The 55,630-nt window shown below is 69.4% G+C and carries 58 protein-coding genes, 2 tRNA genes, 1 other RNA gene and 1 pseudogene (2 of these 62 running past the window's edge); 30 read left to right on the top strand and 32 right to left on the bottom strand.

Features of this window, described 5'->3' with window-relative positions; genetic code table 11:
- From OCU_RS26950 to OCU_RS26935, 4 genes are all read left to right on the top strand, one after another.
- A protein-coding gene (locus OCU_RS26950) for a metallophosphoesterase (RefSeq protein ID WP_009954789.1) crosses the window boundary here: on the top strand, nucleotides 1-531 show its 3' portion. It extends 429 nt beyond the left edge of the window; only the last 531 of its 960 coding nucleotides appear in the window; the start codon falls outside the window, past its left edge; it ends in the stop codon at nucleotides 529-531.
- Nucleotides 528-1,634: an L-cysteine desulfhydrase Cds1 gene (cds1, locus tag OCU_RS26945; protein ID WP_009954788.1), complete on the top strand. Its 1,107-nt coding sequence runs from the start codon at nucleotides 528-530 to the stop codon at nucleotides 1,632-1,634. The genes OCU_RS26950 and cds1 overlap by 4 nt, the downstream gene beginning before the upstream one ends.
- Before the next feature lie 61 nt (nucleotides 1,635-1,695).
- Nucleotides 1,696-1,772 (top strand) — tRNA-Pro (locus OCU_RS26940).
- 202 nt (nucleotides 1,773-1,974) lie between these two features.
- Nucleotides 1,975-2,664 (top strand): GAF and ANTAR domain-containing protein, encoded by a 690-nt coding sequence (locus tag OCU_RS26935; protein WP_009954787.1) that lies wholly within the window; start codon nucleotides 1,975-1,977, stop codon nucleotides 2,662-2,664.
- A gap of 45 nt (nucleotides 2,665-2,709) precedes the next feature.
- On the opposite strand, the gene OCU_RS26930 is transcribed toward OCU_RS26935, so the two are convergent.
- On the bottom strand, nucleotides 2,710-3,294 hold the full coding sequence (locus tag OCU_RS26930) for a restriction endonuclease (protein WP_009954786.1): 585 nt from the start codon (nucleotides 3,292-3,294) through the stop codon (nucleotides 2,710-2,712).
- A gap of 120 nt (nucleotides 3,295-3,414) precedes the next feature.
- A complete protein-coding gene (locus tag OCU_RS26925; RefSeq protein WP_014378938.1) occupies nucleotides 3,415-3,717 on the bottom strand; it encodes a DUF4193 domain-containing protein in 303 nt (100 codons plus the stop codon).
- 323 nt (nucleotides 3,718-4,040) lie between these two features.
- Between OCU_RS26925 and OCU_RS26920 the strand changes: the two genes are divergently transcribed.
- Entirely contained in the window at nucleotides 4,041-4,733 is a 693-nt protein-coding gene (locus OCU_RS26920; protein WP_014378937.1) for an HAD family hydrolase, read from the top strand.
- Here the strand turns inward: OCU_RS26920 and OCU_RS26915 are convergent, their stop codons facing one another.
- Entirely contained in the window at nucleotides 4,734-5,234 is a 501-nt protein-coding gene (locus tag OCU_RS26915) for a DUF6328 family protein (RefSeq protein ID WP_009954783.1), read from the bottom strand.
- Between the two features lie 20 nt (nucleotides 5,235-5,254).
- Nucleotides 5,255-5,623 carry an STAS domain-containing protein gene (locus tag OCU_RS26910; RefSeq protein WP_008263316.1) on the bottom strand — a complete coding sequence of 123 codons (369 nt, stop codon included), beginning with the start codon at nucleotides 5,621-5,623 and terminating at the stop codon, nucleotides 5,255-5,257.
- 179 nt (nucleotides 5,624-5,802) lie between these two features.
- On the opposite strand from OCU_RS26910, the gene OCU_RS26905 reads away from it, so the two are divergent.
- The 6 genes and pseudogenes from OCU_RS26905 to OCU_RS26880 all read left to right on the top strand — a co-directional run bounded on the left by OCU_RS26905 (nucleotide 5,803) and on the right by OCU_RS26880 (nucleotide 11,427).
- Nucleotides 5,803-6,705, top strand: coding sequence for an STAS domain-containing protein (locus OCU_RS26905; protein ID WP_009954780.1), 903 nt, complete (start codon nucleotides 5,803-5,805; stop codon nucleotides 6,703-6,705).
- Nucleotides 6,706-6,727: 22 nt separating this feature from the next.
- A complete protein-coding gene (locus OCU_RS26900; protein WP_008263312.1) occupies nucleotides 6,728-7,117 on the top strand; it encodes an STAS domain-containing protein in 390 nt (129 codons plus the stop codon).
- Nucleotides 7,107-7,517 carry an anti-sigma regulatory factor gene (locus tag OCU_RS26895; RefSeq protein ID WP_014378935.1) on the top strand — a complete coding sequence of 137 codons (411 nt, stop codon included), beginning with the start codon at nucleotides 7,107-7,109 and terminating at the stop codon, nucleotides 7,515-7,517. Before OCU_RS26900 ends, OCU_RS26895 begins: the two co-directional genes overlap by 11 nt.
- A gap of 46 nt (nucleotides 7,518-7,563) precedes the next feature.
- Nucleotides 7,564-8,134, top strand: a pseudogene (locus OCU_RS26890) (SpoIIE family protein phosphatase).
- Complete coding sequence (locus tag OCU_RS26885) at nucleotides 8,131-10,347, top strand: SpoIIE family protein phosphatase (protein WP_014378933.1); 2,217 nt, start codon at nucleotides 8,131-8,133, stop codon at nucleotides 10,345-10,347. The pseudogene OCU_RS26890 and the gene OCU_RS26885 overlap by 4 nt, the downstream one beginning before the upstream one ends.
- Before the next feature lie 78 nt (nucleotides 10,348-10,425).
- On the top strand, nucleotides 10,426-11,427 hold the full coding sequence (locus tag OCU_RS26880) for an iron-containing redox enzyme family protein (protein WP_009954776.1): 1,002 nt from the start codon (nucleotides 10,426-10,428) through the stop codon (nucleotides 11,425-11,427).
- Here the strand turns inward: OCU_RS26880 and OCU_RS50075 are convergent.
- From OCU_RS50075 to OCU_RS26855, 6 genes are all read right to left on the bottom strand, one after another.
- Complete coding sequence (locus OCU_RS50075; protein ID WP_080552528.1) at nucleotides 11,375-11,623, bottom strand: CDGSH iron-sulfur domain-containing protein; 249 nt, start codon at nucleotides 11,621-11,623, stop codon at nucleotides 11,375-11,377. The two genes, OCU_RS26880 and OCU_RS50075, sit on opposite strands and share 53 nt — an antisense overlap.
- Nucleotides 11,620-12,309 carry a HemK2/MTQ2 family protein methyltransferase gene (locus OCU_RS26875; RefSeq protein WP_008263297.1) on the bottom strand — a complete coding sequence of 230 codons (690 nt, stop codon included), beginning with the start codon at nucleotides 12,307-12,309 and terminating at the stop codon, nucleotides 11,620-11,622. The genes OCU_RS50075 and OCU_RS26875 overlap by 4 nt, the downstream gene beginning before the upstream one ends.
- A 105-nt stretch (nucleotides 12,310-12,414) precedes the next feature.
- Nucleotides 12,415-12,969: a type 1 glutamine amidotransferase domain-containing protein gene (locus OCU_RS26870; protein ID WP_008263296.1), complete on the bottom strand. Its 555-nt coding sequence runs from the start codon at nucleotides 12,967-12,969 to the stop codon at nucleotides 12,415-12,417.
- A gap of 38 nt (nucleotides 12,970-13,007) precedes the next feature.
- Nucleotides 13,008-13,382 (bottom strand): hypothetical protein, encoded by a 375-nt coding sequence (locus tag OCU_RS26865; protein WP_009954773.1) that lies wholly within the window; start codon nucleotides 13,380-13,382, stop codon nucleotides 13,008-13,010.
- 14 nt (nucleotides 13,383-13,396) lie between these two features.
- Nucleotides 13,397-14,383: an LLM class F420-dependent oxidoreductase gene (locus OCU_RS26860; protein WP_008263293.1), complete on the bottom strand. Its 987-nt coding sequence runs from the start codon at nucleotides 14,381-14,383 to the stop codon at nucleotides 13,397-13,399.
- Nucleotides 14,384-14,439: 56 nt separating this feature from the next.
- Nucleotides 14,440-14,904 carry a GatB/YqeY domain-containing protein gene (locus OCU_RS26855; protein WP_008263292.1) on the bottom strand — a complete coding sequence of 155 codons (465 nt, stop codon included), beginning with the start codon at nucleotides 14,902-14,904 and terminating at the stop codon, nucleotides 14,440-14,442.
- A gap of 153 nt (nucleotides 14,905-15,057) precedes the next feature.
- Here OCU_RS26855 and OCU_RS26850 point away from each other — a divergent pair, with 153 nt between their 5' ends.
- The 5 genes from OCU_RS26850 to OCU_RS26830 are packed head-to-tail and all read left to right on the top strand — an operon-like array spanning nucleotide 15,058 to nucleotide 20,379.
- A complete protein-coding gene (locus OCU_RS26850; protein ID WP_014378928.1) occupies nucleotides 15,058-16,248 on the top strand; it encodes a hypothetical protein in 1,191 nt (396 codons plus the stop codon).
- Nucleotides 16,249-16,272: 24 nt separating this feature from the next.
- Nucleotides 16,273-16,926, top strand: a complete 654-nt coding sequence (locus tag OCU_RS26845; protein ID WP_009954769.1) for a DUF4129 domain-containing protein — start codon at nucleotides 16,273-16,275, stop codon at nucleotides 16,924-16,926.
- A complete protein-coding gene (locus OCU_RS26840; protein WP_014378927.1) occupies nucleotides 16,926-18,065 on the top strand; it encodes a DUF4350 domain-containing protein in 1,140 nt (379 codons plus the stop codon). Before OCU_RS26845 ends, OCU_RS26840 begins: the two co-directional genes overlap by 1 nt.
- A complete protein-coding gene (locus OCU_RS26835) occupies nucleotides 18,062-19,057 on the top strand; it encodes an AAA family ATPase (RefSeq protein WP_008263288.1) in 996 nt (331 codons plus the stop codon). Before OCU_RS26840 ends, OCU_RS26835 begins: the two co-directional genes overlap by 4 nt.
- Entirely contained in the window at nucleotides 19,057-20,379 is a 1,323-nt protein-coding gene (locus OCU_RS26830) for a DUF58 domain-containing protein (RefSeq protein ID WP_014378926.1), read from the top strand. Before OCU_RS26835 ends, OCU_RS26830 begins: the two co-directional genes overlap by 1 nt.
- Before the next feature lie 72 nt (nucleotides 20,380-20,451).
- Here OCU_RS26830 and OCU_RS26825 read toward each other — a convergent pair whose 3' ends face one another.
- The gene (locus tag OCU_RS26825) at nucleotides 20,452-21,444 is read right to left on the bottom strand and encodes a stage II sporulation protein M (RefSeq protein ID WP_014378925.1); all 993 of its coding nucleotides are present in this window, start codon (nucleotides 21,442-21,444) and stop codon (nucleotides 20,452-20,454) included.
- Nucleotides 21,445-21,535: 91 nt separating this feature from the next.
- On the opposite strand from OCU_RS26825, the gene OCU_RS26820 reads away from it, so the two are divergent.
- Complete coding sequence (locus tag OCU_RS26820; protein WP_014378924.1) at nucleotides 21,536-22,405, top strand: RDD family protein; 870 nt, start codon at nucleotides 21,536-21,538, stop codon at nucleotides 22,403-22,405.
- A gap of 10 nt (nucleotides 22,406-22,415) precedes the next feature.
- On the opposite strand, the gene OCU_RS26815 is transcribed toward OCU_RS26820, so the two are convergent.
- Nucleotides 22,416-22,805, bottom strand: coding sequence for a hypothetical protein (locus tag OCU_RS26815; protein WP_008263284.1), 390 nt, complete (start codon nucleotides 22,803-22,805; stop codon nucleotides 22,416-22,418).
- Between the two features lie 198 nt (nucleotides 22,806-23,003).
- On the opposite strand from OCU_RS26815, the gene OCU_RS26810 reads away from it, so the two are divergent.
- Nucleotides 23,004-23,723: a PadR family transcriptional regulator gene (locus OCU_RS26810; RefSeq protein WP_008263283.1), complete on the top strand. Its 720-nt coding sequence runs from the start codon at nucleotides 23,004-23,006 to the stop codon at nucleotides 23,721-23,723.
- A gap of 32 nt (nucleotides 23,724-23,755) precedes the next feature.
- Here the strand turns inward: OCU_RS26810 and glpK are convergent, their stop codons facing one another.
- A complete protein-coding gene (gene glpK / locus OCU_RS26805) occupies nucleotides 23,756-25,282 on the bottom strand; it encodes a glycerol kinase GlpK (RefSeq protein WP_014378923.1) in 1,527 nt (508 codons plus the stop codon).
- Nucleotides 25,283-25,417: 135 nt separating this feature from the next.
- On the opposite strand from glpK, the gene OCU_RS26800 reads away from it, so the two are divergent.
- Complete coding sequence (locus OCU_RS26800) at nucleotides 25,418-26,890, top strand: glutamate--cysteine ligase family protein (protein WP_009955092.1); 1,473 nt, start codon at nucleotides 25,418-25,420, stop codon at nucleotides 26,888-26,890.
- 10 nt (nucleotides 26,891-26,900) lie between these two features.
- Entirely contained in the window at nucleotides 26,901-27,581 is a 681-nt protein-coding gene (locus OCU_RS26795; protein WP_014378922.1) for a class I SAM-dependent methyltransferase, read from the top strand.
- On the opposite strand, the gene egtE is transcribed toward OCU_RS26795, so the two are convergent.
- The 11 genes from egtE to OCU_RS26740 form a co-directional block, all read right to left on the bottom strand.
- Entirely contained in the window at nucleotides 27,578-28,684 is a 1,107-nt protein-coding gene (gene egtE / locus OCU_RS26790) for an ergothioneine biosynthesis PLP-dependent enzyme EgtE (protein ID WP_232525340.1), read from the bottom strand. The two genes, OCU_RS26795 and egtE, sit on opposite strands and share 4 nt — an antisense overlap.
- A gap of 47 nt (nucleotides 28,685-28,731) precedes the next feature.
- Nucleotides 28,732-29,697, bottom strand: a complete 966-nt coding sequence (egtD, locus tag OCU_RS26785; protein WP_009955087.1) for an L-histidine N(alpha)-methyltransferase — start codon at nucleotides 29,695-29,697, stop codon at nucleotides 28,732-28,734.
- A complete protein-coding gene (gene egtC / locus OCU_RS26780) occupies nucleotides 29,697-30,407 on the bottom strand; it encodes an ergothioneine biosynthesis protein EgtC (protein WP_014378920.1) in 711 nt (236 codons plus the stop codon). Before egtC ends, egtD begins: the two co-directional genes overlap by 1 nt.
- A complete protein-coding gene (gene egtB / locus OCU_RS26775) occupies nucleotides 30,407-31,711 on the bottom strand; it encodes an ergothioneine biosynthesis protein EgtB (RefSeq protein ID WP_026071055.1) in 1,305 nt (434 codons plus the stop codon). The genes egtC and egtB overlap by 1 nt, the downstream gene beginning before the upstream one ends.
- 2 nt (nucleotides 31,712-31,713) lie before the next feature.
- Nucleotides 31,714-33,015 (bottom strand): ergothioneine biosynthesis glutamate--cysteine ligase EgtA, encoded by a 1,302-nt coding sequence (egtA, locus tag OCU_RS26770; RefSeq protein WP_009955084.1) that lies wholly within the window; start codon nucleotides 33,013-33,015, stop codon nucleotides 31,714-31,716.
- A 179-nt stretch (nucleotides 33,016-33,194) separates the two neighbouring features.
- Nucleotides 33,195-33,857: a sensor domain-containing protein gene (locus tag OCU_RS26765; RefSeq protein WP_009955083.1), complete on the bottom strand. Its 663-nt coding sequence runs from the start codon at nucleotides 33,855-33,857 to the stop codon at nucleotides 33,195-33,197.
- A gap of 82 nt (nucleotides 33,858-33,939) precedes the next feature.
- Nucleotides 33,940-34,455, bottom strand: coding sequence for a hypothetical protein (locus tag OCU_RS26760; RefSeq protein ID WP_008263266.1), 516 nt, complete (start codon nucleotides 34,453-34,455; stop codon nucleotides 33,940-33,942).
- A 118-nt stretch (nucleotides 34,456-34,573) separates the two neighbouring features.
- Entirely contained in the window at nucleotides 34,574-34,999 is a 426-nt protein-coding gene (locus OCU_RS26755; RefSeq protein WP_008263265.1) for a hypothetical protein, read from the bottom strand.
- 120 nt (nucleotides 35,000-35,119) lie between these two features.
- On the bottom strand, nucleotides 35,120-36,250 hold the full coding sequence (locus tag OCU_RS26750) for a DUF4185 domain-containing protein (RefSeq protein ID WP_029383897.1): 1,131 nt from the start codon (nucleotides 36,248-36,250) through the stop codon (nucleotides 35,120-35,122).
- 8 nt (nucleotides 36,251-36,258) lie between these two features.
- Nucleotides 36,259-37,293: an aspartate-semialdehyde dehydrogenase gene (locus tag OCU_RS26745; RefSeq protein WP_009952034.1), complete on the bottom strand. Its 1,035-nt coding sequence runs from the start codon at nucleotides 37,291-37,293 to the stop codon at nucleotides 36,259-36,261.
- A complete protein-coding gene (locus OCU_RS26740) occupies nucleotides 37,294-38,559 on the bottom strand; it encodes an aspartate kinase (RefSeq protein ID WP_008263260.1) in 1,266 nt (421 codons plus the stop codon).
- 247 nt (nucleotides 38,560-38,806) lie between these two features.
- On the opposite strand from OCU_RS26740, the gene leuA reads away from it, so the two are divergent.
- Nucleotides 38,807-40,879, top strand: coding sequence for a 2-isopropylmalate synthase (gene leuA, locus OCU_RS26735; protein ID WP_080587955.1), 2,073 nt, complete (start codon nucleotides 38,807-38,809; stop codon nucleotides 40,877-40,879).
- Between the two features lie 16 nt (nucleotides 40,880-40,895).
- Here leuA and OCU_RS26730 read toward each other — a convergent pair whose 3' ends face one another.
- The gene (locus OCU_RS26730; protein WP_008263256.1) at nucleotides 40,896-41,888 is read right to left on the bottom strand and encodes a DEDDh family exonuclease; all 993 of its coding nucleotides are present in this window, start codon (nucleotides 41,886-41,888) and stop codon (nucleotides 40,896-40,898) included.
- A gap of 110 nt (nucleotides 41,889-41,998) precedes the next feature.
- Between OCU_RS26730 and OCU_RS26725 the strand changes: the two genes are divergently transcribed.
- Genes OCU_RS26725 through OCU_RS26715 form a run of 3 tightly spaced genes read left to right on the top strand, consistent with a single transcriptional unit; the run spans nucleotide 41,999 to nucleotide 44,363 of the window.
- Entirely contained in the window at nucleotides 41,999-43,228 is a 1,230-nt protein-coding gene (locus OCU_RS26725; protein ID WP_009952031.1) for a Mur ligase family protein, read from the top strand.
- A gap of 37 nt (nucleotides 43,229-43,265) precedes the next feature.
- Nucleotides 43,266-43,928, top strand: coding sequence for a type 1 glutamine amidotransferase (locus OCU_RS26720; protein ID WP_231119542.1), 663 nt, complete (start codon nucleotides 43,266-43,268; stop codon nucleotides 43,926-43,928).
- A gap of 12 nt (nucleotides 43,929-43,940) precedes the next feature.
- A complete protein-coding gene (locus OCU_RS26715) occupies nucleotides 43,941-44,363 on the top strand; it encodes a hypothetical protein (protein ID WP_009952028.1) in 423 nt (140 codons plus the stop codon).
- 6 nt (nucleotides 44,364-44,369) lie between these two features.
- On the opposite strand, the gene recR is transcribed toward OCU_RS26715, so the two are convergent.
- Together recR and OCU_RS26705 are read right to left on the bottom strand one after the other, a co-directional pair.
- Nucleotides 44,370-44,981 (bottom strand): recombination mediator RecR, encoded by a 612-nt coding sequence (gene recR, locus OCU_RS26710; RefSeq protein ID WP_008263246.1) that lies wholly within the window; start codon nucleotides 44,979-44,981, stop codon nucleotides 44,370-44,372.
- Nucleotides 44,982-44,994: 13 nt separating this feature from the next.
- The gene (locus OCU_RS26705) at nucleotides 44,995-45,339 is read right to left on the bottom strand and encodes a YbaB/EbfC family nucleoid-associated protein (RefSeq protein WP_026071056.1); all 345 of its coding nucleotides are present in this window, start codon (nucleotides 45,337-45,339) and stop codon (nucleotides 44,995-44,997) included.
- Between the two features lie 98 nt (nucleotides 45,340-45,437).
- Here OCU_RS26705 and OCU_RS26700 point away from each other — a divergent pair, with 98 nt between their 5' ends.
- A complete protein-coding gene (locus OCU_RS26700; RefSeq protein WP_009952026.1) occupies nucleotides 45,438-46,199 on the top strand; it encodes an Rv3717 family N-acetylmuramoyl-L-alanine amidase in 762 nt (253 codons plus the stop codon).
- A gap of 14 nt (nucleotides 46,200-46,213) precedes the next feature.
- Here the strand turns inward: OCU_RS26700 and OCU_RS26695 are convergent, their stop codons facing one another.
- Complete coding sequence (locus tag OCU_RS26695; protein ID WP_008263240.1) at nucleotides 46,214-46,651, bottom strand: SRPBCC family protein; 438 nt, start codon at nucleotides 46,649-46,651, stop codon at nucleotides 46,214-46,216.
- An 81-nt stretch (nucleotides 46,652-46,732) separates the two neighbouring features.
- Between OCU_RS26695 and OCU_RS26690 the strand changes: the two genes are divergently transcribed.
- A complete protein-coding gene (locus tag OCU_RS26690) occupies nucleotides 46,733-48,124 on the top strand; it encodes an FAD-binding oxidoreductase (RefSeq protein ID WP_179960098.1) in 1,392 nt (463 codons plus the stop codon).
- Nucleotides 48,121-49,431 carry a class I SAM-dependent methyltransferase gene (locus OCU_RS26685; RefSeq protein ID WP_009952023.1) on the top strand — a complete coding sequence of 437 codons (1,311 nt, stop codon included), beginning with the start codon at nucleotides 48,121-48,123 and terminating at the stop codon, nucleotides 49,429-49,431. Before OCU_RS26690 ends, OCU_RS26685 begins: the two co-directional genes overlap by 4 nt.
- A gap of 11 nt (nucleotides 49,432-49,442) precedes the next feature.
- On the opposite strand, the gene OCU_RS26680 is transcribed toward OCU_RS26685, so the two are convergent.
- From OCU_RS26680 to ffs, 3 genes are all read right to left on the bottom strand, one after another.
- Nucleotides 49,443-51,290, bottom strand: coding sequence for a DNA polymerase III subunits gamma/tau (locus OCU_RS26680; RefSeq protein WP_014378911.1), 1,848 nt, complete (start codon nucleotides 51,288-51,290; stop codon nucleotides 49,443-49,445).
- A 57-nt stretch (nucleotides 51,291-51,347) separates the two neighbouring features.
- The gene (locus OCU_RS26675) at nucleotides 51,348-52,631 is read right to left on the bottom strand and encodes an aminotransferase class I/II-fold pyridoxal phosphate-dependent enzyme (RefSeq protein ID WP_085981095.1); all 1,284 of its coding nucleotides are present in this window, start codon (nucleotides 52,629-52,631) and stop codon (nucleotides 51,348-51,350) included.
- A gap of 139 nt (nucleotides 52,632-52,770) precedes the next feature.
- An RNA gene (gene ffs, locus OCU_RS50070) (signal recognition particle sRNA small type) lies at nucleotides 52,771-52,867 on the bottom strand.
- 64 nt (nucleotides 52,868-52,931) lie between these two features.
- On the opposite strand from ffs, the gene OCU_RS26670 reads away from it, so the two are divergent.
- The 3 genes from OCU_RS26670 (at nucleotide 52,932) to OCU_RS26660 (ending at nucleotide 55,070) form a co-directional block, all read left to right on the top strand.
- Nucleotides 52,932-53,020 (top strand) — tRNA-Ser (locus tag OCU_RS26670).
- A gap of 89 nt (nucleotides 53,021-53,109) precedes the next feature.
- Entirely contained in the window at nucleotides 53,110-53,913 is an 804-nt protein-coding gene (locus OCU_RS26665) for a hypothetical protein (protein ID WP_014378909.1), read from the top strand.
- A 95-nt stretch (nucleotides 53,914-54,008) separates the two neighbouring features.
- A complete protein-coding gene (locus OCU_RS26660; RefSeq protein WP_038534831.1) occupies nucleotides 54,009-55,070 on the top strand; it encodes an NAD(P)H-dependent amine dehydrogenase family protein in 1,062 nt (353 codons plus the stop codon).
- Here the strand turns inward: OCU_RS26660 and lipL are convergent.
- Nucleotides 55,065-55,630: the 3' portion of an esterase/beta-lactamase LipL gene (gene lipL / locus OCU_RS26655; protein WP_014378907.1), read on the bottom strand. 712 nt of this gene lie beyond the right edge of the window; 566 of the gene's 1,278 nt are visible here — the last part of the coding sequence; the start codon falls outside the window, past its right edge — the gene reads right to left on this strand; it ends in the stop codon at nucleotides 55,065-55,067. The two genes, OCU_RS26660 and lipL, sit on opposite strands and share 6 nt — an antisense overlap.

Here is a 55,630-nt window from a genome sequence, read left to right as displayed (position 1 = left end):
CTGCCCTGGCAGGACCTGCGGGCGGCGTTCACCGAGCGCGGCTGGCTCGACCTCACCCACACCCGGCGCGAGTTCGAGGTGGCGGGCCTGCACGTCGCCGCCGCGGGCGTGGACGACCCGCACCTCGACCGGGACCGCTACGACACCATCGCGGGCCCGGCCAGCCCCGCGGCGAACCTGCGGCTGGGGCTGACCCACTCCCCGGAGCCCAGGGTGCTGGACCGCTTCGCCTCCGACGGCTATCAACTGGTGATGGCCGGGCACACCCACGGCGGACAGGTCTGCCTGCCGTTCTACGGCGCCCTGGTGACCAACTGCGGCCTGGACCGCTCGCGCGCGAAGGGGCCGTCGCGGTGGGGCGCGCACATGCAGTTGCACGTCTCCGCGGGGATGGGCACCTCGCCGTTCGCGCCGGTGCGGTTCTGCTGCCGGCCCGAGGCGACCATGCTGACGCTGATCTCCACCCCGATGGGCGACCGCGACGCGGCCAGCGACCTGAGCCGTTCGCAGCCAACAGCTTCGGTGCGTTGACTGACCGGACCCGGATCGCGGTCCGCAGCCGCTCACGGTGCTGGACCGACAATGCGATCCGGCTGATCCACGCCGACGCCCGCCGCAGCGCCGACACCCACCTGCTGCGCTATCCGCTGCCGTCGGCGTGGAGCACCGACGTCGACGTCGCGCTGTACCTCAAGGACGAGACCACCCACATCACCGGCAGCCTCAAGCACCGGCTGGCCCGCTCGTTGTTCCTCTACGCCCTGTGCAACGGCTGGATCGACGAGGGCACCACGGTGGTCGAGGCGTCGTCGGGTTCGACGGCGGTGTCGGAGGCCTATTTCGCGGCCCTGCTGGGGCTACCGTTCGTCGCGGTGATGCCGGCGGCGACGAGCGCATCGAAGGTCGCGCTGATCGAAGCCCACGGCGGCCGTTGCCATTTCGTGCAGAGTTCCAGCGAGGTGTATGCCGAAGCCGAGCGCGTCGCCCGCGAAACCGGCGGGCACTACCTGGACCAGTTCACCAACGCCGAACGCGCCACCGACTGGCGGGGCAACAACAACATCGCCGAGTCGATCTTCGAGCAGATGCGCGAGGAGCGCTTCCCCGTCCCGGAATGGATCGTGGTCGGCGCCGGCACCGGCGGGACCAGCGCCACGATCGGGCGCTACATCCGCTATCGCCGCCACACCACCCGGTTGTGCGTCGTCGACCCGGAGAACTCCGCCTTCTTTCCCGCCTACGCCGAGGACCGCGACGACGTTCTGATGCCCACCTCGTCGCGCATCGAGGGCATCGGCCGGCCGCGGGTGGAACCGTCGTTTCTCCCCGGCGTGGTCGACCGCATGGTGGCCGTCCCGGACGCGGCGTCGATCGCCGCCGCGCGCCACGTCAGCGCCGTGTTGGGGCGCCGGGTGGGGCCGTCCACCGGCACCAACGTGTGGGGCGCGTTCGGCCTACTGGCCGAGATGGTCGCCGAAGGCCGCAGCGGTTCGGTGGTGACGCTGCTCGCCGACAGTGGCGACCGCTACCGCGACACCTACTTCAGCGACGAGTGGGTCGCGGCGCAGGGACTGGACCCGACGGGCCCGGCCCGGGCGCTGGTCGAGTTCGAGCGTTCTTGCTCGTGGGAGTGACGTGGCGCACCGCGGTTTGGCGAGCCGCTAGCCCGGTGCGATAGGCTGTCGGAGCTTCAGGCGGGGTGTGGCGCAGCTTGGTAGCGCGCTTCGTTCGGGACGAAGAGGCCGTGGGTTCGAATCCCGCCACCCCGACCACTTAGGTTTTGCTCGTCCGGTGTCGGTCGCAATCACCCAAAACCCGGCCGATATAGTGGATCTCACCGTAATGCTGAGCAGACAGCATTGACATTCGTCGCCGTCATAACTGACAAATGATCGCCTCGCGAGACCGCAGGCTGGGAGAAAACGGCGCGGGTTTTTGCCTGGAACCGGTCTCGACGCACGAAGGCGACATTCAGTGACCAATTTCGACGATCTCACCCTGCTCACCGACGTTCTGCGGGCCATCTATTCGGCGGACGCGGCCGACTTCCCTCGGGTGCTGGACGAGCTGACCAGGGCGGCGGCGCGCTGGGTGCCCGGGGCGCAGGAGGCGGGGATCACGGTCACCAGCCGGCAGAACGAGGTCAGCACCCCCTCGGTCACCGACGACTGCGCCAGGTTGCTCGACGAGTTCCAGCAACGCCACCTCGAGGGGCCGTGCGTGCACGCCGCGTGGACCCGGAAAGTCGTCGTCATCGACGACCTCGGGAGCGACTCGCGCTGGCCGAAGTATCAGGCGGACGCCCTCGCGTACACGCCGGTGCGCAGCGTCCTGTCACTGCCGATGTACGCCGACGAGCTCAGCATGGGGGCGCTGAACTTCTATGCCGAACGCCCGCACGCCTTTTCCGACGATTCCCGCCGGGTGGCCGCCGTCTTCGCCGCGCTGGGCGCCCTGGCGTGGAGCAACGTCGTCCGCACCCAACAGTTCAGGGAGGCCCTGAGCACCCGCGACACCATCGGGCAGGCCAAAGGCATTCTGATGGAGCGCTACGACCTCGATGACCACACGGCGTTCAACACGCTGATCAAACTGTCGCAGAGCACGAACACCCCGCTGCGCGAGATCGCGCGCCGGGTCATCGAGGACACCACCCGGCGCTGAGGCGCACCGTCCGAACGCGCTGCGGCCCAGGGCATCTCGCGGCCGTTAGTTCCCCCGCACGGGAATGGGCGCCACCCGCGTCCAGTTCTGCAGCTGGGTGCGCCCGACCAGCCGGCATTGATGGGTGCCGGCCAATTGGCGGGCCGCCTTCGTGAACGTCTGGTTGGTCACCACGACCGCCCGATTGCAGCCGTGGTGGCGCGACCCGGAAACGACCTGTTGCACCGCGGCGACGCCGACGGCCTTGGCCAGCCTTTTGCACTGCACCGCCATGCGGACGCCGCCCCTTTTGGCGATGAGGTCCACCCCGTAGTCGCCGGTGCTCGCGGTCGGCGTGACGGTGTAACCCGCGACGCGCAGCTGGGCGGCGACGAATTCCTCGAATTCGGTACCGGACATGCGGTCGATGGCCCGCAGCCGGGATTTCGCGTGTTTGAGGTCGCGGCGGCGGTGGGCGTCGGCCTGACGGCGGTCCCGCTGCACCGAAAGCCACCACAGCACGGCGACCGCGAGCGCGAGCCCGCCGAGGCCGGCCAAAAACCCCGCCGGCGGGCTGCCGGTGGCCTGCTGCGTGAAATACCAAGGGAGAGCTAACCCCAGCAGGAGGAGCGACCCGAGAACCTTCTCCATGACTCCTCAACGTGCCGTTCGCGCCGACGCAGACTTGTCCGATGAACCTAGTTCAAGCCTGTGACATTTCGGCGCAGGCGCGAGACGGCGCCACGCCGCGGCCGGGGCGCTATCGGCGCGTTACGCGCAGTCGGCGCAGACCGGCAGGCCGGAGCTGGAGCGACGCAACCGGCTGCGGTGCTGCACCAAAAAGCAACTCGAGCAGGTGAACTCGTCGGCCCGCTGGGGAATCACGGTCACCGTCAGCTCCTCCCCGGACAGGTCGGCGCCGGGCAGCTCGAAGAAGTGGACATCGTTGGGGTCCTCGTCGACCACGGTGGTGCCGGCCCCGTGCAGGGTCGGTGCCAGCTCGCGCAGCGAGGACTTGTCCTGGGTGTCGTTGTCGGATACACGGCGTGCGTCGTAGTCAGTGGTGGTCGCCATCGGAGTTCCTCCCTGCTCTCAGACGGGCTGACGCACTTTGCTGTACTCACCCGTGGCGCAGGCAGTACCCCGTTCACGCGCGCCCTACACCGATCTGGGGCAAGAAATTTCGGCCGCCGCACGCATCCGCTTACGCGCCAGCGGGTCCCCCCGGCGTCCCGGCGTCGCCGACCGGACGCCGCCGGGGCAACCTAACGCGGTCGCTCGCGAGATCCGTTGAATGCCAGCGTTATTCGCAACGGAGCGGCGACGAGGGCCGCCGCCGCCACGCCGCTCAGCCGCCGGCCGGTGTCAGCCCGGCCCGGCGTGGGTATGCCCACCACATGACGTTGCGACCCGATGCGGGCGCCCCCGCCGTCCTGTTCGACGTCGACGGCACCCTGGTGGATTCCAACTACCTGCACGTCCACGCGTGGCGGCGCGCGTTCGACGCCGAAGGCATCGTGGTGGCGTCGTGGCAGATCCACCGCCGCATCGGCATGGACGGCTCAACGCTGGTGCGGACGCTGTCCGACGACGCGCCCGACGACGTGCAGGAGCGGCTCAGCGACAAGCACAGCCACTACTACCGCGAGATCACCGCGTTGTCAGAACCGCTGCCCGGGGCCCGCGCCCTGCTGCGCCGCGTCGCGGACCTGGGACTGCAGGTCGTGCTCGCCAGCTCGGCGCCCGAGGACGAATTGGCGATCTTGCGCAAGGTGCTCGATTGCGATGACGTCATCTCCGAGACGACCTCGTCCCGTGACGTCGACACCGCCAAACCCGAACCGGGCATCGTGCACGTGGCGCTGGACCGGGCCCGGGTGGATGCCCGGCACGCCGTCTTCGTCGGGGACGCCGTCTGGGACGCGCACGCCGCGGCGGCCGCGGGAGTGCCCTGCATCGGGCTGCTCAGCGGCGGCATCTCCCGCGCGGAGTTGCAGGAGGCCGGGGCCGCCCCGATCTTCGCCGATCCGCAGGACCTGCTCGACCATCTGGAAACCACCCGGATCGCGGAGTTGTCGCCCGGCCGCTGACTACATTCCGTGCGTGCGCAGCGTCAGGGGTAACGCCCACCAGAAGATGGCAAACAGCGCCAGGGCGCAGGCTCCGGCGATGAACCCCACCGTCGCCCCGGCCACCGCGACAAAGACGATTGCCGTGACCCCGGTCAGCGCCGTGCCCAGCAACGCCAGCCCGGCGTAGGCACACCGGTGCGCGGCCGACACCAGCGCCTGGAGGCGGTGCCGCCGGAACAGCAGCCGGTGAATGGCGACCGGGGCGATCAGCAGCACGGTTGCGCCCACCGAACACCCCACCGTCACCAGGTACACGATCCGCATCGGTCCGCTGAGCACGTCGAAGCGCTGCTGGAACGGCAGCGTCAACAAGAACCCGGTGAGCAGCTGCACGCCGGTCTGCACCACGCGCAACTCCTGCAGCAGGCTGTTCCAATTGCGGTCCAGCCGTTCGATTTCGGTTTCACCGCGCTGGCTGCGGTCCCATTGTTGGTCGTCTTCCGGATGATCGACACCCATGGCTGCCGGCGCCCCGGTTGCTAGCCGTTGAGTTTGCCGTCCCGCACCGCGGTCAGCGCGTCGTCGAGCGTCGGATACAGCGGGAAGGTCTTGTCCAGACCGGTCAGATGGATCGGCCGCCTGGTGGCCGGGCCGCGCGCGACCACGCCGAACCCGGTGTCCTTGCCCAGCTTCTCGTACGTCGCGGCCAGGATCTTCAGCCCCACCGAGCCCAGGAACTCCACCGCCGAGAGATCGATGACCAGTGCGGTGGGACTCTCCGCGACGACCGCGCCGATGGCCTGTTCCAGGGCAGGAGCCGTGACCAAATCGATTTCGCCGCTGACACTGACCACGGAAACGCCGTCGTGGTCCTCAACCAACGTGGTAATCGAATCAGGAGCTGACAATGGCAATCCTTTGTCCTGGGCCTTGAATGCCTCGAGCGTGGTTCAACCCTAGCCTGCGTTATGAACTGCGAGAAGAATATGCCCTCTACACGTGGCCCGCGACAACCCAGGCTAGTCTCGCAAAAAGGAACTGCAGACCGCAGTGCGTGACGTGTACTCGGGAGGCCTGGGGAGGCCATATGTCAGATTCGACGTCGGATTTCACCAGTACCGGCACCGCAGCGCAAGTCGTCGGCATTTCCAGCGAGGGGCTGTTGCCTCAGCTCGTTCAGCACCTGCGGCAGAATCGGACCGTTTTGCGGGAGGAATGGGCCCGCCGCATCACCGAGGCCGAGCTGCTCACCGCGATGACGCCCGAAGAGCTCTTCTCCGAGGCCACGGCCGTCTACGACAACTATGTCGAGGTGCTCGAGACCGGTAGCGTCGAGGCGCTGCAGGCCTACGCCCGCGACCTGTCCGAACGCATCATTCCACGGGGCGTGGAAACCGACGAGGTCGTCGGCATCGTCCTGCTGCTCCGCGACGTGCTGGCCCGCTCGCTGTTCGAGAAGTACCAGACCGAATTCGAGATGCTCAACCGGGTGCTGGACGCCTACGAGCCGGCGGCCAACCGGATCGCCAACACCGTGGCGGTCAGCTTCGTCCAGGAACGTGAGCGCATCATCCGCCAGCAGCAGGAGGCGATCCGGGAGCTCTCAACGCCGGTGCTGCAGGTGCGTGAGCAGTTGCTGATCCTGCCGATCATCGGTGTGCTGGACAGCCAGCGCGCCCGCCAGGTCACCGAGCAGCTGTTGCGCGCCATCCGCGCCAACCGCGCGAAAGTGGTGGTCATCGACATCACCGGTGTGCCGACCATCGACTCGACCGTGGCCAACCACCTGGTGCAGACCGTCGACGCGTCGGGGCTGATGGGTGCCAGCGTGATCATCACCGGTCTGTCCTCGGAGATCGCGCTGACGCTGGTGACGATCGGCCTGGACCTGTCGAAGATGAACGCGGTCGGCGACCTGCAGGGCGGCATCGAGGAAGCCGAGCGGCTGCTGGGTTACGAGGTGACTCGCACCGGCGAGCAGACCGGGTGACGGTTAGGAACGCGAGCGCCGCATGCCAGTACCGATCCTGAAACAGGGTTCGATCCTCATCGCCTCGGTGCAGGCCGCGCTCTCAGACTCCGACGCCGAACGGCTGCGCTACGACCTCATGGAGCGCGTCAGCCGGTTCCGCGCGCAGGGCATCATCGTCGACGTCACCGCCATCGACGTCATGGATTCCTTCGCGGCCCGCTCGCTGCGCACGATCGCGCACATGACCCGGCTGCGTGGCGCGGACACGGTGATCGTCGGCCTGCAGCCCGAGGTGGCGTTCGCGATGGTCCAGCTTGGCCTGGCGTTCGACGACATGAACACCGCGCTGGACCTGGAAGAGGGCCTGTCCCTTCTGAATCGTCAACTGGCGCAGCGGAAACCGACGATCGGGCGCGATGGTGGCGGCTGATATCGTCGTCGCCATCGACCATCCCGACGACATCGTCGACGCCCGCAAGGCGGGGCACCAGCTCGCCCTTGATCTGGGATTCTCACTGACGGACGTCACCATGATCGCCACGGCGATCTCCGAAATCGCCCGCAACATCACCAGCTACGCCGGCCGCGGCTCCGTCCGGGTCGGGGTGGCCGACCGGGAGGGGCGCAAGGCCCTGGTGGTGCGCGCGGAGGATCAGGGGCCCGGGATCGCCGACATCGAACGCGCGATGGAAGACGGATATTCGACCGGCCGCGGGCTGGGGATGGGTTTGCCGGGCGCGCGCCGCCTGATGGACCGGTTGGTCGTCGAGTCCACGGTCGGTCAGGGGACCGTCATCGAGATGTGGAAATGGGTCCCGCCCCGTGCATGAAAGCGGCCGGTTCGGACCCATCGAGTGGGCCAGGGCGGGCCGGCCCTTGCCCAGCGAGTACACCTCCGGCGACCGGGGCATCTCGGTCGCCATCGGCGGCGAGGCCGCGCTGTTCGGTCTGGTGGATGGCCTCGGTCACGGGCCGGCCGCCGCGGAGGCTGCGCTGCGCGCGATCGATGCGGTCAAGAACAACAGTTCCGAGCGGCTCGAAGTCCTGATCCAGCTTTGCCACCGGCTGCTCACCGGAACCAGAGGGGTCGCAATGACGTTGGCGGGTGGATTTCGCCGCGAACACGCTGACGTGGACGGGGGTCGGCAACGTCACCGCCGATCTGGTGGCCAAGGCGCCCAGCGGTATCCATGTCCGGTCCAGTGCCCGTCTCACCGGGGGCATCGTCGGCTACCGGATACCGGAAATCCGTCCGGCACAGGCTATTTCGATCCGCCCCGGTGATCTTCTCGTGATGAGCACCGACGGGATCGGGGAAGATTACCTGGGTCACGTCGACTTCTCGGCGCACGCTGTCGCCATCGCGGAAGAGATTCTCGGTAAGGGCGCCAAGGAAACCGATGACGCGATGGTGCTGACGGCGCGGCACAGGGGGACCTCGACATGAGCGGCAACGAAGACTTCCACGATCGCTACGCCGCCGCGTTGCGCAACTATCTGGACTCACCCGATGACGCCAACTTGTCGATCGGAAATGAGCTCGGTCGCACGGCCCTACAGAATCAGATCAGCCTGCTCGAAATCGTCGAGAACCACGTCCGCCTGGTTTTCGAGATCGCGAAGGACGTGCGCATCGACGGGCCGATCGCGCTGGAGTTCCTGCTGCAACTGCTGGCTCCCCTCGACGTGGCCATGCGCGGATTCATCGACGGCAACAGGCGCTACGCGGAACAGCGGGATCGCGCGGATTGGCTGGCAGATCGCGACAAATTCCGCAACGCGCTGGTGAATTCGCTGCAGGAGGGGTTCTTCGTCGCCGACCACGAGGGCTCCGTGATCGAGATGAACAGCGCCTTCATCGACATCATCGGCTTTCCCAGCGAGGGTTTGCCCTATCGGTGGCCGCACCCGTGGCTGGTCGACACCAAGACGGCGGCCGAGCAGATCGGCCTGGTGCTGAACCACGGCAGGGCCGACTACGAAACGCCGATCCGCCACGGCGACGGGCATCTCGCCTGGGTGAAGGTGAGCATCAACGCGGTCAAGGAATCCGGCAGCGATCGCGACGCCTACGTCGGGACCGTTCGTGATATCACCGCGGAACGCGCATTCGCGGCGCGGGAGAGCGCGGTGTTGCGCCTGGCCACGGCGGTGGCGGTGGCCAGGAGCGTGGATGAGTTGCTGTCGATCACGTTCGACGAGTGCCGCGCGGCGATCGACGTGCAGCGGGTGGTCGCGGTCATGTGGCCCAGCGGCGAGGGCGACCCGACCGTCCACACCGCGGGCGAGCCCGCGGCGACGTCGTGGCGCAAGCTGGATCCGTGGTTGCGTCACACCTTCTCCGACGCGCGCCAGCAACTACCGCTGACCGCGAAAACCGTTGAGTCACCTGATCATCCCGGTAAGGCCCAGGGGTTGGTCGCGGTGCTGTCCGGCACCGGGGACCTGGCGTTGTGGCTGGAGCTGCGCACACCCCGCTGGGTCAGTGGCGAAGACCGCCTGCTGGTCACCGTGCTGATCAGCCACCTCAGTCTGGCGATGCAGCACGTTCGTCAGTTCGAGAGCGCCCGCGAGACGTCGCTGACGCTGCAGCGTGCCATGCTCCCGCCCATCCAGCCCCCGCCGGGTTTCACGGTGCGCTACGAACCCGCGGTGCTGCCCTTGGAGATCGGCGGTGACTGGTACGACGTGCTGCCGATCGGCGAGCACCGCATCGGCATCGTCGTCGGCGACTGCGTGGGACGCGGCCTGCCGGCCGCCGCCATCATGGGCCAGCTGCGCAGTTCCGCGCGAGCGTTGTTGATCAACGGCGCGGAGCCGGCGGTGCTGCTCGATCAGCTGGACTCGGCGGCGTCGCTCATCCCGAACGCCTACTGCACCACCGTTTTTCTCGCGATCCTGGACACCGAAACCGGGCTGTTGCAATACAGCAACGCCGGGCACATGCCAGCCGTGCTCACCGGCCCCGAGCCGGGCACGACGACCCTGTTGACCGACGCCGCTTCGGTGCCGCTCGCGGTCCGCCGCGATGAACCGCGCCCGCAGGCCACCCGGGTGCTGCCGCCCGGCTCGACCCTGATGTTGTTCACCGACGGGCTGGTGGAACGCAAACACGAGTCGATCGACGACGGAATCGCCCGCGCGGCAGACGTTCTGGCGCAGACGATGACATTACCGCTGGACACCGTCGCCGATGAGATGCTTCGTGAACTGGCGCCGGCGGGCGGCTATGACGACGACGTCGCGATGGTGATCTACCGCCACCACCAGACGCCGCTACGCATCGAAAGTGACGCCACCGCAGACCAATTGGTTCGCATCCGGCACCGCCTCGCGGACTGGCTGCGCGCCGCCCACATCACGGGGGACCTGGCCGCCGACATCGTGCTGGTGGTCAACGAGGCCTGCACCAATTGCGTCGAACACGCCTACCGCGGATTCGTCGCGGGGACGATGGTGGTCGAGGCCAGCCTCGGCGACGGCGAAGTGCGCACCCGGATCACCGATTACGGTTCGTGGAAGGCGCCGGCCGCCAACCCGGTCAACGGTGGGCGCGGCTTGCCCCTGATCAGGGCGCTCAGCGATGCGACGCAGCTCGACACCGCGGCCACCGGCACCACCCTCGACATCACCTTCAGACTGCCGGCTGAATCCGGCTAGTGGGCGTCGAAAAGTGTTGCGGCGCCGTTTGCCGGGCCCCGGTTACGGGTAGTCACCGGCGTGACCCGCTCATCGACCATGACTGAACCCGTCCTGCCCGAGGCACACGGGCCCCTGTCGACAGCCGTTCGTCGCGCGCTGGCGGGCCCGCCGTCGGTTGACCATTTCGCGCGCATCGGCGCATCCGTGCGCGATTCCGACCCGTACGGTCTGGATCTGCAGCTGGCGCTGTCCGTCTGCTACGAGCTGCACTACCGCGGTTTCGCCGGTGTCGACCCCGCGTGGGAGTGGAACCCGGCGCTGCTGGCGCTGCGCGCCGAGCTGGAGCGCGTGTTCTTGGCCGGTGTGCGCCGCGACGTCGGGCCGATCGAACCCGAGCAGACGGCCGCGGCTGAGATGGAAGCGATTTCGATCGAACCCGTCGACGGCACCGGCCCGTCGTACTACCTGCGTGACACCGGGACGTGGCAGCAGATGTGCGAATACTTCGTGCACCGCTCGCTGTATCACCTCAAAGAGGGCGATCCGCACGCCTGGGCCATTCCGCGCCTGATGGGCACCGCCAAAGCGGCCTTCGTGGCGGTGGAGTTCGACGAGTACGGCGCCGGGCAGGGCCCCCGACTGCATCAGCAACTGTTCGCCGATCTGCTGACCGCGGCCGGGCTGGACGCGACGTATTGGGGTTACGTCGACGCGGTTCCCGCCGAATCGCTGGCGGTGGTCAATCTGATGTCGCTGTTCGGGTTGCACCGCTCGTTGCGCGGCGCCGCGATCGGGCACTTCGCGTCGACCGAGATCACCTCGCCGCCCGGATCCCAGCGCATGGTGCGGGCGTTGGAGCGCTTGCAGGCGCCCGCGGCCTGCATCAATTTCTACAGCGAGCACGTCGAGGCCGACGCGGTACACGAACACGTCGTGCGCGCGGATGTGGTCGGCGATCTCGTCGCCCGGGAGCCGCAGCTCGAGCAGGACGTCATATTCGGGATCCGCGCGCACGCCGCGGTCGAAAACCGCCTGGCGGAAACGATTATGGCGTCGTGGAAGCAGGATCGGACGTCGTTGCGGCGGCCGCTGACGTAGCGGTCGTCTTGCTCAGGCGCTTGCATCTGCGGTGGCTGGTGTCACACAAGGGGTACCTGCCGCTGCGACGGCAGGTGCAGATCGCCACCATGAACCGGTCGGACTCGACGACCTCGCCGCCGGGCATCTCGATGCGCACCGGACCCGAAACCAGCACCGGGCCGTTGGGCACCACCTGAACCCTGGTGGGACTCATCGCTTTTCGGCCCGAATCACGATCAGTTCCTCTTCCCGGCGTCCGCGCGGTATCAGGCCGACGTCTTCCAACCACTGCGCCCGGGACGTCATCACCGGGCCGAACGGAATCCATTTCGAGGCAACCACTGCCGCGTCCATACCGGCCCACTTGAGGGAATCCAGCGACTGCTGGACACCGGCGAGTGCCGAGTGCACCATCAGCAGGGATCCACCGTCGCGCAACAACTTCGGAGCCGACTCGCACAGCGGGTCGAGGATCAGGCGTCCGTCTCGGCCGGCATTCCAGGCCCACGACGGTCCGGCTTCCGGGCAGATCTCTTCCAGCTCGGCACCGGGCGGGGTCGGCACGTAGGGCGGATTCGACACCACCACGTCGAACGGCGCGCACTCCACCGCGGTTATCCACGACCCCTCGCGAACGTCGATGTCGATTCCGGCAGCCGCGGCGTTCTCCCGGGCGCAGCGAACGGCCTGCGGGCAGATGTCGAAGGCGGTCGTGTCGGCGCAACCCATCTCCGCCGCCGCTATCGCGACGAAACCGCTGCCGGTGCACAGGTCCAGAACGCGCCGTCCCGGGATCAGACCGGTCTCGTGCATCACATCGACCAGCAGTCTGGAGTCCTCCTGCGGCCGATACACGTTCTGGGTGGGCAAGACGGCGGGCTCGGGATATGTGGTCGTCACGGTTGGCCTTTCGAGAACCCTATACGGATAGCCGCTGATCACGGCTTGGCGGGATGATGCCCGCAAACCGGGGCATTCAAACCGACCGGCCCGGCATCGCCGCGGCTAACCGGCCGTCGCCTGGGCAAACTGTTTGAGTATCGCCGCGCAGAACGCGGGGAGGTCCGACGGTGACCGGCTGGAGATCAAATTGCCGTCGATGACGACCTCGTCGTCTTCCACCTGGGCGCCCGCGTTGCGAAGATCCGTGCGAATGCTCGGGTAGGACGTCAGCGTCCGGCCCACCGCCACACCGGCTTCCACCAGGGTCCAGGGTCCGTGACAGATGGCGGCCACCGGTTTGCCCGAGCTGACGAAATCGCGGACGAACGAGACGGCGTCGTCGTCCATGCGCAGCTTGTCCGGGTTCACCGTGCCGCCCGGCAGCACCAGGCCGTCGAATTCGCCCACCGACGCCTCGGACACTTTCCGATCGACGGCGAAGGTCCCGGCGGGCTCGAGATCGTGGTTGCGGGCCTGGATTTCGCCGTCCTTGAGCGAGAGCACCTCGACCTTGGCCCCGGCCTCTTGCAGCGCCGCGCGCGGCTGTTCGAGCTCAACCTTTTCCACGCCGTCGGCCGCGAGAAAAGCTATTCTCTTTCCTTGCAATTCGTTTGACATCGCCGTTTTCCTTCCTGCGATCGACGATTCGCGTCGGATCAAAGAGTTCGCATCGCCGTGTAGAGGTCCAGGCCGGCGATCCCGGACAGGGCGGCGGCACAGACGATGCCCTGGCGCCGCCGCCCGGGGCCGCGGGCGGCCACACCCGCGATCAACAGGGCCATATCCAGGACATCCCCGGCCACACGGGTCCACACCAGCTTGTCGGGGCCCCCCAACAGCGCCGCGCCATGGCCGCATTCGCGCACCCCGAGCGCGCGGATCACCCGGCGCGACCGGGCGGTGTCGTCGACGCCCGCGATCGCGGCGACCCGACTCGGCGCCACCAGTTCGCCGATGCCCAGGGCGAAGCTGGCACCGCCGAGCGCGGAGACCAATGTGGCTGTGGTGTCGTCCGATTGGTCGCTCGTCATCGCCCGTCCGCCGATCAGTTCGCTGCCTCGCGCAGCGCGGCGAGCAGCGGCTCGGCGGCCTCTTTGAGGAACCTCTCCTGGGTGTCCCCGCCGACCTGGATGAGCGCGATGTCGGTGAATCCGGCTTCCCAGTAGGGCCGGACGCTCTCGACGATCGCGTCGAGGTCGGGCCCGCAGGGAATGGTGCCGGCGACGTCTTCGGGGCGGACGAATTGGGTCGCGCCGGCGAAACCGGCCGGGGTCGGCAGGTCGGCGTTCACCTTCCAGCCGCCGGCAAACCAGCGGAACTGGTCGTGCGCGCGCTTGACGGCCGTGTCGCGGTCGGGGTCCCAGCACACCGGTATCTGGCCGATCACCCGGCCGCCACCGGCGAGGTTCGCGGCCTGCCGGGCGCCGTGCCAGCCGTGGACGAGTTCGGCCTTGGGCTCCGTCGCGATCAGGTGGTCGGCCAGCTTGGCGAACTTGTCGATCGCCTTGGTGCCCCCGATGGCCACCCCGATGCCGACCGGGACGTCGGGGACGTCCCACAGCCGCGCGGAGTCGACCTGGAAATAGTCGCCGGTGAAGTCCACCAGCTGCCCGCCGAACAGTTCCCGGATGATCTTGATGGCCTCACGCAGCATGTCCTGGCGGCGGGTGACGGCCGGCCAGCCCCTGCCCACGACGTGCTCGTTGAGGTTTTCGCCGCTGCCCAGGCCCAGCGTGAACCGGCCGTCGGACAGGATCTGCACGGTGGCGGCCTGCTGGGCGACGATGGCCGGGTGATACCGCATCGTCGGGCACGTCACGTAGGTGTAGAGGTCTACCCGTTCGGTGGCCTGTGCCACCGCACCCAGGACCGCCCAGGCGTTGGGCGCGTGTCCCTGCGAGCTGAGCCACGGTGAAAAGTGGTCACTGCAGACGTGGAAGTCGAAACCGCGCTGTTCGGCCGAAATGGCGTACTGGACAAGCTCTTTGGGTCCACTCTGCTCGGTCATCAAAGTGTAGCCAAAATTGGTCATGCGCAGTTGGGTACCCGGCTGCCCCGAGGGCAAACGAGTCCACCGAACCGGTCGGGCTACAGGCGCTCTTTGACGGCGGCCGACAATCGGGCGCCGTCGGCCTTGCCGGCCGCGATCGCGGTGGCGGCCTTCATCACCAGGCCCATCTGTTTCATGCCGGGGCGCTCGCCGATTTCCTCGGCCACCTGCGCGATCGCCGTGTCGGCAACGTCGGCCACCTCGGCCTCGGTGAGCGGGGTGGGCAGGTATTCGTCGATGATCCTGGCCTCGGCGTGCTCGTTGGCGGCCAGGTCTCCGCGCCCGTTCTGGGTGTAGATCTCGGCGGATTCGCCGCGTTTGCGCGATTCCTTGGCCAGCACCTTGATGACCTCCTCGTCGGTGAGGTCTTTGGCCTGCTTGCCGGACACTTCCTCGGTTTGGATCGCGGCCAGCAGCATCCGCAGCGTGGCCGTTCGCAGCTTGTCCTGGGCCTTCATCGCCGCGGTCAGGTCCGCCCGGAGCCGGGATTTGAGTTCCGCCATGTGTGAGACGCTACGCGCGGGCGCGGGGGACAACGCGGTCAATGCCGGTCAATGCCGGTCAACATTGTGAAATGCCACGACCGCCGACAGGATGGAGCCCATGACGAACGACGCGCCCGGCCGCGGAGCTAGTTTGCAAGGCCTCGGCGTTCGGTGACCGCGCCGCCGCCTGGTCATCCGGTTGGCCCGCCGCCCGCATACGGCCCGCCGCCTCAATACGGCCCGCCACCTCAATACGGCCCGCCCCCGGTCTACCCGACCTATGGTCCCCCGCCGGGCTATCCGCCCCCACCCGGCCACGGCGTCCCACCCGGCTACGGGCGGCCGCCGGGCTACGGCACCCCACCCGCCTTCGGCGCGCCGCCGGGCTACGGAACGGTCAAGCCCGGCATCATCCCGCTGCGCCCGCTGACCCTCGGCGACATCTTCAACGGCGCGGTCGGCTACGTGCGCGCCAATCCGAAAGCGACGCTGGGTCTGACCGCCATCGTCGTCGTGGTCATGCAGATCATCACCAAGGTCGCCTTCTTCGGCCCGCTGGCCGCCCACGACCGGTTCACCACCACCGGCGAGCCCGACACCCTGACCGCGGGGGTCCTGGGCGCCTGGACGGCGTCGGTGGGGGCCGGCCTCCTCGTCGGCTGGCTGGGCGGCATGCTGCTGTCCGGAATGCTCACCGTCATCGTCGGGCGGGCGGTGTTCGGGTCGCCGATCACCATCGGTGAAACCTGGACCAGGATCCGCGGGCGGCTGCCGGCCTTGCTCGGCCTGGCCCTGGTCGAGGCCGTCGTGGTGGCGGCCCTGGCCGGGCTGGTCGCGGTGATCATCGGGGTGCTGGCGGCGATCGGCAGCGCCGCGGCGGCCGTGGTGCTCGGCATCCCGCTGGTGCTGGTCGTCCTCGCGGCGCTGGTGTACCTGTACACCGTGGTGCTGTTCGCCCCGGTGCTGATCGTGCTGGAACGGCTGCCCGTGCTCGACGCGATCACCCGATCGTTCAAGCTGATCCGCAACGGCTTCTGGCGAGTGCTGGGCATCCGCACGCTCACCTTCCTGGTGGCCTCGATCGTCGCCAACGCCGTCGCGGTGCCGTTCAGCATCGTCGGTCAGTTTTTCCAGATCACCTCGTCCGGCACCGCCTTTTTGATCAGCACCGCGATCCTCTCCGTCGGGGCGGCGATCGGCGAGATCATCACCGCACCGTTCAACGCCGGAGTGATCGTCCTGCTCTACACCGACCGCCGGATGCGCGCCGAGGCGTTCGACCTCGTCTTGCAGACCGGAGCCGCCCAGGGGCCCTACGCGGCCGCGTCCACCGACCACCTCTGGCTCACGCGGCCGCTGTAACGGCCGAGCGAGGACTAGCTGAGCATGCCTTCCATCGACATCGACCGCGATGCCGCGCACCGCGCCGCGCAGGACGAACTCAACAAGCCGATCTATTCCAAGGGGTCGTCGGCCGACCAGTTCCTCGACTGGCTCAACGACCTGATCTACCGGATGCTGCAGAAGACCGCCACGGTGCCAGGCGGATGGTTCACGGCGACAGTGCTTTTGATCCTGCTGGCGATCGCGGTGTTTGTTGCCTTCCACGTCGCGCGGCGCACCATGCGCGCCCGCCGCGGCGGTGACCAGCTGCTGTTCGAAGCCGCGCAATTGACGGCCGCCCAGCATCGAGCGACGGCCGAAAGCTATGCGGCCGAAGGTGATTGGGCGGCGGCCATACGCCACCGGCTGCGCGCTGTCGCCCGCCAGCTCGAGGAGACCGGTGTGCTGGCGGCGGCCCCCGGCCGCACGGCCAACGAGCTGGCTCGCGACGCCGGCACCGCGCTGCCCCATCTGGCCGACGAACTGTCCGAAGCGGCAACGGCTTTCAACGACGTCACCTATGGCGAGCAGCCCGGAACCCGGGCCGCCTACCAGATGATCGCCGACCTCGACGATCACCTGCGGTCCCGCTGGCAGGGCGCCCCGGCCGAGGCCGGGCGACCCGCCGTCCCCGAGTCGTGGGCGCAGGTGCGGTGATGGCCACGATCAGCGATGCCCGCACCCAGACCGCGCCCCGGCGCCGGCGCTCGTGGCGCTGGGTGGTCGTCATCCTGCTGGTGCTGGCCGTCATCGCCGGCGTCGATGCCTACCTGACCGCGCCGCGCCCCGGCGCGCGGATGGACCCCGCGTCGACCGGCCCGGACGGCGCCCACGCGCTGGTGGAGTTGCTCCGCGACGCCGGTGTGGACGTCGTCGTGGCCGACACCATCGCCGACGTCGAACGGGCGGCGCGCCCGGACGCGCTGATCCTGGTGGCACAGAGCCAGTACCTGACCGACGCGGTGACCGACCGGCTGGCGAGGATCCGTTCGGACCTGCTGCTGGTGGAACCGACGACGCGGGCCCGCGAGGCGCTGCTGCCGGGCGTGGAGGTGTCCGGCGCCAGCGGCTTCGACAGCGACCCGAATTGCACGCTGCGCGAAGCCGTTCGGTCCGGCTCGGTGCGGTTCGGCCCGACCAACACCTTCAAGGCCAAGGACGGCCGGACGATGACCCGCTGCTACGACGGCGCGCTGATCCGCTTCCGGGACGGCGGACGGGTCGTCACCGCCGTCGGCAGCACCGACTTCATGACCAACGGCGGCCTGTTGCACGCTGGCAACGCGGCGCTCGCGATGAACCTGGCCGGCGACCGCCCCCGGCTCGTGTGGTACGCGCCCCATCACGTCGAGGGTGAAACCTCCACCAAGGCATCACTTTTCGACCTGATTCCACCCAACGTGAGCTGGATCGTGTGGCAGCTGGCGCTGGTGGTGCTGCTGGTCGCCGCGTGGAAGGGCCGCCGCCCCGGCCCGCTGGTGGCCGAGGAGTTGCCCGTCGTGGTGCGCGCGTCGGAGACCGTCGAGGGTCGCGGCCGGCTGTATCGGTCCCGGCGGGCACGCGATCGCGCGGCCGCGGCGCTGCGCACGGCGACACTGCAGCGGCTGCTGCCGCGGCTCGGCCTGGGCGCCGGCGCCGACCCGGCGACCGTGGTGTCCACCGCGGCCCAGCGCACCGGTTCGGATCCGGGGTTCGTCTCCTACCATCTGTTCGGTCCGCCCCCGACGACCGACCACGACCTGTTACAACTTGCCCGTGCGCTCGACGACATCGAAAGGCAGGTCGCACGCCCGTGACACAGTCCCCTTCCGGTCCACAAGCCGATACCGCCTCGTCCCCCACCGCCGAATCCGCTCGCGAGGCGCTGCTGGCGTTGCGCGCCGAGCTCGCCAAGGCCGTCGTCGGGCAGGAGGGCGTGGTCAGCGGCCTGGTGATCGCGCTGCTGTGCCGCGGGCATGTGCTGCTGGAAGGCGTTCCGGGAGTGGCGAAGACGCTGCTGGTCCGGGCGCTGTCCGCGGCGCTGCAGCTGGAGTTCAAGCGGGTGCAGTTCACGCCGGACCTGATGCCCGGCGACGTGACGGGTTCCCTGGTGTACGACGCGCGCACCGCCGCGTTCGTGTTCCGGCCCGGTCCGGTGTTCACCAACCTGCTGCTCGCCGACGAGATCAACCGCACCCCACCCAAGACCCAGGCCGCGCTGCTCGAGGCGATGGAGGAGCGCCAGGTCAGCGTCGAGGGCGAACCCCAGCCGCTGCCGGACCCGTTCATCGTCGCCGCGACCCAGAACCCGGTCGAATACGAGGGCACCTACCAGCTGCCCGAGGCCCAGCTGGATCGCTTTCTCCTCAAACTGAATGTGACGCTGCCCCCGCGGGACGCCGAGATCGCCATCCTGCACCGGCACGCGCACGGTTTCGATCCCCGCGATCTGTCGGCGATCAAGCCGGTGGCGGGGCCGGCCGACCTGGCCGCCGGCCGCGACGCCGTGCGACACGTGCTGGTCGCCGACGAGGTGCTCGGCTACATCGTCGACATCGTCGGGGCCACCCGATCCTCCCCCGCGCTGCAGCTGGGCGTGTCCCCCCGCGGGGCGACCGCCCTGTTGGCCACCGCGCGCTCCTGGTCCTGGCTGTCGGGCCGCAACTACGTCACCCCCGACGACGTGAAGGCCATGGCCCGCCCGACGCTGCGGCACCGGGTGATGCTGCGGCCCGAAGCCGAACTCGAGGGGGCCACGTCCGATGGCGTGCTCGACGGGATTCTGGCGTCGGTTCCGGTGCCCCGCTAGTGATCCTGACCGGACGCACGGGACTGGTCGCGCTGATCTGCGTCCTGCCCATCGCTGTCTCGCCTTGGCCGGCAACGGCTTTCGTGGCCCTGCTGGTGGCGCTGGCCGTCGCCGTCGCCGTCGACGTCGGGTTGGCGGCCCGCACCACCGCCCTGCGCTACGTGCGCTCCCCGGATCGCTCCGCCCGGCTCGGTCAGCAGGTGGATTGTGAGCTGTCCATCCACAACGACGGCCGGCGGCGGTTCCGCGGCCAGGTCCGCGACGCCTGGCCGCCCAGCGCCCGCGCGCGGCCGCGCACCCATGCGGTGGACATCCCGGCCGGGGGCGATCAGCACGTCGCGACCCGGCTGGAGCCAAAGCGCCGCGGCGATCAGCGCGCGACGGTGATCACCGCGCGATCGATCGGGCCCCTGGGCCTGGCGGGACGGCAGGGTTCGCAATCGGTGCCCGGCCAGCTCCGGGTGCTGCCGCCGTTCCTGTCACGCAAGCACCTGCCGTCGCGCCTGGCCAGGCTGCGCGAGATCGACGGCCTGCTGCCCACCCTGGTGCGCGGGCAGGGCACCGAATTCGATTCGCTGCGAGAGTATGTCGTCGGTGACGACGTGCGCTCGATCGATTGGCGCGCGACCGCGCGGCGCGCCGACGTGGTGGTGCGCACCTGGCGCCCCGAACGCGACCGGCGCGTGGTGATCGTGCTCGACACGGGCCGCACCGCGGCGGGCCGGGTGGGCGTCGACCCCACCACCTCCGATCCCGCGGGCTGGCCGCGGCTGGACTGGTCGATGGATGCCGCGCTGCTGCTGGCCGCGCTCGCGTCGCGGGCGGGCGACAACGTCGACTTCCTCGCCCACGACCGGGTGAGCCGGGCCGGCGTCTTCGGCGCGTCGCGCACCGAGCTGCTCGCCCAGCTCGTCGACGCGATGGCCCCCCTGCAGCCCACGCTCGTCGAATCCGATTGGCGGGCAATGGCTTCGGCCATCGCGCTGCGGGCCCGCCGGCGCTCGCTGGTGGTGCTGCTGACCGACCTCAATCCGACCGCCCTCGACGAGGGCCTGCTGCCCGTGCTGCCGCAGCTGTCGGCCAAGCATCACCTGCTGCTGGCCGCGGTTTCCGACCCGCGGGTCGACCAGATGGCCGCCGGCCGATCGGATGCCGCGGCGGTGTACGACGCCGCCGCGGCCGAGCGATCCCGCAACGACCGCGGCGCCATGGCCACACGACTGCGCCGCACCGGCGTGGAGGTCGTCGACGCCCCGCCCGCCGAACTGGCGCCCGCGCTCGCCGACCACTACCTGGCGATGAAAGCGACCGGGCGCCTGTGATCGGCACCGCGGAACTGTAACCACCGACGCATTTCCCGAGTAGGGCCGTCCGCAGTTGCAGTCTCGCGAAGCTCAGCCGGTGGGGACCACATCCGGCGCGTCTTCGATGTCGCCGCTTTCCCCGGCTCTGACCCCGCGGCGACCGAAGTAGACGATGTAGGACAAGAACGCCGCCTCGGCGATGACGCCGATGCCGACCCGTACGACCGTCGGTAACGGCGACGGCGTCACCAGCGCCTCGATCAACCCGGAGACGGCGAGCACGGCCACCAGGCCCACGGCCACCGAGACGATGGCACGGCCCTGTTCGGCGAGCACCTGTCCGCGGGGCCGGTCGCCGGGCGACATCACCGACCATCCCAGCCGCATTCCCGCCGCCCCCGAGAGGAAGACCGCGGTGAGCTCCAACAGCCCATGGGGGGCAAGCAATCCCAGCAGCAGGCCGCCCTTGCCGGCGGGGAACATCAGGCCGGCGATCACGCCCACATTGGCGGCATTCTCGAACAGCACAAAGGGAATGGGCAGCCCCAGCACGACGGACAGCGCGATGCATTGAGCGGAAACCCAGGAATTGTTCACCCAGATCTGCAGCGCGAAGGCGGCGGCGGGATGTTCGCTGTAGTACGACTCGACGTCGTGATTGACCAATTGCTCGATGTCACTAGGGGTTCCGAGCGCTGACTGCACCTCGGGACTGCCGGCGACCCACAGCGCAATGACCACGACCACCGCGAAAAACGCCGCCGCCGTGGCCAGCCACCACCGCCACGTGCGGTACGCGACGACCGGGAAGGACACCGTCCAGAACCGGGTGAACGTACTGCTTAGCGGCGCGTGGGCGCCGGTCACCGCGGAACGGGCCCGCGCGACCAGGCTCGAGAGCCGGCCGACCAGCATCGAATCCGACGACGCCGAGCGCAGCATCGACAAATGGGTGGACACCCGCTGATAGAGCTCGACGAGTTCGTCGATCTCGGCGCCGCTGAGCGACCGGCGGCGCCCGATCAGTCGATCGAGGCGGTCCCACGTGCCTCGATGGGCCAGCACGAATGCGTCGACGTCCACCCTGGGCAGCCTAATCACCCCGCGGGCGCGGCGCCGCGGGCATGACCAAGTGCGGTCGCCCGCACCCGCCCGGCCTGTACCGTTCGAAGTTATGTCGGTGGTGACCGGGGACGCCGTGGTGCTGGACGTGCAGATCGCCCAGCTGCCGGTGCGGACGTTGAGCGCGCTGATCGATATCGCCGTCATGGTGATCGGCTACCTGCTCGGGCTGATGCTGTGGGCCGCCACCCTGACCGAGTTCGACACCGCGCTGAGCAACGCCATCCTGCTTATATTTACGGTTCTGGTAATTGTGGGCTACCCGTTGATCCTCGAGACCGCGACGCGGGGACGCTCGGTGGGCAAGATCGCCCTGGGTCTGCGCGTCGTGTCCGACGACGGCGGCCCAGAACGCTTCCGCCAGGCGCTGTTTCGCGCCCTGGCCTCGCTGGTGGAAATCTGGATGCTCTTCGGCAGCCCCGCCATCATCTGCAGCATCCTGTCACCCAAAGCCAAACGGATCGGCGATATCTTCGCCGGCACGGTGGTGGTCAACGAACGCGGACCCCGGCTGGGGCCCCCGCCGACGATGCCTCCGGCGCTGGCCTGGTGGGCGGCGTCGCTGCAGCTGTCGGGACTGTCCGTCGGTCAAGCCGAAGTGGCGCGCCAATTCCTTTCCCGCGCACCGCAACTCGACCGCCAGCTGCGCACTCAGATGGCGTACCGCATCGCCGGTGATGTCGTGGCGCGCATTGCGCCGCCCCCGCCCGGGGCCCCGCCGGAACTGGTGCTGGCCGCGGTCCTCGCCGAGCGGCACCGTCGCGAACTGGCCCGGCTGCGCCCGACCGCCCAGGCGCCGGGCTGGCCGCCCATGCCACCGGGCGCGCCGCCGCGGTACCCGGAGCCGTGGCCGGAGCCGGGCCGACCCGCCCCGGGACCGGGCTACGGCGCGCCTCCGGACGGTTTCGCACCGCCGCACTGACGCAGCGCGGCTAGCGGGCGACGCTCGCCGCCATGAGGACGACGTCGGCGATCAGCAGCGCCCACCCCAGCAGCGGGACCGCGATGCCGCCGCGGTGTTTGGCGGTGAAAACCGAGATGACGATGACGACGACGGCCACCGCGGGCGCGCCGTAGAAGGCGACGCCGAAGTCGATGCCGCCGTGGCCCAGGTTGGGGCAGCTGGTGTCGCTGCAACCGGCGGTGCTCAGCACGCCACCGAGCGCGAACAGCATGACGATCGCCGCGGCGGGCACCGTCGCCAGCGCCAACCCCCAGTTGACCCAGGGCCAGACGTTCCGGCGCGGGGCACCACCGGGGTCCCCGGATGGGGCCGCACCGGCGGCCGTGCGATCGACCGTCACGTCGTTGTCAGCGTCCATCCCACAGTTCCTACCCGCCGTCTGGCCTCTGCAAACCGGCCCGCGGGTTTGGGCGGCGCGGATGGGCGTGGATTTCCGCAGGTCAGCTTCGCTAGTCGATATCTTTCAACATATCCAGTTGCATCGCGTTAGTTCCCGATATATCGTGATATTCCGAAGCGCACGTCGGGTGCGCGATCCACCAACGTAAGGACACAAATGAGCAACCCATTCACTCCCCCCGAGGGACCATTCGGCGGCCGGCCCGGTTTCGGATTCGGGTTCGGCTCCGGCCCGGTCGACCGGCGCGCCCTGCACGAGGCGCGGCGCCAGGCCAGGCGGGACTTCCGCGAACATCTCCGCGACCACGCCGGCGGCGGCCACCCGGGTGGCTACGAAGGCCCGTTCGGGTTCGGTCCCGGATTCGGGCCGGGCTTCGGCCCCGGTTTCGGTTTCGGTCCCGGCGGACGGCGCGGCGCCTGGCGCCGTGGCGGCCCGGGCCGCGGCAAGCGCGGTGACGTGCGGGCGGCCATCCTGACGCTGCTCGCCGAGCGGCCGATGCACGGCTACGAGATGATCCAGCAGATCGCCGAACGCAGCAACGGGCTGTGGAAGCCGAGCCCTGGCTCGGTGTATCCGACCCTGCAGCTGCTCGACGACGAAGGCCTGATCACCGCGAGCGAATCCGCGGGCAGCAAGAAGCTTTTCGAGCTGACCGAGCAGGGCCGCGGGGCGGCCGAGAAGATCGAGACCCCGCCGTGGGACGAGATCACCGAAGGTGCGGACCCCGGTCACATGAGCCTGAGGGCGGCCGTCGGCCAGTTGTTCGGCGCGGTCGGGCAGTCCGCCCACACCGCTTCCGCCGAGCAGCAGCAGCGCATCGTCGACATTCTCAACAACGCGCGGCGCGAGATCTACGGCATCCTCGGCGAAGACTGATTCCGAGCCAGCGGACCCTGGATCAGGTCACCTCAGGTGATGGAGACCCAATCCAGGGTCCGCTGCACGGCCTTGCGCCAGCCCGCGTACCCCTCGGCGCGCTGCTCGTCGTTCCAGGTCGGCGACCAACGCCGGCCCTCCTGCCAGTTGGCGCGCAGGTCCGCCGGGTCGGCCCAGAACCCCACGGCCAGGCCGGCCGCGTACGCGGCGCCCAGCGCCGTCGTCTCGGCGACCACCGGACGCACCACGTCCACGCCCAGCACGTCGGCCTGGATCTGCATGCACAGGTCATTGCCGGTGATACCACCGTCGACCTTCAAAACCTCAAGGCGCACACCGGAATCCGCGGCCATCGCGTCTACCACGTCGCGGCTCTGGTAGCAGATCGCCTCCAGGGTGGCCCGGGCCAGATGCGCGTTGGTGTTGAATCGGGACAGCCCCACGATCGCGCCCCGGGCATCGGATCGCCAGTAGGGGGCGAACAACCCGGAAAACGCCGGGACGAAATAGACGCCGCCGTTGTCGTCGACCTGGCGGGCCAGCGCCTCGCTTTGCGCGGCCCCGCTTATGATGCCCAGCTGATCGCGCAGCCATTGCACGGCCGCGCCCGTCACCGCGATCGAACCCTCAAGTGCGTAAACGGGTTTGGCGTCCCCGAACTGGTAGCAGACGGTGGTCAGCAGCCCGTTGTCGGACCGCACGATCGTCTCGCCGGTGTTCAGTAGCAGGAAATTGCCGGTGCCATAGGTGTTTTTCGCCTCCCCCTCGGCCAGACACACCTGCCCCACCATCGCCGCGTGCTGGTCACCCAGCACGCCCGTGATCGCAATCTCTCCGCCCGCCGGGCCGGTCTCGGCCGTCACCCCGTAGGGCTGCGGCGACGACGACGGCCCGATCCGCGGCAGCATCGCGCGCGGGATCGCAAAGAATGACAGCAACTCGTCGTCCCAGTCCAGGGTCTCGAGGTTCATCAGCATGGTCCGGCTGGCGTTGGTCACGTCGGTGACGTGCACGCCGCCCCGCGGACCCCCGGTCAGGTTCCACAACACCCAGGTGTCCGGGGTGCCGAACAACGCGTCGCCACGCTCGGCGGCGTCGCGCACCCCGTCGACATTCTCCAAGATCCATCGCAGCTTTGCGCCGGAGAAGTACGTCGCCGGGGGAAGTCCCGCCTTGCGGCGGATCACCTCGCCCCGGCCGTCGGCTCCCAGCGCCGACGCGATCCGGTCGGTGCGGGTGTCCTGCCAGACGATCGCGTTGTAATAGGGCCGTCCGGTCTTGCGGTTCCAGACCAGCGTCGTCTCGCGCTGGTTCGTGATACCCAGCGCGGCAATGTTTTTCGGCGCCAGGTTGGCACGGTTGAGCACGGAGGTCAGCACCGAGGAGGTACGTTCCCAGATCTCCACCGGGTCGTGCTCGACCCAGCCCGCCTGGGGCAGGATCTGTTCGTGCTCGAGCTGGTGGCGGGCCACCTCGGCACCCTCGTGATCGAAGATCATGCAGCGCGTGCTGGTCGTCCCCTGGTCGATAGCGGCCACGAATTCGGCGAACTCGGCCAACTGCTCTCCTCCACCCGTGAGCTCTGACACTTTTGCGGCAAAAGTCCATCATGGTCTACCCGCCCGGCGGGCGAGGCCACAACCGCGCCGCCGGAGAGCTTGCGTTACGGGCGGTAACCCTGTTGCATCTGCGGTGTGGGCGAAGAGGTCAAGCGCACCACGTACGACAGCGCACACCGCCGCGAATACCGGCGCAAGGTTCAGGCGTGTCTGAACGTGTTCGAGACGATGCTCGCCCAGTCATGCTTCGATTCCGACCAGCCGCTCACCGGCATGGAGATCGAGTGCAACCTGGTCGACGCCGACTACCAGCCGGCCATGTCCAATCGCCACGTCCTGGACGCCATCGGCGATCCCGCGTACCAGACCGAATTGGGCGCCTACAACATCGAATTCAACGTCCCGCCGCACGCGCTGCCCGGACACACGGGGCTGGATCTCGAGGCCGAGGTGCGGGCCAGCCTGAACGAGGCCGAGATCAAGGCCGGCGCCGCCGACGGTGCGCACATCGTCATGATCGGCATCCTGCCCACGCTGATGCCCGAACACCTCGATCACGACTGGATGAGCGAGTCGACGCGGTATGCCGCCCTCAACGACTCGATCTTCACCGCCCGCGGCGAAGACCTGCCCATCGACATCGACGGCCCCGAACCGCTGAACTGGCACGCCGCGACGATAGCGCCCGAATCCGCTTGCACCAGCATGCAATTGCACCTGCAATTGGCCCCGGAGACGTTCGCCGCCAACTGGAACGCCGCGCAGATTGTCGCCGGTCCGCAGCTGGCGCTGGGCGCCAACTCGCCGTTCTTCTTCTCCCACCAACTCTGGGCGGAAACCCGCATCGAGCTGTTCACCCAATCCACCGACACCCGGCCCGAAGAGCTGAAAACCCAAGGCGTGCGCCCGCGAGTGTGGTTCGGTGAACAGTGGATCACCTCGGTCCTCGACCTGTACCGCGAGAACATCCGGTACTTCCCGTCCCTGTTGCCCGAGGTGTCCGAGGAGGATCCGGTCGCCGAGCTGGCCGCCGGGCGCACCCCGCAGCTGTCCGAGTTGCGGCTGCACAACGGCACCGTGTACCGGTGGAATCGCCCGGTGTACGACGTGGTCGACGGGCGCCCGCATCTGCGACTGGAGAATCGGGTGTTGCCGGCCGGACCGACAGTCGTTGACATGCTGGCGAATTCGTCCTTCTTCTACGGGATGCTGCGCAGCTTGTCCGAGGCGGACAGCCCGTTGTGGGACCGCATGGATTTCGCGGTGGCGGAGGCCAACTTTTTGGCGGCGGCGCGCCACGGCATCGACGCCCGGCTGCACTGGCCCGGGCTCGGGGAGGTGAGCGCACGCGACCTGGTGCTCGACACGTTGCTGCCGATGGCCGACGACGGGTTGCGGCGCTGGGGCGTCGACCCCGAGGTCCGCGACCGGTTCCTGGGGGTCATCGAGGGCCGCGCCCGCGCGGGCCGCAACGGCGCCACCTGGCAGGTTTCCACCGTACGGGCCCTGCAGGACGCGGGCATGGGCCGGGCCGCCGCGCTGGCCGAGATGCTGCGCCGCTACTGCGAGTACATGCATGCCAACGAGCCGGTGCACACCTGGGAGTAGGTTGACGACCATGTCGTCTGATCAAGTGATGGACTGGGACAGCGCCTACCGCGAGCAGGCCCATTTCGAGGGTCCGCCCCCGTGGAATATCGGTGAGCCGCAACCCGAACTGGCGGCGCTGGCCGCGGCCGGCAAGTTCCGCAGCGACGTCCTGGACGCCGGCTGCGGAGTCGCCGAGCTCTCACTGAGCCTGGCCGCCCAGGGTTACACCGTGGTCGGCGTCGACCTCACACCGACCGCCGTCGCGGCGGCCACCAAGTCCGCCCAGGAGCGCGGCTTGACCAGGGCCAGCTTCGTGCAGGCCGACATCACGTCGCTGAGCGGGTATGACGGACGGTTCGCCACCGTCGTCGACAGCACGCTGTTTCACTCGCTGCCCGTGGAGGGCCGCGACGGCTACCTGCGCTCGGTCCACCGCGCCGCGGCACCGGGCGCCAGCTACTTCGTGCTGGTGTTCGCCAAGGGCGCCTTCCCGGCCGAGATGGAACCCAAGCCCAACGAGGTCGACGAAGACGAACTGCGCGCCGCGGTCAGCACGTACTGGGAAATCGACGAGATTCGCCCCTCCTTCATCCTGTCGAACGCGATCAACATCGCCGACGCGCCTTTCGAATTCCCGCCGCACGATCGCGACGAGCAAGGCCGGATCAAGATGCCGGCCTACTTGCTGACGGCGCACAAGGCCGGCTAGCCGGTTGCGGTCGCCGCCGTCGCGGCGATGAGCGCCTCGGCGAAGGTCTCCAGGTCCTCGGCAGTGGTGTCCAGGTGCGGCGAGATCCGCAGCAGCGGCCCCGGGAGCTCCAGCGGTGCCCGCTGCACGCCGACGAAGGTGGTCAGGATCCGTCGCTCGGCGAGCAACCAGTCCCGCACCGCCTGCGGGTCGGCGCCGTCGGTCGGCACCAAAGTCGTGATGGCGCTGGGTTCTTCGACCTCCTCGACGACGGCCCACCCTGCGACGTCGGCCAGCACCATGCGGCTCAGGCCGCCCAGCTCGGCCAGGCGTGCACAGACGGCCGCCGGCCCGTAGGCCAGGTGCTCCCCCAGCGCCAGCGAAAACCCCACCCGCGCAGCGATATTGGCTTCGCCGAATTCGAGCTGCTGGGCCACCGTCGGCGACCCCGATGCGCGCGCCCACTGCGGCGCCGCCAGCCTCGGGCGCAGGCTCTCCATCAGCTCCCGGCGCACCGCCAGCATCCCGACACCGCGCGGGCCGGCGATCCACTTGCGCGACGAGGAATACGCCGCGTCGGCCCCGGCCGCGCAATCCACCTGCCCCAGCGCCTGCGCCGCGTCGATCACCAGTGGCAGCCCGAGCTCCCGGCAGAGCTGGGCGACCATCGAAACCGGTTGCACCACACCGCTATGGCTGGCCACCGCGGTCAGGTGCACCAGGTCCGGCCGGTCGGTGTCGAGGGCCCGCGCCGCGTCGTCGAGCGCGACGCGGCCGTCATCCATGGTCGGCAGCAGCCGGCGGTCGAACCCGTGGGCGGCCATCACGGCCAGGTTGGGCCCGTATTCGCCGGGCAGGCACGCTACCGTTCGGTGCTTGGTCGGCCAGGCGCCCAACAGCAGATCCAAGGCGTGAAGCGAGCCGGTGGTGAACACCACCTCGGCGTCGGTCATCCCGGTCAGCGCGGCGAACGCGACACGTCCGGCGTCGAGCACCGGGGCGGCCGCCTCGGCCGCGACATACCCGCCGACTTCGGACTCGTTGCGGGCGTGCTGCGCGGCGGCGTCGATCACCGCGACGCTCTGCCGCGAGCAGGCGGCGTTGTCCAGATGCAGGCCGGCCATGGGCGGGCGTGCCGCCCGCCATCGGTCGGCCAGCGAGTCGCCGGCGGTCACTTCACGGCCAACGACAACCCGAAGTCACCCGCTCCGTCGGTCCACCATTGCGTGCGACGCAGTCCCACGGCGGCCAGTTCGGCACTCACCTTTTCCGGGCGGAACTTGCACGACACCTCGGTCAGCATCTCCTCGCCGGCCTCGAAGTCCACGATCAGTTCGAGCGCACCGACACGCACCCGCTGGCCGCGATCGGCCCGCAACCACATCTCGATGCGTTCCTCGGCCGGGTTCCACCGCGCGACGTGCGCGAAAGCGTCGACGTCGAAATCGGCGTCCAGTTCCCGGTTTACCACCGCAAGAACATTGCGGTTGAACGCCGCCGTCACCCCGGCGGAATCGTCGTAGGCGCGCACCAGCCGCTCGAGGTCCTTGACCAGGTCGGTGCCCAGCAGCAGGCTGTCGCCGGGCCGCATCTGGGCGGACAGCGCGGCGAGGAAGTCCGCGCGCGGCCCGGGCGTGAGGTTGCCGATCGTCGACCCCAAGAACACGAACAGCCGCCGTCCGTCCGCCGGGATCTCGGTCAGGTGTTCTTCGAAATCGCCGCAGACGGCCTTGATTTCGACTCCCGAGTATTCCTGCGCAATGGCCGCGGCGGCCGTCGACAGGATGCTGGCGTCGACGTCGAAGGGGACGAACCGGCGCAGCGAACCGCGCGCGCGCAGGGCATCCAGCAGCAGCCGCGTCTTCTCCGAGGTGCCGCTGCCCAGTTCCACCAGGGTGTCGGCCTCGCTGGCCGACGCGATTTCGGCCGCCCGCGCGCGCAGGATCTCGGCCTCGGCGCGGGTCGGGTAGTACTCGGGCAGCCGGGTGATCTGGTCGAATAGGTCACTGCCCACGGCGTCATAGAACCACTTGGGCGGCAACGACTTCGGCGTCTTCTGCAGGCCTTCGAACACGTCACGGCGCAACGCGTGATAGGCCGAGTCTGCGGCGAGGTGGTTCGACAGCGACAGCGTCATCAAGACCCTTTCGGATGATCCAGCGGGGTCATCGTGACTCCGCCGGCGGTGACTTCGACCAGGTGGCGGTCCGGCACGTCCTCCCAGTCGGAGTCGTTGTCATAGGGTTCGCTGGCCAGGACCACACCGTCCGGGCGGCGCAGGATGGACAGCGTGTCCCCCCACACCGTCGCCAGCATGCGAGAACCGTTGGCGGCCAATATGTTCAGCCGGGCGCGCGGGTCGGCCGCCGCGATCTCGACGATGGTGTCGCCCAGCGCGTCGAGGCCGCGCTCGAAGATGACGGCCGCCAGCATCGCGCTGTCGCAGACCGATTCGGCCTGCGACGTCGCCGGCAGCGCCGCCCGGTCGACGATTCCGTTGTGCGACAACAACCATTGCCCGTCGGTGAACGGCGCGGTCGCGCTGACTTCGATCGGCATGCCGACGGTCGCCGAGCGCACCGCGGCCACCACGCAGTGGCTGCGCAGCGCCGGCGCGACGGACTCGAAGGACACATCACCCCACAGCGGCAGCTGGCTGCGCCAGCGCCGGGGCGCGGCGCCATCCGACGCAGCATCGAAAAAGCCGACGCCCCAACCGTCCGCGTTCAACAGACAATGCTTCTGGCGGCGCGGCGCGTAGGCCTGCACCCGCAGCCCGAACGGCGGGTCGAGCACCAGCGAGGAGACCGTGACGTCGGCCCCGAGCCACCCCAGGTGCCGGCACATCAGGCGATCTCCTTCGGCACGTCCCAGGCCAACCGGACGCCGGAGAAGATCTGGCGCCGGTACGGGTGATCCCAGTTGCGAAAACTCGGGCGCAGGATGCCCGGCTCCACGGCCCACGATCCGCCGCGCAGCACCCGGTAATCGCCGTCGAAGAACGGCTGTGAATAGCGCTCGTAGAGCATCGGGACGAACCCGGGCCAGGGCCGCAGCGGGCTGCTCGTCCACTCCCACACATCGCCGAGCATCTGCTCGGCCCCGTACGCGGAAGCGCCGGCGGGGTAGGCCCCGACGGGTGCGGGCCGTAGCGCGGTGCCGCCGAGGTTGGCCAGCGCGTCGCACGGCTCCTGGGCGCCCCACGGGTAGCGGCGCCGGACGCCGGCGGAGGGGTCCCATGCGCAGGCCTTCTCCCATTCCATCTCGGTGGGCAGCCGCGCGCCGGCCCAGGCCGCGTACGCCTCGGCCTCGAAATAGCTGACGTGCTGGACGGGTTCGTCGGCGGGGATGTCTTCGACGTGGCCGAACCGGGTGCGGGTGGCGGCATCGGGATTCCAGAACTGCGGTGCGGTCAGGCCGGCGGCCTGGCGATGCCGCCAGCCCCGCTCCGACCACCACCGCGGCTGGTCGTAGCCGCCGTCGTCGATGAAGTGCCGCCATTCGCCGTTGGTGACCGGAACCCGGCCGATCCGGAACGCGGGCAGGTCGACGACGTGGCCGGGACGCTCGTTGTCCAGCGAAAATGGCTCGGCGGCGGGGTCAACGCCGAGCACAAACTCGCCACCGGGCACCAGCACCGAGGTGCCGGCCAGGCCCGGGCGGGCGGGCGGCAGCATCGACGTGCCGCGCAGTAGCGGCGGGCCGCTGCGCAGATTCAATGCCTGCAGCATGGTTTCGTCGTGCTGGTTTTCGTGGCTGACCACCATCGCGTACGCGAACGCCGCCTCGTCGCCCGCGGGGTCGTCGGGCAGCGCGTCCAGGGCGTCGAACACGGCGGACCGCACCGTCCGGCAGTACGCGCGCGCCTCGTCCGGCGACAACAGCGGCAGGTCGACCCGACTGGCGCGCGAGTGCACGAAGGCGTCGTAGAGACCCTCGACGGCCGGCGACAGCATCGACGGCCGGGCAAGATCCCCGCCCCGCAGCAGCCACAGCTCTTCCTGCTGGCCGATGTGCGCCAGATCCCACACCAGCGGGCTCATCAGCGGGTCGTACTGCCGGCACAGTTCGGCGTCGTCGAAGTCGACCAGCCGCAGCGTCCGCGTCCGCGTCCGCGTCAACTGGTCGGCGAGCGCCTGGCGTGACGTCACCGTCACAGTCCCCCTCGCGCCGCCCGCGACACCTCGGCGGTGACGCCGTGTTCGATCACCCGGTCGGCGAAATCGTCGCCGGGACACCGGCCCTGTTCGACGAGGTCGACCAGCCGCTGCATCGCGTCGCCGACTTCGGCCGGAGCCCTTTCGGCCGCGATGGCCACGCACGCGTTGGCGGCCGCGTAGAGCCGCCGGTCACGCAGCCCGAGCCGGGCCGCGATGTCCCAGGCGGTGGCCACCGGTGCGACGGCCTCGGCCGCGGCGTCGGCCGCGGTCGGGTCATCGAGCAGCGCCACCAGGGTGAACACCACCGCGGGCCACAACGCGTCCGGGACGCTGTCCAGGTAGCGGATTTCCAGCCACTGCCGGGGGCGGACCGGCGGGAACAAGGTCGTCAGGTGGTATTCGAGATCGGCGATGCTGGGGCGGCGATCACCGAGCAACACCCGGCCGTCGACCCAGTCGGCAAAGGGCACCCACTGCGTGACCGCCTCGGCGCCCGGCGTGTGCACCAGCATCACCGGGGCCTTGAGCGCGTAGCGCCCCCAGTCGGTGCCCGGGTCATCGCCGCTGGCGCCCAGGATGGGTCCGCAGCGCGCGGAATCCATCTGCCCCCACACCCGTTGCCGGCTGGAGACCCAGCCGGTGAAGTCGCCGCCCAGCATCGGCGAGTTGGCCGTGATCGCAATCATGGTGGGCCCCAAGGCATGCGCCAGCCGAACCCGAGCCGCCCAGCCCTCGCGCGGCCCGGCGTCGACGTTGACCTGGATCGATGCGGTGGACGTCATCATCGCCGCGCCCGCTTCCCCGGAGCGGCTGGTGGCGAAGAACCTTTCCATGGCGCGGTAGCGGGCGCCGGGGTTGATGCGCTGGGGGGGTCGCAGCGGGTCGGCGCCGAGGAAGACCAGGCCCAGGCCGGCCTCGGCAAACGCCGGCTGGAGCACGGCCTGGTCCCGTCGCATGGCCTCGATCGCGGGCAGGACGCCGTCGGCCGGCGGCCCGGAGAGTTCGACCGCGCCACCGGGTTCCACGGTGATCCTGCTGCCGCCCGGCAGGGCGGGGAGCCCGTCGAGCACCGCGGCGATTTCGTCCCAGCCGGGTCTGCGGTGCGGGGCGGCCGGGTCGTGGCAGTGGGCCTCGAGTTCCAGACCCACCCGTCCCAGCGGGGCGTCCACCAGGCAGCCGTCGGCGATGTATTGCGCGACGGCCGTGGAGTCGGTGAGCTCGGCGATTTTCAGCTCCGGGGCGGGGTCGGCGCCGGTCGACCGCGGAGCCGCCGCAGTGATCGGGGCGAACGTCATATCACGATCCCTTCGGGCCCGGCGAAGGCTGAACACGCACCTGCGGACCGCTTCCCTGCGCAGCTAATCGAACGATATCCGGCACTACTTCGTCTAGTGCTTCATCTATCAGACGCCCCCGACATATTCCCCTCCCGCGCTGATGGCCAGACGGCAAGGACGGATACCCGATCGCTGCGCTACTGACCCAGCGCGTTCTGCATCGCCCCAGCTAGCACGTTCACGGCGGGCCCGGCGTTGCCGGGCTGACACACTTTCGCCTGCAGCAACACGTTTTCGCGCAGCCTGGTTTGATCGAAGCAGCGCCGATCGGTGCCCGCCTCCTGCTTGGTCCAGTTCTCGTCGGCGGGCCCGGCCGGCCCGCCGTCGAAGGACCACACCTGCGTGCTGCCGTTGTCCAGGTGTATCGCGGTCGTCTGACCGGAACAGCCGACCGTTCGATCCACCACCCGATGAAATGCCCGGGCCGCGGCGTCCGGGGTGGCGAACACCCCGACCGCCTGCTTGACCAGGTGCGTTTGATCATTCGCCGACGTCTGCGTGACGGCCCCGTTGAACGACGCCAGATCGGGATCGTCGTAGACCTCGGACAGCCCGATGTCCGCCCAGTTGTTGCACTCCGGGAGGTCCACCCAGGGGCCCTGTCCGGGCTGGGTGAACACCGACTCCCAGCCCATGGGTCCGCCGACGATGTTGCCGACCGACCCCTTGCCCAGGACGGCGTAGTTCACCACGCCCGGCTCCGACGGGTGCGCGGCGGCGACTGCGGGCGCGACGGTGCCCGCCACCGCGAACCCGACGGTGAGTACGGCGCGGTGCACCTGCGTGGCCCGCATGGTCATGAGGCGATCATGCCAAACGCCCCGACGTTCGGTCAGCCCCCGTCAAGCGCCGGCCTTGTGCGCCAAGCGTTTCGCGACCGCGTCAGGGGCGCGGCGCCGGCGAGCCGGGAGCCGGGCTGACGGCCGTCGGCTGACCGGGTCCGCTGATGCCGGGGCCGGAGACGGGACCGCCGGGCCCGCCCGGGCCGCCCGGGGGCATCGGAACGATCAAACCGGGGCCGCCGGGACCGGGCCCCCAGGGCCCATTGTCGGGCCCGGGACCACCGGGGCCGCCGTACCACGATCCGGGACCACCGGGACCGGGTCCCCAGGGGCCATTGCCCGGCCCGGGGCCGGGTCCCCACGGCCCGTTGCCCGGGCCGGGGCCGCCCGGGTGGAACATGCCGTGGTGATGGTGGCAGTGGTAGTGGTGCTTCCAAATGAAGGCGCCGACGAAGAACACCGAGGAGAGGATGAACACGATGCCCGCGACGATCACCACCCAGGCTGCCGCCGTGTAGAGCCGCGGCGGCTTGACCCGCGGCGGCGGTGGCGGCGCGGGCGGAGTGGTCGCGGCGGCGGGGGTCGGCTCGGCTTGCGGTTCGGGTGTCTCGCTCATGCCATGCCATATTGCCCCGCACGCGATGTCCGGAACAGGCCCCGGCGGCAAATTGCCTGGAATCGAGACGTGGCCCGACGCTCGATGAGAGCGCCGGGCCACGAGTGGGTTGGGGGTTTTAGTTGGTCAGCACAATGACGCTGGGGGCCTGCCCCGGCGCTGCGTGCGAGGCCGCCGCGGAGTGGAAGATCGACGCCGGGAGCTGTCCCGGGGCCATGCCGCTGGGCCGCACGGGCGACGGACTGGCGGGCGCGGTGGTCGCGCCCGGGCCCGTGGGTGCGCCCGGGCCGCCCTGGGTGCCGCCGCCCGGTCCACCGGGCCCGCCGGGGCCGCGGTGATGCAGCATCGCGTGGTGGTGGTGCTTGTGGTGGTGATGGCCGTGATGGCCGCCGCGGTGGCCGAGGATGAAGCCGGTGAAGAAGATGACCGCGACGATGAACACGATCCCGGCGACGATGGCGACCCACGCGGCGAGTTGGAAGACCCGCGGGGCCCGATAGGCCGCTGCAGCGGCGGCCGGTGCAGTTGCGGTGGAGGTCCGCACGGTGGGGGTTTCAGGTGTTTCACTCATGAGACAAATGATGAAGCCGTTAACAGTAGTGGCGGCTATGCGCTACTTATGTAGGAGCTGTGAACCATCGCCGCCGCTCAGCGGGCGAAGCGCCTACTCGGGCTTGAACGGATTGACCGCGAACTGGATGACCCGGTACGGCGCGGCCACTCGCGCGCGGGTGTCCCACTGGCTCACGAAGATTCGCAGCTCGTCCAGCGTGGAACCGGGCGAGATGTAGCCGCCGTACGGTTGCGCGAGCCGGTTGTCGTACGGCGGCGGCAGGCTTTCCGCGGGCTCCGGCCACTCGTCGTGCTGCACCACCGTGGTGACCGGCGCGTCACCCAGCGCCGTCGGGTCGTCGGCCACCCGGACCTCCATGTTGCCCGTGACGGCATTGAAGTAGGACAACACGGCCTTGCCGTCGATCTGCCTGATGCACATCTCGCCCACCGCGTCCGGCCACAGCGGTGTCGGCGGCTTGCCCCACCCCCCGCTCGCGCCGGCCGCCCAGCCCTGCCAGCGGGACCGGTCGGTGAACGTTTGCGGTGTGGCGCGATACAGGACCACGGGGTCCCGACGGGTGAAGCTGTCGGCCACGATGTACACCCATCCGCTCGGCGATTCCGGGGTCGGGATCGGGTCGTAATACCCGCTGATCTGCGTCTGCGAGCCGCCTTGATACGAGGCGGGCCGCTTCGAACCCGGGATCGTCTGCCAGCCCGCGCGCGCCGGTTCGGCGGTCACCAGCCGGGAGCTCTGCGGCTCCAGGTCCTTCGTCGTCGTCACCATCAGGTAGTTGCGCCGGTTGATCTGCACCACCCCGGCGGGCAGTTGCGAGGAATCCGGCGGAGCGGGGTCGGCCAGCAGCGGGTGGGCTATCCCGGTGACGCCGGTGTAGCGCACCCCGGCCGGGTCGTCGACCGACGCGGTGTCGACGTGCAGCGCGACGGGCGCATACCAGCCGCCGAACCCGACGCCCTGGCCGGCGAAGCTGTCGCCGCAGACCTGCAGCAGTTCGGTGGGGAATTCGACGAATTCACACAGGTCGGTCGCGCCGATGCCGTAATCGCCTGTGGGAGTTCCGGTTCCGGCGGTCGGACCGATCCGCAGCACCTGACCGGGCGCCAGCGGCTGCAGGATTGGTTCCGGGGCGGGCGCCGGCGGATCGGCATGCGCGGCCCAAAACCATTGCGGCGCAAGCAAAGATGCCACAAGTAGCGAGAACCGCGTCGCGGAACTCACTCGCGGATTCACAACTCGGCGGCGAGTAACTCGGCGATCTGGATGGTGTTCAGCGCCGCCCCCTTGCGCAGGTTGTCTCCCGAGACGAACAGGGCCAGGCCGCGGCCGTCGGGCACCCCCGGATCCTGCCGGATCCGGCCGACGAGGGATTCGTCGGCGCCGGCGGCCGCCAACGGGGTCGGCACGTCGACCACCTTGACGCCGGGCGCGCCGTCGAGCAGCTCGCGGGCGCGCTGCGGCGACAGCGGCCGCGCGAACTCGGCGTTGATCGACAGCGAGTGCCCGGTGAACACCGGCACTCGCACGCAGGTGCCGCTGACCGCCAGGTCGGGGATGCCGAGGATCTTGCGGCTCTCGTGGCGCAGCTTCTGGTCCTCGTCGGTCTCGCCGGACCCGTCGTCCTCCAACGATCCGGCCAGCGGCACGACGTTGAAGGCGATGGGCGCCACGTAGGTCTTGGGCGCCGGGAACTGCACGGCGCCGCCGTCCTGCACCAGCTGCTCGGCGTCGTCGACGACCGCGCGGGCCTGCGTGGACAGCTCCTGGACTCCGGCGATCCCGCTGCCGGAGACCGCCTGATAGCTCGACACCACCAGCCGTTGCAGGCCGGCCTCGTCGTGCAGCACCTTGAGCACCGGCATTGCGGCCATGGTCGTGCAGTTCGGGTTGGCGATGATGCCCTTCGGCCGGTTGGCGGCATCGCGGGCGAAGTTCACCTCGGAGACCACCAGCGGCACGTCGGGGTCCTTGCGCCAGGCCGACGAGTTGTCGATCACCGTCACCCCGGCCGCGGCGAACCGCGGCGCCTGCACCAGCGACATCGTCTTGCCGGCGGAGAACAACGCGATGTCCAGCCCGCTGGGGTCGGCCGTTGCGGCGTCTTCGACCTCGATCTCCTGGCCGCGGAACTCCAACTTGCGGCCCTGCGAGCGCGCCGACGCGAAGAACCGCACCGACGTCGCGGGGAAGTCCCGCTCGTCGAGCAACCTGCGCATCACCTGGCCGACCTGGCCGGTGGCGCCCACCACACCGATGGCAACCATCTATCTACCCGTCCCCGCATACACCGTCGCCGACTCCTCGCCGCCGAGCCCGAACGCCTCGTGCAACGCCACGACGGCCTTGTCCAGTTCCGTGTCGCGGCACAGCACCGAGATGCGGATCTCGGAGGTGGAGATCAGCTCGATGTTGACGCCCACCTCGGCCAGGGACTCGCAGAAGGTGGCGGTGACCCCGGGGTGGCTGCGCATGCCCGCCCCGATCAGCGACACCTTGCCGACGTGGTCGTCGTAGAGCAGCTGGCTGAACCCGATCTCGTCCTTGAGCGCGTCGAGCTTGGCCACCGCGGTGGGCCCGCTGTCGCGCGAGCAGGTGAAGGTGATGTCGGTCTTGCCGTCCTCGACCTTGGAGACGTTCTGCAACACCATGTCGATGTTCACGTCGGCGTCGGCGAGCGCCCGGAAGACGCGGGCGGCATATCCGGGGATGTCGGGGATGCCGACGACGGTCACCTTGGCCTCGCTGCGGTCGTGCGCGACTCCGGTCAGGATGGGGTCTTCCATGGCTATGTCCTTGATCGATCCGACGACGACGGTGCCTGGGTTTTCCGAATACGAGGATCGGACGTGCACCGGAATGTTGTAGCGGCGCGCGTATTCCACGCAGCGCAGCATCAAAACCTTGGCGCCGCAAGCCGCCATCTCGAGCATTTCTTCGAAGGTGACCGTGTCCAGCTTGCGGGCGTTGTGCACGATCCTGGGGTCGGCGCTGAAGATGCCGTCGACGTCGGTGTAGATCTCGCAGACGTCGGCGCGCAGCGCCGCGGCCAGCGCCACCGCGGTGGTGTCCGAGCCGCCGCGGCCCAGCGTGGTGACGTCCCGGGTGTCCTGGCTGACGCCCTGGAACCCGGCCACCAGCACGACGCGTCCCTCGTCGAGCGCGGCCTGCAGCCGCCCCGGCGTGACGTCGATGATCTTGGCGTTGCCGTGGGTACCGGTGGTGATCACGCCGGCCTGCGAACCCGTGAACGAGCGGGCCTGCGCACCGAGCGATTCGATGGCCATCGCGACCAGGGCATTGGAGATGCGCTCACCGGCGGTCAGCAGCATGTCGAGTTCGCGCGGCGGCGGGGCCGGGCACACCTGCTGGGCCAGGTCCATCAGGTCGTCGGTGGTATCACCCATGGCGGAGACGACGACGACGACGTCGTTGCCCTGCTTCTTGGTAGCGACGATGCGCTCGGCCACGCGCCGGATCCGATCGGCGTTCGCCACTGAGGATCCGCCGTACTTCTGCACGACGAGCGCCACGTTTTTCCCTGCCTCTCCGGCCCTGGGCACTGCAATTTCGGGGATAAGTCCACAACAGAATACGTGCCGCCGCATGGTGATTTACGTCGCGATACCCGGTCGCCCGGAGCGCGGATTCGCTGCGGTCTCGGCGCCATTTTTACCAACGCGCTAAAAGCGGTAAAGTGCAGGACGTGCAGCGGGTGCTCCTCCTCGGACGCCGCGACGGGGTCTGATCCAGACCGGCTTCCCGTCGCGGGTGTTCGCGATGCGCCGGTCTGAGGTTCCTTCTGATATCCCCGGAGCAATTACCGTGACTTCCAATTCCGACGCATTCAGCTCGACACGCAGCATCGTCAAACCCGCGGGCCCGCCGGGGCCCGGGCAGCCCGCATGGAACCCCCAGCGCGGCTCGTCGATGCCGGTCAGCCGGTACCGGCCCTTCGCCGAAGAGGTCGAGCCGATCCGGCTCGCCGATCGCACCTGGCCCGACCGGGTCATCACCAGCGCGCCGCTGTGGTGCGCGGTGGACCTGCGCGACGGCAACCAGGCGCTGATCGACCCGATGAGCCCGGCCCGCAAGCGCCGCATGTTCGATCTGCTGGTCCGCATGGGCTACAAGGAGATCGAGGTCGGGTTCCCGTCGGCCAGCCAAACCGACTTCGACTTCGTCCGCGAGATCATCACCGACGGCGCCATCCCCGACGACGTCACCATCCAGGTGCTGACCCAGTGCCGGCCGGAACTGATCGAGCGCACGTTCGAGGCGTGCCAGGGCGCGCCGCAGGCCATCGTGCACTTCTACAACTCGACGTCAATCCTGCAGCGCCGCGTCGTATTTCGCGCCGAGAAGGCCGCGGTGCAAGACATCGCGACCGCGGGCGCCCGCAAGTGCGTCGAGGAGGCCGCCAAGTACCCGGGCACGCGGTGGCGGTTCGAGTATTCGCCGGAGTCCTACACCGGAACCGAGCTGGAGTACGCCAAGCAGGTGTGCGACGCCGTCGGCGAAATCATCGGGCCCACACCGGAAAACCCGATCATCTTCAACCTGCCCGCCACCGTGGAGATGGCCACCCCGAACGTCTACGCCGATTCGATCGAGTGGATGAGCCGCAACCTGGCCAACCGGGAATCGGTCATCCTGAGCCTGCATCCTCACAACGACCGCGGAACCGCCGTTGCCGCAGCGGAATTGGGCTACCAGGCGGGTGCCGACCGGATCGAGGGCTGCCTGTTCGGCAACGGTGAGCGCACCGGCAACGTCTGCCTGGTGACGCTGGGGCTGAACCTGTTCTCGCGCGGCGTGGACCCGCAGATCGACTTCTCCAACATCGACGAGATCCGCCGCACGGTGGAGTACTGCAACCAGCTGCCGGTCCACGAGCGCCACCCCTACGGCGGTGACCTGGTCTACACCGCGTTCTCCGGTAGCCACCAGGACGCCATCAACAAGGGCCTGGACCAGATGAAGGTCGACGCGGATGCCGCGGACACCGACGTCGAGGACATGCTCTGGCAGGTGCCGTATCTGCCGATCGACCCCAAGGATGTCGGGCGCACCTACGAGGCGGTGATCCGGGTCAACTCGCAGTCCGGCAAGGGCGGGGTGGCCTACATCATGAAGGCCGATCACGGCCTGGCCCTGCCGCGGCGGCTGCAGATCGAGTTCTCCCAGGTGGTGCAGAAGATCACCGACGGCGAGGGCGGCGAGGTCTCGCCGAAGGAGATGTGGGACGCGTTCTCCGAGGAGTATCTGGCCCCGGTGTGGCCGCTGGAGCGGGTGAAGCAGCGGGTCGACGCTTCGGAGGAGGACAGCGGCGTCACCAGCATCGCCGCGACCGTCAAGATCAACGGGGTGGAGACCGAGATCAGTGGGTCCGGCAACGGCCCGCTGGCCGCGTTCGTCCACGCGCTGGGCGATGTCGGATTCGACGTGGCCGTGCTGGATTACTCCGAGCACGCGATGAGTTCCGGTGACGACGCGCAGGCCGCGGCCTACGTGGAGGCGTCGGTGTCGATCGCGAGCGCGGCGGAGCCGGGCGAAGCGGGTCGGCGCCCATCGGGTCCGGTGTCGATCGCGAGCGCGGCGGAGCCGGGCGAAGCGGGTCGGCGCCCATCGGGTCCGGTGTCGATCGCGAGCGCGGCGGAGCCGGGCGAAGCGGGTCGGCACCCATCGGATCCGGTGTCGATCGCGAGCGCGGCGGAGCCGGGCGAAGCGGGTCGGCACCCATCGGGTCCGGTGGGCGCTCGCACGGTGTGGGGTGTCGGCATCGCGCCGTCGATCACCACAGCGTCGCTGCGTGCGGTCGTGTCGGCGGTCAACCGCGCGGCTCGCGCCTGATCAGACTCGCGCCTGATCAGAAGAGCGCGAGCTGCGGGTCGGAGTTGGTGGTGTCGGCGAATTCATCCATGCTGGTGCCGCCGATGACGGCTCGGACGCAGTCCATGAAGGTCGCGTCGGAGATCACCGGCACCCCCAACTTCCGGGCCAGATAGCCCTTGCCCTGCTCGGGCGCGGGGTCGTTGCAGACCACCAGCGAGGTCTCCCGGTCGACGGCCTCGCTGTAGGCCAGACCGGCGTGCAGGATCCGCTCGACGAGTTCCTCGTGGGTGCGGCCGACCTCGGCGGCCAGCGCCACCCGCATGCCCTGGACGAGGGGCCGCCCGCCCACGTAGGGGCCGGGGTTGAGATACGGGCAGGGCATCCGGGAGGCCAGCACCTTCAGCGGCCGCAGCTCGTCGTGGGTCACCCGGCCGTTCGGCCAGCGGCGCCGGGTCACCGGATGCACCGGCAGCCAGACGTCGCCGTCGCGGGCCAGCTTGAGCGCCGAGGCCAGCACTCCGGTCAGCACCATGGCGTCGTCGAAGGCGTCGTGGGGGCGCTCCTGGGTCACGCTCCAATGCGCCGCCAGCGTCTCCAGCCGCAGGTTGTCGACGCCGAGGTCCAGCCGCCGGGCCAGCTCGACCGTGCACATCACCGAGTCGACGGGAAGTTCGATGTCGGCGAGTTCGGCCTCGGCCGCAAGAAAGGCGTAGTCGAACGCCACGTTGTGGGCCACCAGCGTGCGGCCGCGCAGCACGTCGATCACGTCTGGAGCGATGTCGGCGAACTGCGGTTGGTCTTCCAGCATGGCGGCGGTCAGACCGTGCACGTGAGTGGGCCCCGGATCGACGCCGGGGTTGAGCAGGCTCACCACCGACTGTTCGACCTCGCCGTCGGCGTCCAGACCGAGCACCGCGAGGCTGATGATCCGCGCCTGACCTGGCCGGAAACCCGAGGTTTCGACGTCGATCACGGCCCAGCCCGCGTCCGGCTCGCTGGCAGGCCGCCCCCAGCACACCGCGCTCATGCACTGAGGATGGCACGGCCGACCGACATCATCGGTGTCACGCGGCGCCGTGTCGGGTGGGAAATCGGTGCGGGAATCCAACGCGGGCCGCACACATTTAAACTTCCCGGGTGGTCACCACCCGCGCCCGCCTGGCCCTCGCCGCGGGAGCGAGCGCGCGCTGGGCGTCGCGGGTGACCGGCCGCGGGGCCGGCGCGATGATCGGCGGGCTGATCGCGATGACGCTGGACCGCTCGGTTCTCCGGCAGCTCGCCGCCGGGCGGCGCACGGTCGTCGTTACCGGCACCAACGGCAAATCGACCACCACCCGGATGACGTCGGCCGCGCTGGCGACGCTGGGCCCGGTCGCCACCAACGCCGAGGGCGCCAACATGGACGCCGGCCTGGTGGCGGCGCTGGCCGCCAACCGGCAGGCGTCCCTGGCCGCGCTGGAAGTCGACGAAATGCACGTCCCCCACGTTTCCGACGCCGTCGAGCCCAGCGTCGTCGTGCTGCTCAACCTGTCGCGCGACCAGCTGGACCGGGTCGGCGAGATCAACGTCATCGAACGAACCCTGCGCGCGGGCCTGGCCCGACACCCGAACGCGGTGGTGGTGGCCAACTGCGACGACGTGCTGATGACGTCGGCCGCCTACGACAGCCCCAACGTGGTGTGGGTGGCCGCCGGGGGTTCGTGGTCGAACGACTCGGTGAGCTGCCCGCGCAGCGGCGAGGTCATCGTCCGCGAGCGCGGCCACTGGTTCTCCACCGGCGCCGACTTCAAGCGGCCCAGCCCGCAGTGGTGGTTCGACGATCACACGCTGCACGGCCCGGACGGGTTGTCCCTGCCGATGCGGTTGACGCTGCCGGGCGCGGTGAACCGGGGCAACGCCGCCCAGGCCGTGGCCGCCGCGGTCGCCCTGGGCGCGGATCCGGCGGCGGCGGTCGCGGCCGTCTCGTCCGTCGACGAGGTCGCGGGGCGCTACCGGACCGTCCGCGTCGGCGAGCACGAGGTGCGGATGCTGCTGGCCAAGAATCCGGCAGGCTGGCAGGAGGCGCTGTCGATGGTGGACAAGCGCGCCGCCGGGGTCGTCATCTCCGTCAACGGCCAGGTGCCTGACGGGGAGGACCTGTCGTGGTTGTGGGACGTGCGTTTCGAACACTTCGAGCAGACGGAAGTCGTGGCCGCCGGCGAGCGCGGCACCGACCTCGCGGTGCGCCTCGGCTACGCGGGGGTCGAGCACACCTTGGTGCACGACACCGTCGCCGCGATCGCGTCGTGCCCACCCGGGCGGGTTGAGGTTGTCGCCAATTACACCGCGTTCCTCCAGCTGCAACGAGCGTTGGCGCGCCGTGGCTGACTCGACGGTGCGGATCGGGCTGGTCCTGCCCGACGTGATGGGCACCTACGGCGACGGCGGCAACGCCCTGGTGTTGCGCCAGCGGCTACTGCTGCGCGGCATCCCCGCCGAGATCGTCGAGATCACCCTGGCCGACCCGGTGCCGGAGTCGTTGGACCTCTACACGCTGGGCGGGGCCGAGGATTATGCGCAACGGCTGGCCACCCGTCACCTGATCAAGCACCCGGGCCTGCAGCGCGCCGCGGAACGCGGCGCGCCGGTGCTGGCGATCTGCGCGGCCGTCCAGGTGCTCGGGCACTGGTACGAGACCTCGGCCGGGGAACGCGTGGACGGCGTGGGCATGCTGGACGCGACGACGTCGCCGCAAGCGGCGCGCACCATCGGCGAGCTGGCGACCAGGCCGCTGTTGGCGGGCCTGACCGAGCGCCTCACCGGGTTCGAGAACCACCGCGGGGGCACCGTGCTGGGCCCGTCGGCGTCGCCGCTGGGCGCGGTGGTCAAGGGCGCCGGCAACCGGTCCGGGGACGGATTCGACGGCGCGGTGCAGGGCAGCGTGATCGCGACGTACATGCACGGGCCGTGCCTGGCCCGCAACCCGCAGCTGGCCGACCTGCTGCTGGGTTCGGTGGTCGGTGAGCTGCCGCCGCTGCCGATGCCGGAAGTGGACCTGCTGCGCCGCGAGCGGTTAGCGGCGCGCTAGGGGGTTGCCGAGATGACGAAGATCCGCCCGAGACTGGCCGCCGGTGCCGCACTGGTCGCCGCGTTCGTCGCGTCGTCGGCGCCGTCGCACGCCAGCCCGGAAGTGCTCAACGGCCGGTACAACGTGCTCTACGCGGACAACGACAAGCCGACCGCCTGGCTGTTCGTCCCGTGCGGGTCGGACTGCACCCTGGCGACCTCCCAGGATGGCGGGACGTTCGTCATCAGCTGGGAGTTCCACCTCGCCGACGGGCGGTGGACGCACAGCGGCACGTCCCAGGCGCCGTGCCCGAACGGCGCGTCCGCTCCGGTGACCGTCAACTACAGCTTCGACGCCGTGTCGCTCGCCGGCGAGGGCCAGCAGACGACGACGGACGCGTGCGGCCCGGAGGTGGGCAGGACCTTTACCAGGTCGTTCCAATTGAGCAAGGCCTGACGAACGTCAGACCATGGCCCGGCGGCCGGCCAGCGCGCGGCCGAGCGTCAGCTCGTCGGCGAACTCCAGGTCACCGCCCATCGGCAGCCCGGAGGCGATCCGCGTCACGGTCAGGCCGGGGATGTCACGCAGCATCCGCACCAGGTAGGTGGCCGTCGCCTCGCCCTCGGTGTTCGGGTCGGTGGCGATGATCACCTCGGTGATGTCGACGTCGTCGACCCGCTCCCCGATCCGGCTCAGCAGCTCGCGGATCCGCAGCTGGTCGGGCCCCACCCCGGACAGCGGATCGAGCGCCCCGCCCAGCACGTGATAGCGGCCGCGGAATTCGCGGGTGCGCTCGACGGCCTGCACGTCCTTCGGTTCCTCGACGACGCAAACCTGCGACCCGTCCCGCCGCGGATCGGCGCAGATCCGGCACCGTTCGTTGTCGGAGACGTTGCCGCACACCGCACAGAACCGCACGCCGTCGCGCACCTTGGCCAGCACCGCGGTCAGCCGGTCGATGTCCGGCGGCTCAACCGACAGCAGGTGGAAGGCGATGCGCTGGGCGCTCTTGGGCCCGATGCCGGGCAGCTTGCCCAGCTCGTCGATCAAATCCTGGACGGGTCCTTCGAACATGTCAGGGCGGGATCTAAATCCCCGGCGCCGGCGCGGGCGGTTGCCCCGGCGGCGGCCCGAACCCACCGGCCAGCGACCCGAGCCGCTCCTGCGCCATCCGGGTGACCTGCTTGGACGCGTCGGCCATGGCGCCGACGATCAAGTCCTGCAGGGTCTCGACGTCCGACGGGTCGACGACGGAGGGATCGATCTTCACGGCGACCACCTCGCCGCTGCCCTTGACGACGACGCTGACCAAACCCCCACCGGCTTGACCATGCACCTCAGCGTTCGCCAGCTGCTGCTGGGCCTCCATGAGCTTTTGCTGCATCTGCTGCGCCTGGGCCAGCAGCGCCGACATATCGCCTCCGGGTTGCATGACAGTCCCCTCGCATCTTGGTCTCGACTTGATTTCGCTCGTGAGTCTCCGGCGATTCGGAACACCCAGCGTAAACCGCGCGCCGTTACCTTTGCGCCGTGGACCTACGACTGAGCAGACGTGTCGGGATCAAATTGGCGGTCGGCGCGCTCGTTGCCGCCTCGACGGCGATCACCCCGGCCGCGTGGGGGGTTCCCTCCAACATCGCCGGCATGGTGGTTTTCATCGATCCGGGTCACAACGGCTCCAACGACGCGTCGATCAGCCGGCAGGTGCCCACCGGCCGCGGCGGCACCAAGGACTGCCAGGCCAGCGGGACGGCGTCCGCCGCCGGCTATCAGGAGCACACCTTCACCTGGGACACCGCGCTGCGGGTCCGCGCCGAGTTGACCGCGCTGGGAGTGCGGACCGCCCTGGCACGCGCCAACGACACCGGGCTGGGGCCCTGCGTCGACGAGCGCGCCAGCATGGCCAACGCGCTGCACCCCAACGCGATCCTGTCCATCCACGCCGACGGCGGCCCGCCGTCCGGGCGCGGGTTCCACGTCAACTATTCGGCGCCGCCGCTCAACCAGGCGCAGGCCGGGCCTTCGGTGCAGTACGCCCGCATCATGCGCGACCAGATGCAGGCGTCGGGCATCCCGCCGGCCAACTACATCGGGCAGAACGGGCTGTACGGACGCTCGGACCTCGCCGGCCTGAACCTCGCGCAGTACCCGTCGGTTCTGGTCGAGTGCGGCAACATGAAGAACCCCGCGGACTCGGCGCTGATGCAGTCCGCGGAAGGCCGGCAGAAATACGCCGACGCGATGGTCCGCGGCGTCGCGGGTTTCCTGGCCTCGCAGGGCCAGGCGCGCTGATCGCCCGCCCGGCGCTAGCCTTCGAGTTCCTTCTTCAGGTTGGCCAGCACCTCGCCCTGAATCCTCTTCAGCCCCAAGGGCGCAAAGGTCTTTTCGAAGAAGCCCTTGACGCCGCCCGCGCCGGTCCAGGTGGTCTTCACGGTGACGCTGGAGCCCGGCCCGGCGGGCGCCACCGTCCAGTTGATCACCATGGTCGAGTTGGCGTCCTTCTCGATGACGGTGTGCCCGGCCACGTCCACGTTGACCTGCACGTCGCGGACGCGTGATCTGGTGGCCTGCAGCCTCCACTTGGCGACCGTGCCCGCCCCCTGCCCGCCCTGCAGCACCTGGTAGTCGCTGTACTGCGGCGAGAGAATTTTCGGACGCACCGTCTGATAATCCGCGACGGCGGCCAGGGTCGCCGCAGGCTCGGCATTGATCAAGATGGTGCTGTCGGCGCTCACCTGTCCCAAGGCGACCCCTCCTCGTGATGAATTCCCCGGCGCCGCCGCTCGCGACGGATGCACGGGCTGTTGTCGAAGACTAGGGTATATGTGGTGCCTGTCCTTGGATCTGCACTCTCGGCCCACAAGTCGGGCGTTGACCGGCTGCTGGCAAGCTATCGATCCATTCCCGCAACGTCCGCGGTCCGGCTGGCCAAACCGACGTCAAACCTGTTCCGCGCCCGCACCAAACGTGACGCGCCCGGCTTGGACACCTCGGGGCTGACCGGCGTCCTGAGCGTGGATCCCGAAACCCGCACCGCGGACGTCGCCGGCATGTGCACCTACGCGGACCTGGTCGCCGCAACGCTGCCCTACGGCCTGTCGCCGCTGGTCGTCCCGCAGCTGAAGACCATCACCCTCGGCGGGGCGGTCAGCGGCCTGGGGATCGAGTCGGCGTCGTTTCGCAACGGGCTGCCGCACGAATCGGTGCTGGAGATGGATATCCTCACCGGCGCTGGCGATTTGCTCACCGCATCACGTACCCAGCACCCGGACCTGTTCCGCGCCTTCCCGAATTCCTATGGGACACTGGGGTATTCGACCCGGCTTCGGATCGAGCTGGAACCCGTCGCACCGTTCGTCGCGCTGCGCCACATCCGCTTCCGCTCGCTGCCCGCGCTGATCGCCGCGGCCGAACGCATCGTCGACACCGGCGGGCAGGGCGGAACCCCGGTCGACTACCTCGACGGGGTGGTCTTCAGCGCCGACGAAAGCTACCTGTGCGTGGGCCGGCGGACCACCACCCCCGGCCCGGTCAGCGACTACACCGGCAAGGACATCTACTACCAGTCCATCCGGCACGACGCCCCGGGCATGGATGCGACCAAGGATGACCGGCTGACCATCCACGACTACTTCTGGCGCTGGGACACCGATTGGTTCTGGTGCTCGCGCGCGTTCGGCGTGCAGGACCCGCGGGTGCGACGCTTCTGGCCGCGCCGTTATCGGCGCAGCAGCTTCTACTGGAAGCTGATTTCCCTGGACCGGCGCTTCGGGATCTCCGACCGCATCGAGGCGCGCAACGGGCGGCCCCCACGCGAACGGGTGGTGCAAGACATCGAGATTCCAATCGAACGGACCTGCGACTTCCTGGAGTGGTTCCTGGACAACGTGCCAATCACGCCAATCTGGTTGTGCCCGTTGCGCCTTCGCGACCGCGACGGCTGGCCGTTGTACCCGATGCGGCCGGATCACACGTACGTCAACGTCGGCTTCTGGTCGTCGGTGCCGGGGGGCGCGACCGAGGGCGCCGCCAACCGGATGATCGAAGAAAAGGTGAGCGAACTCGACGGGCACAAGTCCCTGTACTCCGATTCCTTCTACTCCCGCGAGGACTTCGACGAGCTGTACGGCGGCGAGGCCTACAACACCGTCAAGAAAACCTACGACCCCGATTCTCGTTTACTCGACCTCTACGCAAAGGCGGTGCAACGGCGATGACGACTACCAAGGAACCCCACCGCACGTCGCACGGGAAACTGAGCATGGCAGAGATCCTGGAGGTCTTCGCCGCCACCGGCCGACATCCGCTGAAGTTCACCGCCTACGACGGCAGCATCGCCGGCAACGAGGACGCCGAACTGGGCCTGGACCTTCGCAGCCCCCGCGGCGCCACCTATCTGGCGACCGCCCCCGGCGAACTCGGCCTCGCCCGCGCCTACGTGTCGGGCGACCTGCAGGCGTACGGCGTTCATCCGGGCGACCCGTACCAACTGCTCAAGACGCTCACCGATCGGGTGGAATTCAAGCGGCCCCCGGTGCGGGTGCTGGCCAACGTCGTGCGGTCGCTGGGGTTCGAGCGGTTGCTGCCGGTTGCGCCGCCCCCGCAGGAGGCGCTGCCAAGGTGGCGGCGCATCGCCGACGGGCTGATGCACACGAGGACCCGCGACGCCGAGGCCATCCACCACCACTACGACGTGTCCAACACCTTCTACGAATTGGTGTTGGGGCCGTCGATGACCTACACCTGCGCGGTGTATCCCGATGCCGACGCGACACTCGAACAGGCGCAGGAGAACAAGTACCGGCTGATCTTCGAGAAGCTGCGGCTGAAGGCCGGCGACCGGCTGCTCGACGTCGGCTGCGGCTGGGGCGGCATGGTGCGCTACGCGGCCCGGCGCGGCGTCCGGGCCACCGGCGCCACCCTGTCGGCCGAACAGGCGAAGTGGGCGCAGAAGGCGATCGCCGAGGAAGGCCTTGCGGACCTGGCCGAGGTGCGCCACACCGACTATCGGGACGTGGGCGAGGCGGCGTTCGACGCCGTGTCCTCGATCGGGCTGACCGAGCACATCGGCGTCAAGAATTACCCCGCCTACTTCGGCTTCTTGAAGTCGAAGCTGCGCACCGGCGGCCTGCTGCTCAATCACTGCATCACCCGCCACGACAACACGTCGACGTCGTTCGCGGGCGGATTCACCGATCGCTATGTCTTCCCGGACGGGGAGCTGACCGGCTCGGGCCGCCTCACCTGCGACGTCCAGGACTGCGGCTTCGAGGTGCTGCACGCGGAGAACTTCCGCCACCACTACGCGATGACGCTGCGCGACTGGTGCCGGAATCTGGTCGAGAACTGGGACGCCGCGGTCAGCGAGGTCGGCCTGCCGACCGCGAAGGTCTGGGGCCTGTACATGGCGGCGTCACGGGTTGCGTTCGAGCAGAACAACCTTCAGCTGCATCACGTGCTGGCGGCCAAGACCGACGCGCGGGGCGACGACGACCTGCCGCTGCGGCCGTGGTGGACGGCCTGACGGTCTGACGCTCAGCCGTTGTCGATGCGGCGCGCGCCGAGCTCGTTCTGGAGCAGTTCGAGCGCGACCTCTTCCGGGTCGCGGCGCGGGCCCGACGGCTGGTCGCGGACGGCCTCGGCGAGCAGGTGTTCTTCCTCGGCCCGCCGGGCCGAATCCGGTTCGGGGGCAGGCTCTTCGGGCTGCGGTGTCAGCGGGTTGGCCGCGGCCTGCGCCGGCGTGCCGGCCTCGCACCGCACTCGCCAGTTGACTCCCAGCGCGTCCTTGAGCGCCTCGGCGATGACGTCGGCGTTGCGCTGTTCGCACAGCCGCTTGGCCAGCGGCGCCGATTCGTGGCTCAGCACCAACGTGTTGTCCTCGATCGCCCGGACGATGGCGCCGGCCAGCATCACCTCGGTGGTGCGGCTGCGCTGACGGACCTTGTCGCGCACGGTCGACCACATGCTGCGCACCGCTGCGGCGTTGAGTTCGCCGGGCGCAGAGGATGTTTCGGCCGCCGGCGAGGGGGCGGGGGCGGGCGCCGGAGGAGGCTCGGGTGCCGGCGCGGGCTCGGCCTTCGGCTCGGGCTTTGGCTCGGGCTTCGGCTCGGGCTTTGGTTCGGGCTTCGGCTCGGGCTTGGGGGCAGCCGCGGACGGTCGGGTGAAGCGGACCGGCCGGTCGGCGGGCTCGGCCGGCCGGCCCGCGGTGGCCTCCGAGCCGGGAATGGACATGTCCAGCCGGGTCTCGATCCGCTCGACGCGTTGCAGCAGCGCGGCTTCGGTGTCGCTGGCCGAGGGCAACAGCAGCCGCGCGCACACGACCTCGAGCAACAGGCGCGGCGCCGTCGCGCCCCGCATCTCCCCCAGCCCCGCCTGCACCACCTCGGCGTAGCGGGTCAGGGTCGCCGTCCCGAGCCGGGTCGACTGGTCGCGCATCCGCTCCAGCACGTCCTCCGGTCCGTCCACCACGCCGCGGGCCGCCGCGTCCGGGACGGCCTGCAGCAGGATCAGGTCGCGGAACCGCTCCAGCAGATCGGTGGCGAAACGCCGGGGGTCGTGGCCCGCGTCGATCACCGACTCCACCGCCCCGAACAGCGCCGCGGCATCGGCGGCGGCCAGAGCGTCCACGGCGTCGTCGATCAACGCCATGTCGGTGGCCCCCAGCAGGCCCAGGGCCCGCTGGTAGGTCACGTGGGCGCCCTCGGCGCCGGCCACCAGCTGGTCGAGCACCGACAGGGTGTCGCGGGGCGAGCCGCCGCCGGCGCGGATCACCAGCGGGTAGACCGCGTCGTCGACGACGACGCCCTCCTGCTCGCAGATCCGGCCGATCAACGCCCGCATGGTCTTCGGCGGCAACAGCCGGAACGGGTAGTGATGGGTGCGCGACCGGATCGTCGGCAGCACCTTCTCCGGCTCGGTGGTGGCGAAGATGAAGATGAGGTGCTCGGGGGGTTCCTCCACGATCTTGAGCAGCGCGTTGAACCCCGCGGTGGTCACCATGTGCGCCTCGTCGACGATGAACACCCGGTAGCGCGACTGCGCCGGCGCGTAGAACGCGCGGTCGCGTAGCTCGCGGGTGTCGTCGACACCGCCGTGGCTGGCGGCGTCGAGCTCGACGACGTCGATGCTGCCGGGCGCGTTGGGCGCCAGGGCCTGGCACGAGTCGCAGACCCCGCAGGGGGTGGCCGTCGGCCCCTGGGCGCAGTTCAGCGACCGGGCGAGGATCCGCGCCGAGGAGGTCTTGCCGCAGCCGCGCGGACCCGAGAACAGGTACGCGTGGTTGATCCGGCCGGCCTCCAGCGCGATCGACAGCGGCTCGGTGACGTGCTCCTGCCCCACCACTTCGGCGAAGGTTGCCGGACGGTACTTGCGGTAGAGGGCCACGGTCAGCAGGCTACCGGCGTCGTCCGACGACGATGCGGGCGCGGCAGGGTCGTCGGTTCACACTCGATCGCGGGCCAGCAACGACTCCGAGGCCGCCAGCAGCGCGCAGGTGGCCAGGCCGTCGACCGCGTCGCGCAGATCCGGAAGCGACGGGAAGGTCGGCGCGATCCGGATGTTCGTGTCGTTCGGATCCTTGCGGTACGGGAACGACGCACCCGCCTCGGTCACCGCGATCCCCGCGTCCTTGGCCAGCGCGACGGTCCGCTTCGCCGTGCCGGGCAAGACGTCGAGGCTGATGAAGTAGCCGCCCTTGGGGTCGGTCCACGAGGCGATCTTGGAATCGCTGAGCCGCTGATCCAGGATCTCGGCCGCCAGCGCGAACTTCGGCGCCAGGATCTGCTGGTGCCGCAGCATGTGCAGGCGCACCCCGTCGGCGTCGCGGAAGAAGCGCAGGTGCCGCAGCTGGTTGATCTTGTCCGGTCCGATCGACTTCTTCCCCGCGTACTGCAGATACCAGGCGATGTTGCCCAGCGATCCGCCCAAAAAGCTCACGCCGGCGCCGGCGAAGGTGATCTTGGACGTCGACGCAAACACGTACGGGCGGTTGGGATTGCCGGCCGCCGCCGCCAGGCCGAGGACGTCGACCTGCCGGACGAAGTCGTGGGTCAGGGTGTGCACGGCGTACGCGTTGTCCCAGAACAACCGGAAATCGGGTGCGGCGGTCCGCATCTGGACGAGCCGCAGCACCGTGTCCCAGGAGTAGGTGACCCCGGTGGGGTTGCCGAACACCGGCACGGTCCACATGCCCTTGATGGCGGGGTCCGCGGCGACCAGTTCCTCGATCAGGTCGACGTCGGGCCCGTCGGACAGCATTGGGACACCGATCATCTCGATGCCCATCGTCTCGGTGATGGCGAAGTGCCGGTCATAGCCGGGGACGGGGCATAGGAACTTGACGCTGGCCTCGTCCTTCCAGGGCCGCTGCGAATCCACGCCGCCGTAGAGCATCGAGAACGCGACGAGGTCGTGCATCAGTTCCAGGCTGGAGTTGTTTCCCGCGATCAGGTTCTGCACCGGGATGCCGAGCAGCTCACCGAAGATGGTTCGCAGCTCCGGCAGGCCGTGCAGGCCGCCGTAGTTGCGGGTGTCGGTGCCCTCGCCGTCGCGGTAGTCGTCGCCGGGCAGGCTCAGCAGCTGGTTGGACAGGTCGAGCTGGGCGGGCGCCGGCTTGCCGCGGGTCAGGTCCAGGGCCAGCTTTTTGGCCTGCAAATCGGCGTAATCCTGCTGGTGGCGAGCGTGTGCGGCGGCAAGCTCGGCAGGGCCGAGGGACTCCAGCGACACCATGGACCCTTTCGCTATCAAGGCGGGGAGGTGGCGATCGCAAGCGCGGCCAGCCGGGCGCAGCGGGTCGCCACTCAATCGAATCCTGTGGCGATCGCAAGCGCGGCGGAGCCGGGCGCAGCGGGTCGGCACCCGTTTAACCTAGGGGACCCCGCGCACCCGACAGAGCCCATTGACCCTTGCTGCCTTCCGGCCCTGGGGGAGTTCACAGGATAGACGCCGCGCGGGGTCCACCGAGAGTCTAGTACCTTCCCCGGAGCAACCGGCGAACGCGGTCTGGCCCTCGGTTACCATGGCCACGGAGGATTCGCCTAGTGGCCTATGGCGCTCGCCTGGAACGCGGGTTGGGTTAACAGCCCTCGCGGGTTCAAATCCCGCATCCTCCGCCATCGGTCCGCCCCGCGGACACGCACAAAGCGGTTTGGTGTCGAGTCGGTCCCCTCAGGCCGGCTCGAACCAACCCAGCATGAGGAGGCTTATGGGGCGCAAGGTCGCCATCCTGTGGCACGCGTCATTCACGATCGCCGCCGGCTTCCTCTACTTCTTCTTCGTCTTGCCCCGCTGGCCTGAGTTGATGGGTGACACCGCGCATTCGTTGGGGACGGCGCTGCGCATCGTGACGGGCGCGCTTGTCGCGCTCGCGGCGCTGCCGGTGGTGTTCACCCTGCTGCGCACCCGCAAGCCGGAATTGGGCACCCCGCAGATGGCGCTGTCCATCCGGGTCGCCTCGATCGTGGCCCACGTGCTGGCCGGTGTGCTCATCGTCGGGACGGCGATCAGCGAGATCTGGCTGAGCCTGGACGTCGCCGGACGGTGGTTGTTCGGGATTTACGGGGCGGCTGCCGCGATCGCGTTGCTCGGTTTCTTTGCCTTCTATCTCTCCTTTGTCGCCGAGTTGCCGCCGCCGCCGCCGAAACCGATCAAGGCGAAAAAGCCCAAGAAGGCCAAGAAGGGGGGCCTCCGCCGCAAGAAGGGCGAGGAGGCCGACGAAGCAGGCGAAGCCGACGAGGCCGAAGAGGCCGACGAGGCCACAGAGGCCGAAGCGAGCGAGCCGGACGAGACGGACGCGGCCACCGACGCAGCAGCCGAAGCAGCCCCCGACGAGCCCGCCGAGACCGAGGTAGCGCCGGTAGCCGACGCGACCGAGGAGAGCGAAGAGCCGCGGACCAAGTTGCAGAACCGCCGCCCGACGGGCAAGGGGTCGCACCGGATGCGGCGCAGGCGCACTCGGGCCGGCACCGCGGTCGACGACACCGTCGACCAAACCGCCGACGAGGACTAGCGGCCTCGGTCGACCGACCCTCCCGCGGCAACGTCGGCTGCCGAATCTTCCTATTAGGCCTACTAAGAACCCCCGCGATTCCCTATGCTGAGCGAGTGCCAAACAACTATCGAGTGGTTCAGTGGAACACCGGCAACGTCGGCAAGAGCTCGCTGAAGTCGATCGTCACCAACCCCACGCTGGAATTGGTCGGGTGCTTCGCCTGGTCGAAGGACAAGGTCGGGCGCGATGCCGGTGAGCTCGTCGGGATCGCGCCGGTGGGCGTCGCGGCCACCAACGACGTCGACGAGCTCCTGGCCCTCAAGCCGGATTGCGTGGTCTACAACCCGATGTGGTTCGACGTCGACGAGCTAGTCCGCATCCTGTCCGCGGGCGTCAACGTGGTGACCACCGCGTCGTTCATCACCGGCGGGAACCTCGGCGACGACCGCGAGCGCATCGCGGAGGCCTGCCAGAAGGGCGGCTCCACGATCTTCGGGTCCGGCGTCAGCCCGGGTTTCGCCGAGCTGCTGGCCATCGTGTCGGCGATGGTGTGCAACCGGATCGACAAGGTCACGGTCAACGAGGCCGCCGACACCACGTTCTATGACTCGCCCGAGACAGAGAAGCCGGTGGGCTTCGGCCAGCCGATCGACCATCCGGACCTGCCGGCGATGGCGGCGAAGGGGACGGCGATCTTCGGCGAGGCCGTCCGGCTGGTGGGCGACGCCCTCGGCGTCGAGCTCGACGAGGTGCGCTGCGTCGCCGAGTTCGCCCAGACCACCGAGGACCTCGTGATGGCGTCCTGGACCATCCCCGCGGGACACGTCGCGGGCACGTACATCAGCTGGCAGGGAATCGTCAACGGACAGACCCTGATCGACCTGAACGTGCGGTGGCGCAAGGGGCAGACGCTCGATCCGGACTGGAAGATCGAGCAGGACGGCTGGGTCATCCAGATCGACGGGCAGCCCACGGTGACCACCAAGGTGGGGTTCCTGCCGCCGCCCTACTTCGAAGCCACCACCATCGAAGAGTTCATGGACCTCGGCCACATCATGACCGCGATGCCGGCCATCAACGCGATCCCCGCCGTCGTCGCCGCGGCACCCGGCATCGCCACCTACGCAGACCTCCCGCTGACGCTGCCCCGCGGCAACGCGCACATCGGGTCATAGCTCCGCGCTGCGCCGCCGGGCGGGTTTGGCGTAGCGCGCGCCCAGCGGCGGCACCGCGAGCGGCTCCTGATCGCGGACCGCCTCGATGGCGTTGCGCAGCGGACGCGCAAGGCCCGCAAAGGATCCCATGTCGAACAGCAGCGGCGTCAGCAGCCGGTTGTGCACGAAGCCGAAGGAGCTGCCGGTCTCGGGGTCGGCCCAGCCGAGCGTTCCGCCCAGCCCGACGTGGCCGAAGCCGCGGAGCAGGCCGGGAACCGGCGACTCGTGGTACCCGAGGTGAAAAGGCATGGGCACCACCATGTTTGCGTCGGGCCACTTCCGCCGCGCCTGCCCGGCGAGCCCCCGTGCCAGCTCGTCGGACAGGAACTTCTTGCCGTCGATGCGGCCGTCGTTGGCCAGCGCGGCGAACATCTTGGCCAGTCCCCGCCCGGTCACCACGCCGTTGGCGGCCGGGACCTCGCCGTCCAGGAACGGGGTGTCTCCCTTGATCAGCGAGATGACGCCCGGGAAGTACATCGCGCCGAGCGCCCCGGAGAAGGGCAGGCCGGCCAGTCGCGGCG

Origin of the sequence: Mycobacterium intracellulare ATCC 13950 (assembly GCF_000277125.1) — a bacterium.
Taxonomy (GTDB): Bacteria; Actinomycetota; Actinomycetes; order Mycobacteriales; family Mycobacteriaceae; genus Mycobacterium; species Mycobacterium intracellulare.
The sequence above is the reverse complement of the archived record's forward strand: the minus strand, read 5'-3'. Positions and strand labels throughout refer to the sequence as shown.

Bases quoted from the DNA above. Each gene is read 5' to 3' on its own strand.
- OCU_RS26730 (WP_008263256.1), bottom strand. From the start codon at position 41,888: ATGAGCGCGGTGTGCTGGGGGCGGCCTGCCAGCGAGCCGGACGCGGGC.
- egtD (WP_009955087.1), bottom strand. From the start codon at position 29,697: ATGACGCTGTCGCTGTCGAACCACCTCGCCGCAGACTCGGCCTATCAC.
- OCU_RS26705 (WP_026071056.1), bottom strand. From the start codon at position 45,339: ATGCAACCCGGAGGCGATATGTCGGCGCTGCTGGCCCAGGCGCAGCAG.
- OCU_RS26720 (WP_231119542.1), top strand. From the start codon at position 43,266: ATGGGCACCTACGGCGACGGCGGCAACGCCCTGGTGTTGCGCCAGCGG.
- recR (WP_008263246.1), bottom strand. From the start codon at position 44,981: ATGTTCGAAGGACCCGTCCAGGATTTGATCGACGAGCTGGGCAAGCTG.
- OCU_RS26845 (WP_009954769.1), top strand. From the start codon at position 16,273: ATGCCTTCCATCGACATCGACCGCGATGCCGCGCACCGCGCCGCGCAG.
- OCU_RS26685 (WP_009952023.1), top strand. From the start codon at position 48,121: ATGACGACTACCAAGGAACCCCACCGCACGTCGCACGGGAAACTGAGC.
- OCU_RS26915 (WP_009954783.1), bottom strand. From the start codon at position 5,234: ATGGGTGTCGATCATCCGGAAGACGACCAACAATGGGACCGCAGCCAG.
- OCU_RS26885 (WP_014378933.1), top strand. From the start codon at position 8,131: ATGAGCGGCAACGAAGACTTCCACGATCGCTACGCCGCCGCGTTGCGC.
- OCU_RS50075 (WP_080552528.1), bottom strand. From the start codon at position 11,623: ATGAGTCCCACCAGGGTTCAGGTGGTGCCCAACGGCCCGGTGCTGGTT.
- OCU_RS26840 (WP_014378927.1), top strand. From the start codon at position 16,926: ATGGCCACGATCAGCGATGCCCGCACCCAGACCGCGCCCCGGCGCCGG.
- OCU_RS26795 (WP_014378922.1), top strand. From the start codon at position 26,901: ATGTCGTCTGATCAAGTGATGGACTGGGACAGCGCCTACCGCGAGCAG.
- OCU_RS26930 (WP_009954786.1), bottom strand. From the start codon at position 3,294: ATGGAGAAGGTTCTCGGGTCGCTCCTCCTGCTGGGGTTAGCTCTCCCT.
- OCU_RS26665 (WP_014378909.1), top strand. From the start codon at position 53,110: ATGGGGCGCAAGGTCGCCATCCTGTGGCACGCGTCATTCACGATCGCC.
- OCU_RS26855 (WP_008263292.1), bottom strand. From the start codon at position 14,904: ATGGCGGAACTCAAATCCCGGCTCCGGGCGGACCTGACCGCGGCGATG.
- egtE (WP_232525340.1), bottom strand. From the start codon at position 28,684: ATGGCCGGCCTGCATCTGGACAACGCCGCCTGCTCGCGGCAGAGCGTC.
- OCU_RS26865 (WP_009954773.1), bottom strand. From the start codon at position 13,382: ATGACGAGCGACCAATCGGACGACACCACAGCCACATTGGTCTCCGCG.
- egtA (WP_009955084.1), bottom strand. From the start codon at position 33,015: ATGACGTTCGCCCCGATCACTGCGGCGGCTCCGCGGTCGACCGGCGCC.
- OCU_RS26715 (WP_009952028.1), top strand. From the start codon at position 43,941: ATGACGAAGATCCGCCCGAGACTGGCCGCCGGTGCCGCACTGGTCGCC.
- OCU_RS26810 (WP_008263283.1), top strand. From the start codon at position 23,004: ATGAGCAACCCATTCACTCCCCCCGAGGGACCATTCGGCGGCCGGCCC.
- OCU_RS26870 (WP_008263296.1), bottom strand. From the start codon at position 12,969: ATGTCAAACGAATTGCAAGGAAAGAGAATAGCTTTTCTCGCGGCCGAC.
- OCU_RS26745 (WP_009952034.1), bottom strand. From the start codon at position 37,293: ATGGTTGCCATCGGTGTGGTGGGCGCCACCGGCCAGGTCGGCCAGGTG.
- OCU_RS26820 (WP_014378924.1), top strand. From the start codon at position 21,536: ATGTCGGTGGTGACCGGGGACGCCGTGGTGCTGGACGTGCAGATCGCC.
- OCU_RS26815 (WP_008263284.1), bottom strand. From the start codon at position 22,805: ATGGACGCTGACAACGACGTGACGGTCGATCGCACGGCCGCCGGTGCG.
- leuA (WP_080587955.1), top strand. From the start codon at position 38,807: ATGCGCCGGTCTGAGGTTCCTTCTGATATCCCCGGAGCAATTACCGTG.
- OCU_RS26925 (WP_014378938.1), bottom strand. From the start codon at position 3,717: ATGGCGACCACCACTGACTACGACGCACGCCGTGTATCCGACAACGAC.
- OCU_RS26880 (WP_009954776.1), top strand. From the start codon at position 10,426: ATGACTGAACCCGTCCTGCCCGAGGCACACGGGCCCCTGTCGACAGCC.
- OCU_RS26920 (WP_014378937.1), top strand. From the start codon at position 4,041: ATGACGTTGCGACCCGATGCGGGCGCCCCCGCCGTCCTGTTCGACGTC.
- egtC (WP_014378920.1), bottom strand. From the start codon at position 30,407: ATGTGCCGGCACCTGGGGTGGCTCGGGGCCGACGTCACGGTCTCCTCG.
- OCU_RS26760 (WP_008263266.1), bottom strand. From the start codon at position 34,455: ATGAGCGAGACACCCGAACCGCAAGCCGAGCCGACCCCCGCCGCCGCG.
- OCU_RS26905 (WP_009954780.1), top strand. From the start codon at position 5,803: ATGTCAGATTCGACGTCGGATTTCACCAGTACCGGCACCGCAGCGCAA.
- OCU_RS26860 (WP_008263293.1), bottom strand. From the start codon at position 14,383: ATGACCAATTTTGGCTACACTTTGATGACCGAGCAGAGTGGACCCAAA.
- OCU_RS26900 (WP_008263312.1), top strand. From the start codon at position 6,728: ATGCCAGTACCGATCCTGAAACAGGGTTCGATCCTCATCGCCTCGGTG.
- OCU_RS26765 (WP_009955083.1), bottom strand. From the start codon at position 33,857: ATGACCATGCGGGCCACGCAGGTGCACCGCGCCGTACTCACCGTCGGG.